Annotated in this window: 52 protein-coding genes and 1 pseudogene (1 of these 53 cut by a window edge); 33 read left to right on the top strand and 20 right to left on the bottom strand. The window is 69.1% G+C overall.

What is annotated here, in order from left to right:
- The 6 genes from CHC02_RS18540 to CHC02_RS18515 form a co-directional block, all read left to right on the top strand.
- Positions 1-203 carry the final stretch of a malate synthase G gene (locus CHC02_RS18540; protein WP_089392919.1) on the top strand. 1,975 nt of this gene lie to the left of the window's left edge, so 203 of the gene's 2,178 nt are visible here — the last part of the coding sequence; its start codon lies beyond the left edge, outside the window; the stop codon is at positions 201-203.
- A gap of 173 nt (positions 204-376) precedes the next feature.
- On the top strand, positions 377-895 hold the full coding sequence (locus CHC02_RS18535; protein WP_009615470.1) for an RNA polymerase sigma factor: 519 nt from the start codon (positions 377-379) through the stop codon (positions 893-895).
- Positions 892-1,851: a FecR family protein gene (locus CHC02_RS18530; protein WP_089392918.1), complete on the top strand. Its 960-nt coding sequence runs from the start codon at positions 892-894 to the stop codon at positions 1,849-1,851. The genes CHC02_RS18535 and CHC02_RS18530 overlap by 4 nt, the downstream gene beginning before the upstream one ends.
- Before the next feature lie 337 nt (positions 1,852-2,188).
- Entirely contained in the window at positions 2,189-4,600 is a 2,412-nt protein-coding gene (locus CHC02_RS18525; RefSeq protein WP_089392917.1) for a TonB-dependent siderophore receptor, read from the top strand.
- 108 nt (positions 4,601-4,708) lie between these two features.
- Positions 4,709-5,665 (top strand): Vgb family protein, encoded by a 957-nt coding sequence (locus tag CHC02_RS18520; RefSeq protein WP_089392916.1) that lies wholly within the window; start codon positions 4,709-4,711, stop codon positions 5,663-5,665.
- Between the two features lie 12 nt (positions 5,666-5,677).
- Positions 5,678-6,301 carry a glutathione S-transferase family protein gene (locus tag CHC02_RS18515; protein ID WP_089392915.1) on the top strand — a complete coding sequence of 208 codons (624 nt, stop codon included), beginning with the start codon at positions 5,678-5,680 and terminating at the stop codon, positions 6,299-6,301.
- Positions 6,302-6,548: 247 nt separating this feature from the next.
- On the opposite strand, the gene creD is transcribed toward CHC02_RS18515, so the two are convergent.
- The 5 genes from creD to CHC02_RS18490 form a co-directional block, all read right to left on the bottom strand.
- Entirely contained in the window at positions 6,549-7,922 is a 1,374-nt protein-coding gene (creD, locus tag CHC02_RS18510; RefSeq protein ID WP_089392914.1) for a cell envelope integrity protein CreD, read from the bottom strand.
- 319 nt (positions 7,923-8,241) lie between these two features.
- The gene (creC, locus tag CHC02_RS18505; protein WP_089392913.1) at positions 8,242-9,660 is read right to left on the bottom strand and encodes a two-component system sensor histidine kinase CreC; all 1,419 of its coding nucleotides are present in this window, start codon (positions 9,658-9,660) and stop codon (positions 8,242-8,244) included.
- A complete protein-coding gene (gene creB / locus CHC02_RS18500; RefSeq protein WP_089392912.1) occupies positions 9,660-10,343 on the bottom strand; it encodes a two-component system response regulator CreB in 684 nt (227 codons plus the stop codon). Before creB ends, creC begins: the two co-directional genes overlap by 1 nt.
- A gap of 55 nt (positions 10,344-10,398) precedes the next feature.
- Complete coding sequence (gene rloA2 / locus CHC02_RS18495) at positions 10,399-10,938, bottom strand: retropepsin-like aspartic peptidase RloA2 (protein WP_089392911.1); 540 nt, start codon at positions 10,936-10,938, stop codon at positions 10,399-10,401.
- 76 nt (positions 10,939-11,014) lie between these two features.
- Positions 11,015-12,262 (bottom strand): HD-GYP domain-containing protein, encoded by a 1,248-nt coding sequence (locus tag CHC02_RS18490; RefSeq protein WP_089392910.1) that lies wholly within the window; start codon positions 12,260-12,262, stop codon positions 11,015-11,017.
- A 130-nt stretch (positions 12,263-12,392) separates the two neighbouring features.
- Between CHC02_RS18490 and CHC02_RS18485 the strand changes: the two genes are divergently transcribed.
- On the top strand, positions 12,393-13,280 hold the full coding sequence (locus CHC02_RS18485; RefSeq protein WP_089392909.1) for an acyltransferase: 888 nt from the start codon (positions 12,393-12,395) through the stop codon (positions 13,278-13,280).
- Between the two features lies 1 nt (position 13,281).
- Here the strand turns inward: CHC02_RS18485 and CHC02_RS18480 are convergent, their stop codons facing one another.
- Positions 13,282-13,824 (bottom strand): DUF2780 domain-containing protein, encoded by a 543-nt coding sequence (locus CHC02_RS18480; RefSeq protein WP_089392908.1) that lies wholly within the window; start codon positions 13,822-13,824, stop codon positions 13,282-13,284.
- Between the two features lie 383 nt (positions 13,825-14,207).
- On the bottom strand, positions 14,208-14,759 hold the full coding sequence (locus CHC02_RS18475; protein WP_167364800.1) for a DUF2780 domain-containing protein: 552 nt from the start codon (positions 14,757-14,759) through the stop codon (positions 14,208-14,210).
- 257 nt (positions 14,760-15,016) lie between these two features.
- On the opposite strand from CHC02_RS18475, the gene mdtD reads away from it, so the two are divergent.
- On the top strand, positions 15,017-16,450 hold the full coding sequence (gene mdtD / locus CHC02_RS18470; RefSeq protein ID WP_089392906.1) for a multidrug transporter subunit MdtD: 1,434 nt from the start codon (positions 15,017-15,019) through the stop codon (positions 16,448-16,450).
- Between the two features lies 1 nt (position 16,451).
- Here the strand turns inward: mdtD and rloA3 are convergent, their stop codons facing one another.
- Positions 16,452-16,946 (bottom strand): retropepsin-like aspartic peptidase RloA3, encoded by a 495-nt coding sequence (gene rloA3, locus CHC02_RS18465; RefSeq protein ID WP_089392905.1) that lies wholly within the window; start codon positions 16,944-16,946, stop codon positions 16,452-16,454.
- Between the two features lie 111 nt (positions 16,947-17,057).
- On the bottom strand, positions 17,058-17,270 hold the full coding sequence (locus CHC02_RS18460; protein ID WP_009615451.1) for a cold-shock protein: 213 nt from the start codon (positions 17,268-17,270) through the stop codon (positions 17,058-17,060).
- A 335-nt stretch (positions 17,271-17,605) separates the two neighbouring features.
- Here CHC02_RS18460 and dbpA point away from each other — a divergent pair, with 335 nt between their 5' ends.
- The gene (dbpA, locus tag CHC02_RS18455; RefSeq protein WP_089392904.1) at positions 17,606-18,982 is read left to right on the top strand and encodes an ATP-dependent RNA helicase DbpA; all 1,377 of its coding nucleotides are present in this window, start codon (positions 17,606-17,608) and stop codon (positions 18,980-18,982) included.
- A gap of 387 nt (positions 18,983-19,369) precedes the next feature.
- Complete coding sequence (gene yccS, locus CHC02_RS18450; RefSeq protein WP_089392903.1) at positions 19,370-21,565, top strand: YccS family putative transporter; 2,196 nt, start codon at positions 19,370-19,372, stop codon at positions 21,563-21,565.
- Between the two features lie 7 nt (positions 21,566-21,572).
- Here the strand turns inward: yccS and CHC02_RS18445 are convergent, their stop codons facing one another.
- The 8 genes from CHC02_RS18445 to rpmE form a co-directional block, all read right to left on the bottom strand.
- A complete protein-coding gene (locus tag CHC02_RS18445; RefSeq protein WP_089392902.1) occupies positions 21,573-22,301 on the bottom strand; it encodes a substrate-binding periplasmic protein in 729 nt (242 codons plus the stop codon).
- 47 nt (positions 22,302-22,348) lie between these two features.
- On the bottom strand, positions 22,349-23,122 hold the full coding sequence (locus tag CHC02_RS18440; RefSeq protein WP_089392901.1) for a phosphatase PAP2 family protein: 774 nt from the start codon (positions 23,120-23,122) through the stop codon (positions 22,349-22,351).
- A 94-nt stretch (positions 23,123-23,216) separates the two neighbouring features.
- Positions 23,217-23,984, bottom strand: coding sequence for a slipin family protein (locus CHC02_RS18435; protein WP_089392900.1), 768 nt, complete (start codon positions 23,982-23,984; stop codon positions 23,217-23,219).
- Positions 23,981-25,327 carry an NfeD family protein gene (locus CHC02_RS18430; protein ID WP_089392899.1) on the bottom strand — a complete coding sequence of 449 codons (1,347 nt, stop codon included), beginning with the start codon at positions 25,325-25,327 and terminating at the stop codon, positions 23,981-23,983. The genes CHC02_RS18435 and CHC02_RS18430 overlap by 4 nt, the downstream gene beginning before the upstream one ends.
- Positions 25,328-25,730: 403 nt before the next feature.
- Positions 25,731-26,999 carry a malic enzyme-like NAD(P)-binding protein gene (locus tag CHC02_RS18425; RefSeq protein ID WP_089392898.1) on the bottom strand — a complete coding sequence of 423 codons (1,269 nt, stop codon included), beginning with the start codon at positions 26,997-26,999 and terminating at the stop codon, positions 25,731-25,733.
- Positions 27,000-27,104: 105 nt separating this feature from the next.
- Positions 27,105-28,556, bottom strand: coding sequence for a M48 family metalloprotease (locus CHC02_RS18420; RefSeq protein WP_089392897.1), 1,452 nt, complete (start codon positions 28,554-28,556; stop codon positions 27,105-27,107).
- The gene (locus CHC02_RS18415; RefSeq protein ID WP_089392896.1) at positions 28,553-29,359 is read right to left on the bottom strand and encodes a thermonuclease family protein; all 807 of its coding nucleotides are present in this window, start codon (positions 29,357-29,359) and stop codon (positions 28,553-28,555) included. The genes CHC02_RS18420 and CHC02_RS18415 overlap by 4 nt, the downstream gene beginning before the upstream one ends.
- Before the next feature lie 23 nt (positions 29,360-29,382).
- Positions 29,383-29,598: a 50S ribosomal protein L31 gene (gene rpmE / locus CHC02_RS18410; protein WP_009615432.1), complete on the bottom strand. Its 216-nt coding sequence runs from the start codon at positions 29,596-29,598 to the stop codon at positions 29,383-29,385.
- Positions 29,599-29,818: 220 nt separating this feature from the next.
- Between rpmE and CHC02_RS18405 the strand changes: the two genes are divergently transcribed.
- From CHC02_RS18405 to CHC02_RS18360, 10 genes are all read left to right on the top strand, one after another.
- Positions 29,819-32,038, top strand: a complete 2,220-nt coding sequence (locus CHC02_RS18405) for a primosomal protein N' (RefSeq protein ID WP_089392895.1) — start codon at positions 29,819-29,821, stop codon at positions 32,036-32,038.
- A gap of 208 nt (positions 32,039-32,246) precedes the next feature.
- Positions 32,247-33,986 (top strand): arginine--tRNA ligase, encoded by a 1,740-nt coding sequence (argS, locus tag CHC02_RS18400; RefSeq protein ID WP_089392894.1) that lies wholly within the window; start codon positions 32,247-32,249, stop codon positions 33,984-33,986.
- 6 nt (positions 33,987-33,992) lie between these two features.
- On the top strand, positions 33,993-34,769 hold the full coding sequence (locus CHC02_RS18395; RefSeq protein ID WP_089392893.1) for an SPOR domain-containing protein: 777 nt from the start codon (positions 33,993-33,995) through the stop codon (positions 34,767-34,769).
- Positions 34,770-34,925: 156 nt separating this feature from the next.
- Positions 34,926-35,462, top strand: a complete 537-nt coding sequence (gene hslV / locus CHC02_RS18390) for an ATP-dependent protease subunit HslV (RefSeq protein WP_089392892.1) — start codon at positions 34,926-34,928, stop codon at positions 35,460-35,462.
- A gap of 29 nt (positions 35,463-35,491) precedes the next feature.
- Positions 35,492-36,832: an ATP-dependent protease ATPase subunit HslU gene (hslU, locus tag CHC02_RS18385; RefSeq protein ID WP_089392891.1), complete on the top strand. Its 1,341-nt coding sequence runs from the start codon at positions 35,492-35,494 to the stop codon at positions 36,830-36,832.
- Positions 36,833-37,105: 273 nt separating this feature from the next.
- Positions 37,106-37,477, top strand: coding sequence for a gamma-butyrobetaine hydroxylase family protein (locus CHC02_RS18380; RefSeq protein ID WP_089392890.1), 372 nt, complete (start codon positions 37,106-37,108; stop codon positions 37,475-37,477).
- 396 nt (positions 37,478-37,873) lie between these two features.
- Positions 37,874-39,553, top strand: a complete 1,680-nt coding sequence (gene phaC, locus CHC02_RS18375) for a class II poly(R)-hydroxyalkanoic acid synthase (protein WP_089392889.1) — start codon at positions 37,874-37,876, stop codon at positions 39,551-39,553.
- Positions 39,550-40,560 (top strand): poly(3-hydroxyalkanoate) depolymerase, encoded by a 1,011-nt coding sequence (gene phaZ, locus CHC02_RS18370; protein ID WP_244160930.1) that lies wholly within the window; start codon positions 39,550-39,552, stop codon positions 40,558-40,560. The genes phaC (CHC02_RS18375) and phaZ overlap by 4 nt, the downstream gene beginning before the upstream one ends.
- 178 nt (positions 40,561-40,738) lie before the next feature.
- Positions 40,739-42,421 (top strand): class II poly(R)-hydroxyalkanoic acid synthase, encoded by a 1,683-nt coding sequence (gene phaC / locus CHC02_RS18365; protein ID WP_089392888.1) that lies wholly within the window; start codon positions 40,739-40,741, stop codon positions 42,419-42,421.
- A 421-nt stretch (positions 42,422-42,842) separates the two neighbouring features.
- A complete protein-coding gene (locus CHC02_RS18360; protein ID WP_089392887.1) occupies positions 42,843-43,457 on the top strand; it encodes a TetR/AcrR family transcriptional regulator in 615 nt (204 codons plus the stop codon).
- Between the two features lie 50 nt (positions 43,458-43,507).
- On the opposite strand, the gene CHC02_RS18355 is transcribed toward CHC02_RS18360, so the two are convergent.
- The 3 genes from CHC02_RS18355 to CHC02_RS18345 all read right to left on the bottom strand — a co-directional run bounded on the left by CHC02_RS18355 (position 43,508) and on the right by CHC02_RS18345 (position 45,312).
- Positions 43,508-44,392, bottom strand: coding sequence for a phasin family protein (locus CHC02_RS18355; protein ID WP_089392886.1), 885 nt, complete (start codon positions 44,390-44,392; stop codon positions 43,508-43,510).
- Between the two features lie 10 nt (positions 44,393-44,402).
- Positions 44,403-44,825: a phasin family protein gene (locus CHC02_RS18350; protein ID WP_089392885.1), complete on the bottom strand. Its 423-nt coding sequence runs from the start codon at positions 44,823-44,825 to the stop codon at positions 44,403-44,405.
- Positions 44,826-45,036: 211 nt separating this feature from the next.
- Entirely contained in the window at positions 45,037-45,312 is a 276-nt protein-coding gene (locus CHC02_RS18345) for a polyhydroxyalkanoic acid system family protein (protein WP_089392884.1), read from the bottom strand.
- 130 nt (positions 45,313-45,442) lie between these two features.
- Here CHC02_RS18345 and ubiE point away from each other — a divergent pair, with 130 nt between their 5' ends.
- From ubiE to CHC02_RS18285, 13 genes and pseudogenes are all read left to right on the top strand, one after another.
- Positions 45,443-46,225, top strand: a complete 783-nt coding sequence (ubiE, locus tag CHC02_RS18340) for a bifunctional demethylmenaquinone methyltransferase/2-methoxy-6-polyprenyl-1,4-benzoquinol methylase UbiE (RefSeq protein WP_089392883.1) — start codon at positions 45,443-45,445, stop codon at positions 46,223-46,225.
- 1 nt (position 46,226) lies between these two features.
- A complete protein-coding gene (locus CHC02_RS18335; protein ID WP_089392882.1) occupies positions 46,227-46,850 on the top strand; it encodes a ubiquinone biosynthesis accessory factor UbiJ in 624 nt (207 codons plus the stop codon).
- Complete coding sequence (gene ubiB / locus CHC02_RS18330; RefSeq protein ID WP_089392881.1) at positions 46,847-48,454, top strand: ubiquinone biosynthesis regulatory protein kinase UbiB; 1,608 nt, start codon at positions 46,847-46,849, stop codon at positions 48,452-48,454. Before CHC02_RS18335 ends, ubiB begins: the two co-directional genes overlap by 4 nt.
- Before the next feature lie 82 nt (positions 48,455-48,536).
- Positions 48,537-48,941 (top strand): phosphoribosyl-AMP cyclohydrolase, encoded by a 405-nt coding sequence (gene hisI, locus CHC02_RS18325; protein ID WP_089392880.1) that lies wholly within the window; start codon positions 48,537-48,539, stop codon positions 48,939-48,941.
- The gene (locus CHC02_RS18320; protein ID WP_009615404.1) at positions 48,934-49,272 is read left to right on the top strand and encodes a phosphoribosyl-ATP diphosphatase; all 339 of its coding nucleotides are present in this window, start codon (positions 48,934-48,936) and stop codon (positions 49,270-49,272) included. The genes hisI and CHC02_RS18320 overlap by 8 nt, the downstream gene beginning before the upstream one ends.
- 25 nt (positions 49,273-49,297) lie before the next feature.
- Complete coding sequence (locus tag CHC02_RS18315; RefSeq protein WP_089392879.1) at positions 49,298-49,540, top strand: twin-arginine translocase TatA/TatE family subunit; 243 nt, start codon at positions 49,298-49,300, stop codon at positions 49,538-49,540.
- Between the two features lie 14 nt (positions 49,541-49,554).
- Positions 49,555-50,019: a Sec-independent protein translocase protein TatB gene (gene tatB, locus CHC02_RS18310; protein ID WP_089392878.1), complete on the top strand. Its 465-nt coding sequence runs from the start codon at positions 49,555-49,557 to the stop codon at positions 50,017-50,019.
- Positions 50,016-50,816, top strand: a complete 801-nt coding sequence (gene tatC / locus CHC02_RS18305; RefSeq protein ID WP_089392877.1) for a twin-arginine translocase subunit TatC — start codon at positions 50,016-50,018, stop codon at positions 50,814-50,816. Before tatB ends, tatC begins: the two co-directional genes overlap by 4 nt.
- Entirely contained in the window at positions 50,813-51,520 is a 708-nt protein-coding gene (locus CHC02_RS18300; RefSeq protein ID WP_089392876.1) for a 16S rRNA (uracil(1498)-N(3))-methyltransferase, read from the top strand. Before tatC ends, CHC02_RS18300 begins: the two co-directional genes overlap by 4 nt.
- A gap of 158 nt (positions 51,521-51,678) precedes the next feature.
- Positions 51,679-52,737, top strand: a pseudogene (locus tag CHC02_RS30975) (methyl-accepting chemotaxis protein); the annotation flags it as partial.
- Positions 52,720-53,592 (top strand): methyl-accepting chemotaxis protein, encoded by an 873-nt coding sequence (locus CHC02_RS30970; protein WP_371921128.1) that lies wholly within the window; start codon positions 52,720-52,722, stop codon positions 53,590-53,592. The pseudogene CHC02_RS30975 and the gene CHC02_RS30970, both read left to right, overlap by 18 nt.
- Before the next feature lie 219 nt (positions 53,593-53,811).
- Positions 53,812-55,386: a methyl-accepting chemotaxis protein gene (locus CHC02_RS18290; protein WP_089392874.1), complete on the top strand. Its 1,575-nt coding sequence runs from the start codon at positions 53,812-53,814 to the stop codon at positions 55,384-55,386.
- Positions 55,387-55,456: 70 nt separating this feature from the next.
- Positions 55,457-55,885, top strand: a complete 429-nt coding sequence (locus CHC02_RS18285; RefSeq protein WP_089392873.1) for a UPF0158 family protein — start codon at positions 55,457-55,459, stop codon at positions 55,883-55,885.
- The last annotated feature ends 456 nt before the right edge of the window (positions 55,886-56,341 follow it).

Here is a 56,341-nt window from a genome sequence, read left to right as displayed (position 1 = left end):
GCATGAAGCGCATGGCCGCGGTGGTCGACCGGCAGAACGCCAACGACCCGCTGTACCGCCCGATGGCGCCGAACTTCGACGACAACGTGGCCTTCCAGGCCGCGCTGGAACTGGTGGTCGAAGGCACCAGGCAGCCCAACGGCTACACCGAGCCGGTGCTGCACCGCCGTCGTCGCGAGTTCAAGGCGAAGAACGGTCTGTAAGGCTCACCTTGCGCTGACAGGAAAACCGCCCTTCGGGGCGGTTTTTTCGTTTCTGGCCCCCAATTTCCCCGAAAACCGACAGGCGCCGATTGCGCAGGCTGGTTGCACTTTGCGATCATTTGCGAATAGTTATCGTTTTGTCGTTCATTCCGAATCGGGGTGGGGGAGCAAAGGTGTCGGCAGTCCAGACTGGCAATGGCGAATTCGTAGGCGCGCTCTACCGCGACCATCGCGACTGGCTGCTCGCCTGGCTCAATCGCAGCGTCGGCTGTCCGCAGCGCGCCGAGGACCTCGGCCAGGACACCTTCGTGCGCATCCTCGGCCGCCGCGAGCTGCCCAGCCTGCGCGAGCCGCGGGCCTTCCTGGTGACCGTGGCCAAGGGCCTGCTGGTGGACCACTGGCGCCGCCAGGCGCTGGAACAGGCCTACCTCGACGAACTGCTGCAGCTGCCCGAGGCCGAGCAGCCCTCGGTGGAAACCCAGTTCCTCATCCTCGCCGACCTGCGCGAGATCGACCGCCTGCTGGGCAAGCTGTCCAGCCGCGCGCGCAGCGCCTTCCTGCTCAACCGCCTGGACGGCCTGGGCCACGCCGAGATCGCCGAGCGCCTGGGCGTGTCGGTCCCCAGGGTGCGCCAGTACATCGCCCAGGGCCTGCGCCAGTGCTACATCGCCCTGTACGGCGAGCCGACATGAAGGGCCCGGTCTCCGTCCGCATCCTCGACGAGGCCATCGCCTGGCAACTGCGCCTGGGCTCCGGCGAGGCCCGCGCCGAGGACGAAGCCGCCTTCGCCCACTGGCACGCCGCCCACAGCGAACACGCCCGCGCCTGGCACCAACTGGGCATGCTCGACCACAACCTGGGCGCGGCCGCCGCCCCCGCGGCGCGCAGCGCCCTGCTGCGCGCGCCGGGCGAGTCGCGGCGCAAGCTGCGGCGGCTGGCCGGCACCGGCCTGTCGCTGCTGCTGGCCGGGGTGCTGGCCCTGGGCGTGGGCAACCGCTACCTGCCGCTGCGCTACGCCCTGGCCGACGTGGTCACCGGCACCGGCGAGCTGCGCGAACTGCGCCTGCCCGACGACACCCTGGTGCAACTGGACAGCCGCACCGCCCTGGACATCCGCTTCGACGCCAGCGAACGGCGCATCGTCCTGCTCGACGGCGAAATCATGGTGCAGACCGCCCACGGCGACAGCCGCCCGTTCATCGTCGAGACCCGCGACGGCCGTCTGCGCGCCCTGGGCACCCGCTTCCTGGTGGAACGCCAGGCCGGCGGCACCCTGCTCAGCGTGCTGCAGTCGGCGGTGGCGGCCAGACCCGAACGCGGCCGCGACGAAACCGTCGTCCCCCAGGGCCGCCACGTGCTGGTGCGCGCCGACGGCCTGGGGCCGCTGGAAGCCAACAGCGCCACCGCCGACGCCTGGACCCACGGCATGCTGGTGGCCGACAACCTGCGCCTGGCCGACCTGCTGGAGAAACTCGGCCAGTACCGCAGCGGCTACCTCGGCCTGGACCCGGCGCTGGCCGACATGCGCATCAGCGGCAGTTTCTCCCTGCGCGACACCGACCTGGCCCTGGATTCGCTGCCGCCGAGCCTGCCGGTGCGCATCGAGCGCCACGGCGACTGGTGGGCGAAGGTGGTGCCGCGCGGCTGAACCTGCCGGCCGCGCGAAACGCTCTTCGTAAAAACGCTCTTCGTAGGAGCGAGCTTGCTCGCGAATGGCATTTACCGGGGACAACGGTGCTTCGGATTTGCTCCGCTCCCTCTCCCCAACCCTCTCCCTGAAGGGAGAGGGGGCTGTCCGACATGAACGGGAAGTTCGGCGCAAACCTGAGACGACCTTGTCCGCGATAGCCGAACGCCCCTTGATCACGCTGTATCGGACTGGAAATAGGCCCCGCGAAATTTTTTTCGCACAGCCCTATCACTTTTCGATTCTCGACCGGCAATCAGGCGAACGAGACATATTCACACCCAGGAGTGAATCCCCGATGCCGTCCCCCACCATGGCCTTCCGTCCGCACCTGCTGGCCGCCGCCATCCTCCTCGCCAGCCCGCTGGCTTCCGTCGCCGCCGACGCCGTACGCGACTACCAGCTGCCCGCCGCCCCCCTGGCCAGCACCCTCAACCGCATCGCCGCGGAAGCCGGGATCAGCCTAAGCATCGACCCGGCCCTGGCCAGCGGCCGCAACGCCCATGCCGTGCAAGGCCGCTACGACGGCCTCGGCGCCCTGCGCCAGGCGCTGGAAGGCACCGGCCTGGAACTGGTGGAGAACGCCTCCGGCAGCTACAGCGTGCGCCCGCTGCCCAAGGACACCCTGGCCATGGGCGCCACCACCGTGAGCGCCGCCCAGGAAGACCCCGAAGGGCCGACCGTCGGCTACGTCGCCACTCGCACCATGACCGGCACCAAGACCGATAGCTCGATCCTCGAAACGCCCAAGTCGATCTCCGTGGCCACCCGCGAGCAGATGCAGGACCGCGCCGCGCTGAACCTCGACGACGCCGTGCGCTACATGCCCGGCACCGTGGCCGGCAGCTACGGCAGCGACACCCGCTCCGACTGGCTGCGCGTGCGCGGCTTCAAGCCCACCCAGTTCCTCGACGGCCTGCCCATGGCCACCGGCGTCTACGCCAACCCGAAACTCGACACCTGGGACCTGGAGCGCGTCGCCGTGCTGCGCGGCCCGGCCTCTTCGGTGTACGGCCAGACCCCGCCCGGCGGCCTGCTGGACATGGTCAGCCTGCGCCCGCAGGCCGAGCAGGCCAATGCCGTGCAACTGCAGGCGGGCAACTACAACCACAAGCAGATCAACTTCGACAGCACCGGCCCGCTGGATGACCAAGGCAAGCTGCTATACCGCGTCAGCGGCGTGGTGCGCGACAGCAACACCCAGGTCGACCACATCCCGGACAAGCGCTACAACATCGCCCCCAGCCTGACCTGGAACATCGACGACGACACCAGGCTGACCTTCCTCAGCCAGTTCACCCGCGACGATACCGGCATCACCACCCAGTTCCTGCCGCTCAAGGGCACCAAGTACGACGCTCCCTTCGGCGACATCTCCCACCACAAGAACCTGGGCGATCCGGACTGGGAACACTACGACCGCACCACCTACTGGCTGGGCTACAGCTTCGAGCACCGCCTGAACGACGTCTGGCAGTTCCGCCAGAACCTGCGCTACATGAAGAACGACCTGTCGTTCGACGCCATCACCCCGACCACCCTCTATGCCGGCAGCCCGCCGGTAGTGACCGACGATGGCACCATCAGCCGCATGAGTACCTCGACCGAAGAGGACGTCACCCAGTTCGTGGTGGACAACAACTTCCAGGCCGACTTCGCCACCGGCGACCTCAAGCACACCCTGCTGCTGGGCCTGGACCACAACCGCAGCAACACCAACTACCTGTCGATCTTCGGTTTCGGCGTACCGCCGAGCAACGTGATCAACCCGGTCTATGGCCAGCCGATCGTGCGCCCGCCGCGCTCCTCGGCCTTCTACGACTATGACCAGAAGACCTTCCAGACCGGCGCCTACATCCAGGACCAGATCGCCCTGGACCACTGGCGCCTGACCCTCGGCGGCCGCCAGGACTGGGTGCACACAGGCACCAAGTTCCACAACGCCGGCAACGCCACCAACTCCGAGTCGGACCAGAAGTTCAGCGGCAACGCCGCCATCAGCTACGTGTTCGACTCGGGCGTGGCGCCCTACCTGTCGTATGCGGAGTCGTTCCAGCCCTCCAGCGGCGCCGACGTCACCAGCACCTCCTCCTTCAAGCCCACCGAGGGCAAGCAGTGGGAGCTGGGCGTGAAGTACCAGCCCCCCGGCAGCGACACCCTGCTGACCGCCGCCGTGTACGACCTGCGGCAGAAGAACGTGACCGTCTCCGACAACGTCGGCGGCGTCTCGGTGACCAGCCAGACCGGCGAGGTCAAGGTCACCGGCCTGGAGCTGGAAGCCAACTCCAACCTCACCGAGAACCTCAAGCTGATCGGCAGCTACAGCTACACCGACACCGAGGTGCGCAAGGGCCAGTACGACGGCAACCACCTGCAGCTGATCCCGCGCAACCAGGCCTCGCTGTGGGCCGACTACACCTGGCACGCCGGTGTGCTGGACGGCTTCGGCGTCGGCTACGGGATTCGCTACGTGGGCGATACCTACGGTGACCAGGCCAATACCTTCGACGGCTACGCAGGTTCCTACACCCTGTCCGATGCCGCCGTGCACTACGACCTGGGCAAGCTGGACAACTCGCTCAAGGGCGCCTCGGTCGCGGTCAACGCCAGCAACCTGTTCAACAAGGACTACATCTCCACCTGCGATGGCTACTACTGCTACTACGGCGACCAGCGCAAAGTGGTGGCGAGCCTGACCTACAAGTGGTGACAACCCACTGAAGCCCCTCCCCACGGCGCGTTCCCCGCGCGCCGTTCGCCTCCCGGCGCGTGGCGCGCTACAGTGCGCCTTCCAACGGCCACGCCCGGGAGCACCCCCATGCCGCAAAGCCCGCGACTCCTGCCCGCCCTGCTCGGCCTCCTGCTGAGCTGCACCGCCCACGCCGCAGACCCGCAGTACTACCCCCTGAGCAAAGGCAGCGCGCCCCAGGCCGTGGCCATGCTCGACGACGGCCGGCTGTGGTACGTCGCCGGGGGCAATGGTTCGCTGGGCCGCTTCGACCCGCAGGGCGGCCAGGACGAGCAGGTCAGCCTGGGCCAGGGCTCGCTGCCGCGCGCCGTGCTGGCCGGCCCGGATGGCGAGGCCTGGATCGCCGACAGCGGCCTCAACGCCCTGGTCCGTGTCGACCCGGACCGCCTCGGCAGCGAGGTGGTGCCGTTGCCCAAGGAGGCCGCCGACGCCGGCCTGGACAGCCTGGCCTACGATGACGACCACGACATCTGGTTCACCGGCGCGAAGGGCTTCTACGGCCGCATCGACCCCGCCACGCGCAAGCTCGAGGTCTGGGCCACGCCCGGCGGCAAGAGCGCCCAGGGCCTGGCGGTGACGCCCGACGGCCAGGTCTGGTACGCCTCCGCCGACGACGACAGCATCAACCGCATCGATCCCCTCGGCCAGGCCGTCACCCGCTTCCCGCTGCCCGAACCAGGCGGGCGACCGCAGCAACTGGGCGCCGATTCCATCGGCCGGCTGTGGGTGAGCGAAGCCGGCAGCGGCCGGCTCGGCCGCTTCGACCCCAGCGACGGCAAGTGGAAGAGCTGGCGCCTGCCCGGCGACCACCCGCAGCCCGGCGCGCTCTACGTCGATGCCATGGACCGCGTGTGGCTCAGCGACCCGGGCGGCGACGCCGTGTTGCGCTTCGACCCGCAGAGCGAGAAATTCACCGCCTACCCCAGCGACCAGGCCGAGGCCCGGGTCAGCCAGCTCAGCGGCCGTCCCGGCGAGGTCTGGGGCGCCGACGCCGGCAGCGACCGCCTGCTGGTCATCCGCGAATAACCAGGAGACGCCATGAGCCCCACCCTCACCCTGTTCCACGCCCCCGCCTCGCCCTTCGTGCGCAAGGTCATGGTGCTGCTGCACGAGACCGGCCAGCTCGACAAGGTGCGCCTGCAGGCCGCCAGCCTCAGCCCGGTGAGCCCGGACGCCGGGGTCAACGCCTGCAACCCGGCGGGCAAGATCCCCTGCCTGCGCCTGGCCGACGGCCAGGCCCTGTACGACAGCCGGGTGATAGCCGAATACCTCGACCAGCAGCACGCCGGCGAACCGCTGGTCCCCCGCGAAGGCCCGCAGCGCTGGCAGCGCCTGGCCCTCGCCGCGCTGGCCGACGCCGTCATGGACGCCGCCGTGCTGAGCCGCTACGAAACCTTCGTGCGCCCCGAGCAGAAGCGCTGGGACGACTGGCTGCAGGGCCAGCAGCAGAAGATCGAGCGCGCCCTGGAGCACTTCGAGGGCGAGGCCTTCGCGGCGCTGAACGAGCGCTTCGACATCGTCGCCATCGGCCTGGCCTGCGCCCTGGGCTACTTCGACTTCCGCCGCCCGGACTGGGCCTGGCGCGAGCGCTACCCGAAGCTGGCGGCCTGGTACGCCGAGGCCGCCAGGCGCCCCTCCCTGCAGGCCACACAGCCGGCCTGACGGATCGGCACGGCGAATAACCGTTCGCGGTTATCCGCCGCGGGCAGCAGGGCCAGGCTGGGCGCGCCCCCCGCTCTTCGTAGGAGCGAGCTTGCTCGTGAACCCTTCACCGCGCGCCCGCAACACCAGGCCGGCGATCCGCCGGGCCAGGCGCCGGCCGGCCCGGCGCTCCTCGCGCAACCCGCCCCAGGCGCTCACCGGCGCGCTCCCGGCAGTACAACAGTCAGCAGTTGCATGGCGGCCTCCTTCAGCCTTCGTGGCTCACTTCGTCCAGGGAAAACTGCGGCTCCGCGCGCCGGCCGACGCCGTACCAGTCCAGCCGGCGGGTCAGCGCCATCACCCCGGCGAGCACCGCGAACAACAGCAGCGAGCCCATCAGCAGCGCATAGTCCTCGGCCCGCAGCAGGCCGTAGAGCATGGCGTAGAGCAGCCCCAGGCCGGCGCCGAAGGCGCAGCCGCGCACCACGCTGCGCAGCACCGTGCACAGGTAGAAGCCGATCAATGCCACGCAGGCGCCGGCGGAGGCCAGGTAGGCGCGTTCGAAGCCGACATGCTCGGCCAGCGACAGCAACAGCAGGTAGAACAGCGCCAGGGCCAGGCCCACCAGGGCGTACTGCACCGGGTGCAGGGCCAGGCCCTTGAGCACCTCGAAGAGGAAGAAGCCGGCGAAGGTCAGGCCGATGAACAGCAGCGCGTACTTCAGCGCGCGGTCGGCCTTGAGGTACTGGTCGACCGGGTCCACCAGGCTGACGCCGAAACCGCGCGAGTCGAAGGTGTCGCAGCCCTTGCCGGCGAAGCAGTTCTGCAGCGCCTCCTCCATGCTGCTGGCGAAGAAGCTGGTGCGCCAGCGTGCGCTGAAGCCATCGGCGCCGATGCTGCGCTCCACCGGCAGGAACTCGCCGCCGAAGCTGGGGTGCGGCCAGTCGGCCTTGAGGCTGACCTGGCTGTCGCGGCCCACCGGGGTGATGTCCAGCCGCGAGCTGCCCAGCAGGGCCAGTTCGAAGGCGTAGTCGAAGCGCTGCTCGGCGGCGCTGGCGTCCAGCGGCAGGGGCGCGTGCACGCCCTCGCCCAGGCGCTGCGAGCGGCTGCCGGGGGCGAAGTCCAGGGTGCGGCCGTCGAGGCTCAGCTTGAGCGCGTTCTGGATGCCGCGCACGTCGCTGATGCCCACCGCCAGGAACGGCTGCTCGAAGCGGTAGCTGCCCAGGTCGTCGCGCACGCCGTAGTGCGCCGGCACCACGAAACTACCGCTGACGCGGCTTTCCAGGTGGTACAGGCGCGCCTCGTAGATGCCGCGGTGGCGCAGTTCGGTGCTCATCTGGCCGTCGACCAGGAAGGTCTCCGGCAGGAAGTACAGGCGCCCGCGCTTCTCCCGCTGCACCTGCACGCGGGTGCCGCTGCGCTCGTCGCGCTCCCACTCCAGCACCTGGCGCACGTAGGGCACCACCAGCAGCGGCCCGCGCAGGCGCTGGGCGTAGGCGGAACTGCGGGCGATGTCCTGCAGCACGCCGTCGCGGTAGGCCTGCCGCTCCACGACCAGGCCATCGATCATCAGCAGGGGGACCAGCAGCAGGAGCATGAGCACGGCGATGGCGCCGAGCTTGAAAAGCAGGGGGCGGTTCATGGGGGCTCTCCGGGGGGTGGGGTGGTGGAGAGTCTGGATCGGTACTGTGGGGGCTTTGTGGTGGTGGGATGGGGAGATTGTGGGGATTGTGTGGGGGCTGGCTTTGGTGTGGTGGGTAGGCGCCTTTCCCTCTCCCTAACCCTCGGCTGCGCGCCCCGCCCTGAAGGGAGAGGGGACCGTTCGGCGTGGTTGGGTATTTTGGAGTTAGCCGGCAACACCGAAGGTTTCCGGCTGAAACCATTCCTCCTCTCGGCACGGACAAGCCCCCTCTCCCTTCAGGGAGAGGGCTGGGGAGAGGGGCTCTCAGGCTCTTCTCCTGTCAGCCCCCCGGCACCTCCAGCCAAGCTTCCACCCCACCTTCAACATTCCCCACACCCAGCCTCCCGCCATGCAACCCAGCCACCTCGGCAACGAAGTTCAGCCCAAGCCCGGTGCTCTTACGCCCCGTCCCCGGCCGCGGCAGGGAATAGAACCGCTCAGTCAGCCGCTCCAGCGCGTAGTCCGGAATCGCCGGCCCCTCGTTGAGCAGCGCCAGGCGCCAGCTTTCCCCCTCGCGCAGGGCGCTGAAACGGATCGCCCCGCCAGCCGGGGTGAAGTCCAGGGCATTGTCCAGCAGGTTGCCCAGCGCCTGGCGCAGCAGGAAGCGCTCCCCCACCACCAGCGCTTCCTCCGGCACCGCGTTCTCCACCCGCAAGCCTTCCAGGCGTGCCAGGTTGGCCTGCAGCAGTTCCGCCACCAGTTCGTGCAGCTTTACCGGCTCGCTTTCCTCCAGGCCCTGGCGCTGTTCCACCTGGGCCAGGCTCAGCAGGCGCTCCACCAGTTGCTGCAGGCGCTGGCTCTCGCCGGCGATGTTGCCGACGAAGCGCTCGCGCTGCGCCGCCGGCATCTCGCCTTCGAGCAGTTCGGCGGCGCCGCGGATGGCCGCCAGCGGGCTCTTCAGCTCGTGGGTCAGGGTATGCACGTAGCGCTCGACGTAGGCCTTGCCCTCCAGTTGCACGCGCATGCGCTCCACCGCCTCGGCCAGTTGCGCCATCTCGCCGCCGCGGTAGCGCGGCAGTTCGGCGCGGCGGCCCTCGCTGACAGCCTGGGCGTAGCGGGTGAGCTTGCGCAGGGCGCCGCTCAGCCACCAGGAAAGCAGCCCGCCAACCAGCAGGCCGAGCACCACCAACCCGCCGCCGAGCCAGGCCAGGCGCCGCTGCGAGCGTTCGATGTAGGGTTGCAGGGTGCGGTTGGGCTTGGCCACCGAGACCACGCCGATGATCTTCTCGCCGTCCTTGATCGGCGCCGCCACGTACATCACCGAGGAGCCCGGGTCGTCCGCCGACTCGCGGCTGGAGCGCGCGCCGTACTTGCCCTGCAGGGTCAGGTAGACGTCGTTCCAGCGCGAGTAGTCCTGGCCCACCGCCTCGCCGGCCGAGTCGAGCAGGACGATGCCGCGGGCGTCGGTGACGTAGATGCGGTGGTTCACCGCGTTCTTGCGCACGCCCCAGATGTCCGCCTGGGGGCTGCGCGCGCCGTAGGCCCTGAGCAGCTCGGGGAGCTGGCTGTGGACCAGGGTGCCGTGCTTCAGGTCGTCGCGCAGCACCTCGGCCAGCAGGTTGGCGGTGTCCACCAGGGTTTCCTCGGTGGACTGGCGCACCCCGGGGCGGATCTCGTCCATCACCGTGCTCAGCACGAAGTAGGCGGTCAGCCCGACGAACAGGAAGTACGCCAGGAAGATCCGCACGCCCAGCGGCATCAGGCCTTCTCCGCCGCGTAGCTGTAGCCCAGGCCGCGGTGCGTCTGGATCGGCTCGGCGTCCGCGGCCACCTGGCGCAGCTTGGCGCGCAGGCTCTTGATGTGGCTGTCGATGTTGCGCTCGTAGCCGGCCTGGGCCGCCACCCCCAGGGCCTGCAGCAGCAGCTCGCGGCTGAACACCCGGCCCGGGCGCGCCAGCAGCGCCTGGAGCAGGCGGAATTCGTGGAGGGTGAGGTTCAGCGCCTGGCCGCGGTAGTGGATCAGGAAGCGCCCCTCGTCCACCTGGAAGGGCCCGGCCGGCGCCGCCTCGGCGCTGGCGCGGGGCGGGCCGCGGCGGAGAATGGCCTTGACCCGCGCAGCCACCTCGCGCGGGCTGAAGGGCTTGACCACGTAGTCGTCGGCGCCGATCTCCAGGCCCACCACGCGGTCGATCTCGGCGTCGCGGGCGGTGAGGAAGATCACCGGCACCTCGGAGAAGCGGCGCAGCTGGCGGCAGGCCTCGAAGCCGCTGATGTCGGGCAGGCCGACGTCGAGGATGACCAGGTCGAAGGCCTCCTCGCGCAGGCGCCGCAGGGCCTCGCCGGCCAGGCTCAGCCAGGTGGCGGCGAAGCCTTCGGCCTGCAGGGCGTAGAGCAGGGTGTCGGCGATGGCGGCTTCGTCTTCGACGATGAGGATGTGCGGCATGGCTTCCGTGCCCGGGTGGCGGGGCCTTCCATCAAGCCGCAAGGCCGGCGCCCCGTCAATCGTCGGAGCGGCCGCCGGCGCAGTTGGGCTTGCCGGCGGCGAAGCGCTCGCTGGCGTCCACCGCGGCGTGGAACTTGCGCAGGCCCTTGGCGCCCATCAGGAAGGGATAGTTGAAGCGGCTGCGGTCGGTGAGGTTGACCTCGATCACCTGCTGGTCGCCGCCCAGGCACACCGGCAGCAGGATCACCGGGCGCTCGCTGAGGCCGCTGGCGCGCTCCTCCTCGTCGTCCTCGCCGGCTTCGTCGGCGCGGTTCTTGATCTTGGAGATGCGCGCCAGCTTGTGCTCGTACTGCGAGTCGCCGCCGTCCTTGGTGGCCAGGCGGAAGCGCACCCACTGCTCGCCGTCGCGCTGGAACAGCTGGATGTCCCTGGCCGACAGCGACGAGGTGTAGGCACCGGTGTCCATCTTGGCCTGCAGCGTCTGGTCCAGCTCGGGCAGGCCGACCCATTCGTAGCGCCCGTAGAGCTTGGGCTCGGCGGCGAGGGCCAGGCCGGGCAGGACGAGCAGCGAAAGCAGGGCGGGAACGGGTTTCACGGGAATCTCCAGGGCAGTTCGGGATGCATGGCGCATAGGACTACCACGCCGGCCCGGGGTTCGCCAGCGGCCGCCGTCAGGCGTCGAACAGCGAGCCGCGGCGGCGGTCCAGGCCGCTCCACAGCGTCTCCAGGTTGCGGAAGCCCCACTGCGCCGGCGACTCGCGGCCGACGATGCGCTCGCGGCCCTTGAGCTTCGCCAGGTCGAGCACTTCCTGGGGAATCGCCGCGCGCGTGCGGATCGAATAGAACACCTTGAGCACCGGGGTGAGCAGCGACTCGGGATGCTGCTCCAGCACCACCGCCAGGCGCTCGCTCTCCAGGCGCACCAGCGAGCCCACCGGGTAGATCCCCAGGCATCTGACGAAGGCGCGGAACACCTGTTCGTCCAGGTGCGTGCCGCACCACTGGCCCATGCGCCGGATCGACTCGGCGGGGTCCCAGCCGGCCTTGTAGGGGCGGTCGGAGGTGATGGCGTCGTAGATGTCGCAGACCGCGCCCATGCGCGCGAACAGGCTGATCTGCTCGCCGGCCAGGTGGTGCGGGTAGCCGCTGCCGTCGAGCTTCTCGTGGTGGTGCAGGCACACGTCCAGCACCAGGGCGCCGACCTGGCGGCCCTGGATGAGGATGTCCAGGCCGCGCCGCGGGTGCTCGCGGACCCGGGCGAACTCCTGCTCGTCCAGGCGCCCCGGCTTGTTCAGCAGCTCCATGGGCACGTGCATCTTGCCGATGTCGTGCAGCAGCCCGGCCACGCCCGCCTCGCGCACCAGCGCCTCGTCCAGGCCGAGCTGGCGCGCCAGGGCGATCATCAGCGCGCACACCGCCACCGAGTGCAGGTAGGTGTATTCGTCGGCGTTCTTCAGCCGCGCCAGGCTGATCAGCGCATTGGGGTGGCGCTGCACCGAGGCGGCGATCTGCTCCACCAGCTCCTGGGCGTGGCCGGCGTTCACCGCCTTGCCCATGCGCGCGTCCTGGAACATCGCCATGACCGCGCGCTTGGACTGCACGCACAGCCGGTGCGCCGCGCGCAACTCGTCCTCCATGGCACGCCAGGGCTTCTCCGGCAGCGCTGCGGGCGAAGCGGGAGGCTTCGCCGCGGCAGGCTCCGCGGGGGCCAGCGCGGAACGGGGCGAAAGGCCCTTGCCCGGGTCGATCAGCACCTCCAGCACGCCGCTCTCGCGCAGGCGCCGGAGGTCCTCGGGGTCTTCCAGCAGGAAGCGCCGGCGCCAGAACGGGTGGTCCATCCATGAGCCGCACAGTTCGTGGACGTACATGCCGAGGGTCACGTCCTTGACCGGCAGGCGCACATAGAAGGAGTCGGGCATGGCAGGCAGTCGTCGGGGCAGTTCCCCTGAGCATAGTGCGCCGGCGCACGTCGCGGGAGGGGGTGGCTTGGGCTGGCCGCGCCGCCTGCGTATCATGGCCGCGCCAACCGGAACAAGGAATCGCACCGCCATGTGGGCCACGCTGACCGGCATAGTCACCACCCTCCTGCTGCTGCTCAACACCCTGATCCTGATCGGCCCGATGCTGCTGATCGCCCTGCTCAAGCTGGTGCTGCCGGGCAAGGCGCTCAAGGACGCCTGCTCCAACGGCGTGATGTGGATCGCCGAGACCTGGGCGGAGATCGACAAGGCCATCTTCGCCCTGATGACGCCCACCGCCTGGGACATCCGCGGCGGCGACCAGCTGCGCCGCGACACCTCCTACCTGGTGGTGAGCAACCACCAGTCCTGGGTCGACATCCCCGCCCTGGTCCAGGCCTTCAACCGCAAGACGCCCTACTTCAAGTTCTTCCTGAAGAAGGAACTGATCTGGGTGCCCTTCCTCGGCCTGGCCTTCTGGGCCCTGGACTACCCCTTCATGAAGCGCTACTCCAAGGCCTTCCTGGAGAAGAACCCGCACCTGAAGGGCAAGGACTTGGAGATCACCCGCGCCGCCTGCGAGAAGTTCAAGGGCATGCCGGTGACCGTGGTGAACTACCTGGAAGGCACCCGCTTCACCCCGGCCAAGCAGGCCCGGCAGCAGTCGCCGTACCAGAACCTGCTCAAGCCCAAGGCCGGCGGCGTGGCCTTCGTACTGGCCGCCCTGGGCGAGCAGCTGGACGCCATGCTCGACGTCACCGTGGTCTACCCCAAGGGCCCCAAGCCGGGCTTCTGGGACCTGCTCAGCGGCAAGGTGCCGCGGGTGATCGTCGACATCCGCACCCGCGGGATCGACCCCGCGCTGTGGCAGGGCGACTACGAGAACGACGCGGAATTCCGCCAGTACGTGCAGGCCTGGGTGTCGCGCCTGTGGGAAGAGAAGGACGCGCGCATCGACGCGCTGCGCGCCGAGTTCTGAGCTAGATCGCTTTGCCGGCCACGCTGGTGGCCGGGGTGGCAGGCAGCGGGGCGCCTTCCCAGAGCTTGCCGAGGGTGCCCAGCAACTGGCTGTTCAGCCCCTGCTTGACCAGGTAGTCGAGCATCACCGTAGCGAACTGATCGACCATGCCCTCGCTCATGCCCAGCACGTTGAACACCTGGTCGACGTCCTGCAGGTTCTGGATGCCGCCGAGCAACTGCCCGGCGCCGCCCAGCAGGGCGCCGATGCCGCCGCCAAGGGTGCCCGAGGACAGCTGGTCCAGGCCCGGCAGGCTCTTCTGCAGTTGCGAGCCCTGGCTGTCGTCGAGGCGGTTCATGGCCAGGCCGATCAGCGCGCCGGCGCCACCGATGGCCTGCTCGTCGCTGATGTTCAGCCGCTGGCCGAGGGTTTCCACCAGGCCGTTGGCGGCCGTTGCCGCGGCGCCGGACTCGGCGCCGGGGATTTCCTCGAAGGTCTCGGCGGCGGCCGGGAAGGCCACCAGCCAGGCGCAGGCGGCGAGGATGGGAAGGGCTCGGGCGATCATCGGGGGCTCCGCGGCAGACAGGTCCCGCCTCGGCATGGGCGGTCAGCGGATTTGACTGGCAGCCGTGCCCTTCGTTCCGGACACTCCGTCAGGTTGAACCGTAGGATGGCGTTGAGCGAAGCGATGCCCATCGCCATGACCGCATGGGTTTCGCAAGCTCAACCCACCCTACGAGAAGCCCTCTCCCCCTGTAGGAGCAACTGTCTTGTGGCCCGCGCCGAGATGCTCTTTGTAGGAGCGAGCTTGCTCGCGAACCGCATGGCACCGTGTTTGTTCGCGAGCAAGCTCGCTCCTACGAGAAGCAGTGCCCGCCGGCAGGGTAGGAGCGGGCCCTGCCCGCGATTCGCGCGCAGGGCGCGCTCCTACAGTAAACGTCGCGGCGCTCAGCCGCCCACGCCCCACAGGCTACCCAGGCTGCCCAGCAGGTCGCTGCTCACGCCCTGCTTGCCGAAGTAGTCCAGCAGCACGCCGGCGAACTTGCCGGTCATGCCCTGGTCCATGCCCAGGGTGCTGAAGGCGCTGTTCACGTCGCCCATGCTGTTGACGTTGCCCAGCAGGCCCTTGGCGCCGGTGCCGCCGAGGTTGCCCAGGGTCCCGCCGAGGCCGCCCAGGGCATTGGCGCCGCTGAGCTTGTCCAGCCCCGGCACGCTCTGGACCAGCTGCGAATAGTCGCCGCCGCTGAGCTTGTTCTTGGCCAGGCCGAGCAGCGCGCCGGTGCCGCCGATGGCCTGTTCGTCGCTGACGCCCAGCTGCCCGGTGAGGGCGCCGAGCAGGCCGCTGGTCTGCGGGGTGGAAGCCACCTGGCCCGGGTTGCCGCCCTCGGCCACGCCGGACACCGCCTTGGCGGCGTCGCCAAGGTTGAAGGCGAAGGCGGAACTGGCGGCGAGCAGCGCCGCGGCGGCGCAGGTGACACGGAATCTGACGGTCATCGACATCTCCTGATGCAGTGGCGTGCGGTGCCGAAGGTGCGCCGCACGCTGGTTGGACTGGCGCCGGGTGCCATTGTTCCGCCACCGCGGCGCAATCTTGCGCCCCTTCCGGCATGCCCGCGGGGCGCCGCGAAAGCCCCCTCAGGTCTAGCACAGGGCCACCGCCGCGCCAGCGAGGCCGAACAGCGCAAAGGCTCTGGCGCGCCCCTCGCGCAGCACGGTCCTCCCCGCCTATGCTTGCGGGAGCCGAACAAGGACCCATCATGAGCGAGCCCTTCATCCTCACCCCGCGCATCGCCCGCATCCTCCCCTGGCTGGTGGCCGTCGCCTTCTTCATGCAGGCGCTGGACGGCACCATCCTCAACACCGCGCTGCCGAGCATGGCCCGCTCGCTGGACGAGGACCCGCTGCGCATGCAGGGGGTGGTCATCGCCTACCTGCTCACCGTGGCCCTGCTGATCCCCGCCTCCGGCTGGATCGCCGACCGCTTCGGCACGCGCCGGGTGTTCATCTTCGCCATCTTCCTGTTCAGCTTGGGCTCGCTGTTCTGCGCGCTCTCGCCAAGCCTCGGGGTGCTGGTCATCGCCCGCGTGGTGCAGGGCCTGGGCGGCGCGCTGATGATGCCGGTGGGGCGCCTGGTGATCCTGCGCGTGTACCCGCGCAGCGACCTGGTGCGGGTGCTCAGCTTCGTCACCATCCCCGGCCTGCTCGGCCCGCTGACCGGCCCGACCCTGGGCGGCTGGCTGGTGGAGTACGCCAGCTGGCACTGGATCTTCCTCATCAACATCCCGGTCGGGCTGCTGGGCATCGTCTTCGCCATCCGCCTCATGCCCGACCTGCGCGGCGCCGCGCTCAGCCGCTTCGACGGCCCCGGCTTCCTGCTCTTCGGCGGCGCCATGGTGCTGATCACCATCGCCCTGGAAGGCCTGGGCGAACTGCACATGCCCCACGTGCGGGTGGTGATGCTGCTGATCGGCGGCCTGGTGCTGCTCGCCGCCTACTGGCTGCGCGCCCTGAACGTCGAGGCGCCGCTGTTCCCGCCCAGCCTGTTCAAGACGCGCACCTTCGCCGTGGGCGTGCTGGGCAACCTGTTCGCCCGCCTGGGCAGCGGCTCGCTGCCGTTTCTCACGCCGCTGCTGCTACAGGTCGGCCTGGGCTTCGCGCCGGCCAAGGCGGGCATGACCATGATCCCGCTGGCCGCCATGGCCATGGTCGTCAAGCCGCTGGCCAAGGGCATCCTCGACCTGTTCGGCTACCGCCGCCTGCTGGTCGGCAACACCCTGCTGCTGGGCGCACTGATCGCAGGCCTGGGGCTGATCGACCAGGACACCCCGTACCCCTGGCTGCTGATCCACCTGGGGCTGCTCGGCGGGGTCAACTCGCTGCAGTTCACGGCGATGAACACCCTGACGCTGATCGACCTGCGCGACGACAACGCCAGCGCCGGCAACAGCCTGCTGTCGGTGGTGATGCAACTGTCCATCGGCCTCGGCGTGGCCTGCGCGGCCGCGCTGCTGGGCGGCTTCAAGAGCGATGTCGAGATCAACGCCGGCGACGTGCTCGGCGCCTTCCACGCGACCTACCTGAGCGTGGGGCTGATGTCGATGGCGGCGGCGGCGATCTTCTTCCAGCTGGCCCGCGACGACGGCCGCTCGGCCCAGGCGCCGCGGCGCCTGGAGCCCGACGACGGGCATTGAATCAGGGCTTGCAGGTGGGCGGCGTGGTCAGCGTCTTCGACACGTCCACCGCGCCCAGGTGCTCCAGGCTGCGCCGGCCCAGCAGCACCGGGTAGTCGCTGCCCTCGCGGTCGGTGAGGGCGAACTGCTCGCGGTAGACCTTGTCGCCCAGGCACAGGTCCATGCTCACCACCGGGCGATGCTCGATGCCGTTGGCGCCGCGGACCTTGAGGGTGCGCTCGATGGGTCGCTCGAAGGGCAGGCGCTGCACCTGGCCGCTCGCCACGTCCTTGACCAGGATGTCGTACTGCACCCAGCGCTGCTCGTTCTTCCTGATCCGCACCAGGTTGCGCGCGTCCATCACCGAGGTCTGCACGCCGGTGTCCAGGCGCACCTTGAGCAGCACGTTCTCCGGCATCAGCCTGGCCTGCTCGACCCAGCCCCAGGTGGCCGGCTGCGCGGCGAGCAGCGAGGGGCAGGAGAAGGCCAGCAACAGGCCGGCGAGGCGCAGCTTCATGGATCGGGCTCCGGAATCGTGGGGCAATGGCAGTACAGATCGGTTATGCCAATCAGGCAACAAAAAACCCCGGATGTTTCCATCCGGGGTTTTCGGCGACGCCAGGGAATCTTAGTTGATTACCTGAACGCGCTCGGCCTGCATGCCTTTCTGGCCTTGCACGACTTCGAAGCTGACCTTCTGGCCTTCGGCCAGGGTCTTGAAGCCGTGGCCTTCGATGGCGCGGAAGTGAACGAAGACGTCCGGGCCGCTCTCAGGGGTGATGAAGCCGTAGCCTTTGGTCTCGTTGAACCATTTGACGGTGCCGTTCTGACGATTCGACATGGTGTTCTCCTTGGAACGTAGATGTAGAAATAGCCACAAAAGAGTGGCAGGAACTGAGTTGCAAGGAGTTACAAGGAGTCGAGCAGGACGGGGTGGAATAACCGACCGCATCAGGTCACGATCGACGGCGACCCATGCAAACACAGTGGAGGCACTCTACGACAAAAATCTGCGGAAAGCGAATCTGTATAAAAATCCACTATCCAACCGCCCGTCCGTTTCAGGCGAGTGGTGACCCAAGCCAGTGATTTCGCGGGTTCTGGCAGTTTCTACAGGGCCCCGCGGCGCCTCGCCTGCTACACTGCGCGCCCACACGCCTGTCGGGTTTTTCCTTCGTGACCTCCACCGCCTTCTCCAGCCTGCCCCTCTCCGCCGACCTGCTCGCCAACCTCGAGGCCCTCGGCTACGCCGAGATGACGCCGATCCAGGCCGCCAGCCTGCCGGTCATCCTCAAGGGCCGCGACCTGATCGCCCAGGCCAAGACCGGCAGCGGCAAGACCGCGGCCTTCGGCATCGGCCTGCTCAGCCCGCTGAACCCGCGCTACTTCGGCTGCCAGGCGCTGGTGCTGTGCCCGACCCGCGAGCTGGCCGACCAGGTGGCCAAGGAAATCCGCCGCCTGGCCCGCGCCGCCGACAACGTCAAGGTGCTCACCCTCTGCGGCGGCGTGCCCTTCGGCCCGCAGATCGGCTCCCTGGAGCACGGCGCCCACGTGGTGGTCGGCACCCCGGGGCGGGTGCAGGAGCACCTGCGCCGCGGCACCCTGGTGCTCGACGGGCTGAACACCCTGGTGCTGGACGAGGCCGACCGCATGCTCGACATGGGCTTCTACGACAGCATCGCCGACATCATCGGCCAGCTCCCGGCGCGCCGGCAGAGCCTGCTGTTCTCGGCCACCTACCCGGCCGGCATCGAGCAGCTGGCGGCGAAGTTCCTGCGCCAGCCCGAGCGCGTGGAAGTGGAGGCGCTGCACGACGACAGCCAGATCGAACAGCACTTCTACGAAATCGACCCACGCCAGCGCATGGACGCCGTGGTGCGCCTGCTGCAGCACTTCCGTCCGCAATCCGCCGTGGCCTTCTGCCACACCCGCCAGCAGTGCGTGGAGCTGGCGCAGGCGCTGGATGCGCAGAAGATTTCTGCCCTGGCCCTGCACGGCGACCTGGAACAGCGCGAGCGCGACCAGGTGCTGGCAATGTTCGCCAACCGCAGCTGCAGCGTGCTGGTGGCCACCGACGTGGCCGCCCGCGGCCTGGACATCGAGGGCCTGGAGGCGGTGATCAACGTCGAGCTGAGCCGTGACGCCCAGGTCCACGTGCACCGCATCGGCCGCAGCGGCCGCGCCGGCGAGAAGGGCCTGGCGCTGTCCCTGGTGGCCCCGGCCGAGGCCTCCCGCGCCCAGGCCATCGAAGACCTGCAGGGCGCCCCGCTGAACTGGGAGCGCATCGACTTCCTGCGCGCCAACCCCGCGCCCCTGCTGCCGCCGATGACCACCCTGAACATCGCCGGCGGACGCAAGGACAAGCTGCGCCCCGGCGACATCCTCGGCGCCCTCACCGGCGAGGCCGGCCTGCCCGGCAGCGCGGTGGGCAAGATCGCCATCTTCGACTTCCAGGCCTACGTGGCGGTGCAGCGCGACCAGGCCAAGGCGGCGCTCAAGCGCCTGCAGGAAGGCAGGATCAAGGGCCGCGCGTTCAAGGTGCGGATTCTCTGAGCCGAGGGGCTCTTCGGAGGAGCGAGCTTGCTCGCGAATGGAGCTTCCCGGTCACAACGGTGCATAACGGATATCCTGCAGTCAGCCGGTAACGACGTATTCCTTGTAGGAGCGGGCCCTGCCCGCGAATCGCGCGCAGGGCCCGCTCCTACAGAGGTGGGGCGGAATCCGCGCCTGCACGTTCGAAGACACGCAGGAACGTAGGGCGCATAACGCCTCCGGCGTTATCCGCCGAAACCAGGGCCGCCCCCCTGGCCCTGGCGCGTGACCTGGTCACCTTTGCGGCGGATAACCGCGAACGGTTACCCGCCCTGTGCCCGACCGATAGCCGCGCGCCAGGCGATCCGCTAGTCTCAGCGCAGAGACACTCGGAAGTCCCCGACGCGCATGCTTTCCTCCCCGTTGTTCGAGTCCCTGCGGCGCCTGTGGGCGCTGGACAAGTTCGCCTACAGCCTGCGGGTGACCATCGCCCTGGCCGGCGCCATGGCCGCCTGCCTGCTGCTGGGCCGCACCGAGCTGGTGATCCCGCTGTTCCTGGGCATCATAGCCAGCGCCCTGGCCGAGACCGACGACCACTGGCTGGGCCGCCTGCAGGCGCTACTGGTGACCCTGGTGTGCTTCCTCATCGCCGCGCTGGCGGTGGAGCTGCTGTTCCCCTACCCCTGGCTGTTCGTCGCCGGCCTGGCCCTGTCGGCCTTCGGCATGACGCTGCTGGGCGCGCTGGGCGAGCGCTATGCGGCCATCGCCTCGGCCACGCTGATCCTGTCCATCTACACCATGATCGGCGTCGACCAGCGCGGCGGCGCCCCCGGCGACCTGTGGCAGGAGCCGCTGCTGCTGGTGGCCGGCGCGGCCTGGTACGGCGCGCTCTCGGTGCTGTGGAACGCGCTCTTCGCCAACCAGCCGGTGCAGCAGGTGCTGGCCCGTGCCTACTTCGAGCTGGGCGAGTACCTGAAGATCAAGTCGACGCTGTTCGAGCCGCTGCGCCAGCTCGACGTCGAGGGCCGGCGCCTGGCCCTGGCGCGGCAGAACGGCCGCCTGGTGGTGACCCTCAACCAGGCCAAGGAGACCATCCTCAGCCGCCTCAGCCACGGCCGCCCGGGGCCCAAGCTGAGCCGCTACCTGAAGCTCTACTTCATCGCCCAGGACGTCCACGAGCGCGCCAGCTCCTCGCACTACCCCTACAACCGCCTGGCCGAGGCCTTCTTCCACAGCGACGTGCTGTTCCGCTGCCAGCGCCTGCTCAACCAGCAGGGCAAGGCCTGCCAGGCGCTGTCGCGGGCCATTCGCCTGCGCCAGCGCTTCGACTACGACGACAGCGAGCAGGCCCTGGCCGACCTGCAGGCCTCGCTGGAATACCTGCGCCAGCAGGGCAACCCGGCCTGGCGCTCGCTGCTGCGCTCGCTCGGCGCCCTGGCCGCCAACCTCGCCAGCCTGGACCAGAAGCTCAGCGGCGCGAGCAACCCCGACGCCCTCGCCGAGGAACAGGACAGCGCCCTGCTGGACCGCTCGCCGCGCTCGCTGCGCGACGCCTTCGAACGCATCCGCCAGCAGCTCACGCCCACCTCGCTGCTGTTCCGCCACGCCCTGCGCCTGGGCCTGACGCTGACCGCCGGCTATGGGGTGCTGCACCTGATCCACCCGACCCAGGGCTACTGGATCCTGCTGACCACGGTGTTCGTCTGCCAGCCCAACTACGGCGCCACGCGCATCCGCCTGGTGCAGCGGATCCTCGGCACCCTGGTCGGCCTGGTGGCCGGCTGGGCGCTGATCGACCTGTTCCCCAGCCCGCTGGTGCAGTCGCTGCTGGCGGTGGTCGCCGGGGTGGCCTTCTTCGCCACCCGCAGCACCCGCTACACCCTGGCCACCGCGGCCATCACCCTGCTGGTGCTGCTGTGCTTCAACCAGGTGGGCAACGGCTACGGGCTGATCCTGCCGCGCCTGTTCGACACCCTGCTGGGGGCCTTCATCGCCGGCCTGGCGGTGTTCCTCATCCTCCCCGACTGGCAGGGCCGGCGCCTGCACAGCCTGGTCGGCGGCACCCTGGCCTGCAACGCCCGCTACCTGCGCGAGGTCATGCAGCAGTACGCCAGCGGCAAGCGCGACGACCTGGCCTACCGCACCGCCCGGCGCAACGCCCACAACGCCGACGCCACCCTCTCCACCACGCTGTCGAACATGCTTCTGGAGCCGGGCCACTTCCGCAAGGACGCCGAGCTGGGCTTCCGCTTCCTGGTGCTCTCGCACACCCTGCTCAGCTACCTCTCGGCCCTGGGCGCGCACCGCGACCGCCTGCCGGAGTCGCCGGCCAACGCGCTGATCGACGAGGCGGCCGCGCAGCTCACCGCCAGCCTCGACGACATCGCCGCCAGCCTCGCCCAGCGCCGCCCGGTGGCCATCCACAGCGACGCCGAGGAAGACCTGGCCAAGCGCCTGGAACAGGTGCCCGAAGAGCTGGAGGACCCACAGCGCCTGGTGCAGACCCAGCTGGCGCTGATCTGCCGCGAGCTGGCGCCGCTGCGCAGCCTGGCCGCGCACCTGCTGAAGAAGGAAATCGGCGCCGAGCAGGAAGCGGCCGCCTGAGCCCGGCTCAGGGCCCGCGCAGGCTCATGAAGGCATCGTAGCTGCCGTCCTCGCGCATCAGCCGCAGTTCGCGATTGAAGTCCTCGACTATCTGCGCATGGCGCGGGTTGGCGCGGCTGACCAGGACGTGCAGCGGGTTCTCCGCCAGCGGCTGGGGCAGGAACTCCAGCTTGTCGCGCTCGGCCCTGAGGTCGTGCTCGAGGATGTAGCGGGCGGTCCACTCGTCCTCCAGGGTCAGCTCGACGCGCCCGGCCACCACCATCATCGCGGCGTTGGGGAAGGACAGCACCGGCACCTTGTGCAGCCGGCGGTCCTCGTTGAACTCGGGGGTGTAGCTGTAGCCGCGGACCACGGCGATGCGGAAGGGATAGAGGTCGGCCAGGCGGTCGAAGACGATGGGCGAGCCCTTGCGCTTGAGAAAACGCAGGCGGTTCACCAGGTAGGGCTCGGAATACTGCCCGATGGCTTCGCGCTCGGCGCTGTACCAGGCGTCCACCAGCACGTCGTACTCGCCGTTGCGCACCCCGTGCAGGGCGCGCGGCCAGGGCACCTCGGCGTAGTGGATGGCGTAGCCGGCGCGGGTCAGCGCGGTGCTGACGAAATGCACCGCCAGGCCGCGGCCGGGCATCTGCGCGTCGGCGTAGGGCGGCCAGCGGTCGGCGACCAGGTTCAGCGGCTCCTCGGCCTGGGCGCAGAGCGGCAGGAGCAGGGCGATCAGCAGGGCACGCAGCAGCATGGCTCTCCTTGCGAGGCCCGCGCCCCGCTGCTGGCGAGCGGGCGGACTCAGAACAGCATAGCCGCGCGCAGGCTCATTCCCCCACCCGCTTCAGGCAGGACACCGAAGGAATAGGCACTACCTGGCGACCCCTCAAGGAACAGATTGTAGGTGAAGTTGGCCGCGAGATTGCCCACCGCCATGCCCACCAAAGTATCGGTCGGGTAGTGCTTGGAGCCTTCCACCCGGGCCAGGGCGGTCAGCCCGTCCACCGTGTAGAGCCCGGCCTTGGCGGTGAAGCGCAGGGTCGGGTCCATGTCGATGTAGTCCAGGTTGCGCCGGGTGAAGCTGTTGTGCACGGCGGTCACGGCCGTGTGCTTGGAGGGGAAGGAGTCGTCGGGGATGCCGTCGGGGCGGTCGCGCCCGGACACCTCCTTCCACTCCTCCACCAGGCCGGTCACGGCGTAGCGGTCGGTGGCCAGCAGCGCCAGGTTGCGCCCGCGCCAGCTCCACTTCTCCTCCCCCTCGCTGCCCCTGGGCGCGGCCACCAGGCCGGTGACCACGCTCAGCGCGGTGCTGGCGTTGAGCATGTGGTCGGCGGCGGAGTTGGCGTCACCGCCGAACAGCCATTCGTGGTTGGCCGCGGACTTCTGCCACTTGTGGTCCCAGTTGCCGGCGGCGATTACCGCGGCGCCGGCCACCGGCGCCCAGGTGCCGGGGTCGAGCACGGCGCGCTGGGCGGAGTCGCCGACGCGCGACCAGCTCATCTGGGGAGCGCCGGCGCAACCGGCGACGAGGGCGGATGACAGCAGGGTCAGGGCCGCGAGGGTAGGGTAGCTCATGGTTTCCCCCCGTAACCCGTCCGTAAGGGGACGGTAACGAATTTTCAGAAAACCTAGAGGGTAGACGCCTCAGCCCTATCCGACATGCCTTCAGTCAATTCTTAGTCTGTCCGTTTGTTTCGAGCAGCCCCTTGAGCAGGTCGATGGGCATCGGGAAGACGATGGTGGAGTTCTTGTCGCCGGCGATGCTGCCCAGCGTCTGCATGTAGCGCAGCTGCATGGCGCCGGGCTGGCGGGCCAGCATCTCGGCAGCCTGCATCAGCTTCTCCGAGGCCTGCAGCTCGCCCTCGGCGTGGATCACCTTGGCCCGCCGCTCGCGCTCGGCCTCGGCCTGGCGGGCGATGGCGCGAACCATGGACTCGTTGAGGTCGACGTGCTTGATCTCGACGTTGGCCACCTTGATGCCCCAGGCATCGGTCTGCGCATCCAGCACCTTCTGGATGTCGACGTTCAGGCGCTCGCGCTCGGCCAGCATCTCGTCCAGCTCGTGCTTGCCGAGCACCGCGCGCAGCGTGGTCTGGGCCAGCTGGCTGGTGGCGGCGAGGAAGTTCTCCACCTGGATGATGGCCTTCTGCGGGTCGAGCACGCGGAAGTACACCACCGCGTTGACCTTCACCGAGACGTTGTCGCGGGAGATCACGTCCTGCGGCGGCACGTCGAGCACCACGGTGCGCAGGTCGACGCGGACCATCTGCTGCACCACCGGGATCACCAGCACCAGGCCGGGGCCCTTGACCTTCCAGAAGCGGCCGAGCTGGAACACCACCCCGCGCTCGTATTCGCGCAGGATGCGCAGGGCGCTGGCCACCAGCATCAGCAGCAGGACCAGTGTCACCAGCAGTCCGAAGGGAATACCCATCAGTCACCTCCCGATTCGTCGTCGGCCGCCACCTCCAGGCGCAGGCCGTCGCGCGCCAGCACCTTCACCCGCTGGCCGGCGCGCAGGGTCCGGGCGCAGCGGACCTGCCACTGTTCGCCCTGCAGTTGTACCCAGCCGGCGTGGGCATCCTCGTCGGCCACCGCATCCACGGTCGCCAGGCTGCCCACCAGGCCCGCCGCGCCGCTCACCACCTGGCGCCGCCGGCTCTTCAGCGCCACGCCCAGCACCCCGGCGATGAACAGCGCGCTCACCGTGGCCACGCCGAGGATCAGCCCCAGGGGAATGCCGAAGCCCGGCGCCTCGGTGTCCAGCAGGATCAGCCCGCCGATCACGAACGCGGCGATGCCGCCGATGCCCAGGCTGCCATAGCTGGGTACGAAGGCCTCGGCGGCCATGAAGGCCAGGCCGAGGACGATCAGCGCCACCCCCGCGTAGTTCACCGGCAGCAGTTGCATGGCATAGAGCCCGAGCAACAGGCAGATGCCGCCGAGCACGCCGGGCAGCGCAAGGCCCGGGTTGGCGAATTCGAAGATCAGCCCGTACACGCCGATCATCAGCAACAGCAGCGCCACGCTGGGGTCGGTGATCACCGCCAGCAGGCGGGTGCGCCAGTCGGCCTGGTGTTCGACCCAGGCGAGGCCGGCGCTGTGGAGGGTCACCGCCTGCCCCGCCACCTGCACCTTGCGCCCGTCGATGGCGCGCAGCAACTGGTCGAGGTCGCCGGCCTGGAGCTCGACCACCTTCTGCTTCACAGCTTCCTCGGCGGACAGGCTGACCGCCTCGCGCACCGCGCGCTCGGCCCATTCGGCGTTGCGCCCGCGCAACTGCGCCAGGCCGCGGATGTAGGCCGCCGCATCGTTGACCTGCTTGCGCTTGAGGGTGTCTTCCTCGCTGACGGCTGGCTTGCCGTCCTTGCCCTGGGGCTTTTCCGGGGCGCCGGGCGCGCCGATCTGCACCGGGGTGGCGGCGCCCAGGTTGGTGCCCGGGGCCATGGCAGCCAGGTGGCAGGCGTAGAGGATGTAGGTGCCGGCGCTGGCCGCCCGCGCGCCGCCGGGGGCGACGTAGCCGACCACGGGAATGGGGCTGGTGAGGATCGCCTTGACGATGTCGCGCATGGCGCTATCCAGCCCGCCGGGGGTGTCCAGCCGCAGCACCACCAGCGGCGCCCCCTCGTCCGCGGCACGCTGCAGGCCGCGCACCAGGTAGTCGGAAGTCGCCGGGCCGATGGCCCCGTCCACCGTCAGCACCACCGCCGGCGGGGCCGCCAGCGCCCCGGCCGCAAACAGCAGCAGGCAGAAAGCGCAGCGGCGAATCAGCGTGGACATGGCACGCCTCCCCGGCCAGGGCCGAAGCGGCGCCGCGGCGAATGAAGTGACGGCGCCTTCCTACAGCATAGTCCCCTGGCCCGCGGTGCCCGTGGCAGGCTGTTGCAGGGTGTTTTGCTGGAGAACTCCTAGCCGGCTTCTCGTAGGAGCGAGCTTGCTCGCGAAGGGGCCCCCCGGTGATTCCGCTGCCTTGGCTTGGCTCCGCTCCCTCTCCCTAACCCTCTCCCTTCAGGGAGAGGGTTAGGGAGAGGGAGCGGAGGTCAGCCCGACTACATGGCTGCCGGCCTGCACCCTTCGCGAGCAAGCTCGCACCTACAAGAGCCCAGAAACGAAAACGCCGTTTCCCCCTCACGGAAGAAACGGCGCTTTTGCCTTCGGCCTCAGGCCGAAGGGAGCGGCCCGGTCAGCCCTTGAACACGTCTTCCACCGACTGCAGCGGATAGTGCTTCGGGTACGGCAGGGTGGCCACGCCGCTCTCGATGGCGGCCTTGGCCACGGCATCGGAGACCACGGTGATCAGGCGCTTGTCCATGGGTTTCGGGATGATGTACTCACGGCCGAATTCCAGGGAGGACACGCCGTAGGCCTCGCACACGTCCTTGGGCACCGGCTCCTTGGCCAGGTCGCGCAGGGCCAGGGCGGCGGCGATCTTCATTTCTTCGTTGATGCGGGTGGCGCGCACATCCAGGGCACCGCGGAAGATGAAGGGGAAGCCCAGCACGTTGTTCACCTGGTTCGGGTAGTCCGAACGGCCGGTGGCCATGATCACGTCGTTGCGGGTTGCGTGGGCCAGCTCCGGCTTGATCTCCGGGTCCGGGTTGGAGCAGGCGAAGACGATCGGGTTCGGCGCCATGCGCTTGAGGCCTTCGGCGCTCAGCAGGTTGGCGCCGGACAGGCCGACGAACACGTCGGCGCCGTCGAGGGCGTCGTCCAGGGTGCGCTTGTCGGTCTCGGTGGCGAACACCGCCTTGTACTGGTTCAGGTCGCTGCGGCCGGCGTGGATCACGCCCTGGCGGTCGATCATGTAGATGTTCTCGACCTTGGCGCCCATGCTCACCAGCAGCTTCATGCAGGAGATGGCGGCGGCGCCGGCGCCCAGGCAGACGATCTTCGCGCTTTCCAGGTTCTTGCCGGCGATTTCCAGGGCGTTGAGCATGCCGGCGGCGGTGACGATGGCGGTGCCGTGCTGGTCATCGTGGAACACCGGGATGTCGCACTGCTCGATCAGCGCGCGCTCGATCTCGAAGCACTCCGGCGCCTTGATGTCTTCCAGGTTGATGCCGCCGAAGGTGATGGAGATGCGCTTGACGGTGTCGATGAAGGCCTGCGGACTCTCGGCGTCGACCTCGATGTCGAACACGTCGATGCCGGCGAAGCGCTTGAACAGCACGCCCTTGCCTTCCATGACCGGCTTGGAGGCCAGCGGGCCGAGGTTGCCCAGGCCGAGGATGGCGGTGCCGTCGGAGATCACCGCGACCAGGTTGCCCTTGCCGGTGTACCTGTAGGCCAGTTCGGCGTCACGGGCGATCTCGCGGACCGGCTCGGCCACGCCCGGGCTGTAGGCCAGCGACAGGTCGCGGGCGGTGACGGTCGGCTTGGTCAGCTCGACGCTGAGTTTCCCAGGGCGGGGTTGCGCGTGATATTCGAGGGCAGCGGTCTTGAGATCAGACATTTTTGGCACTTCCGCTTTATTGCTTTGTTGGACAGACGGGCGACCGAGCATACGCGGGAAGAAAGCGCCTGCCAAGATAGCTTCAGGGCTGTGGTGTCAATGCTGCTAACGCACGATTTTCAACCATTCCCCGGGTTTTGGCTGACCAGTTGGATACAAATCGTTGAGCAATCGTATACGAGAAATCGCGTCAGATTCCGGCTCGTTTCCGCCCTTTGCCAGCTGTTCCAGGCTTTGCCCGGCCTTCGCCTGGACCAGCTGCAGGCGCCGCGGCTCGGCCAGCTTCCGTTCGTCGGCGCGCAGCGGGCGGAAACTGCGGATCACCGAGAGGAACTCGGCGTCGCGGCTTTCCAGCGAGGCGCGGCCTTTGACCACACCCACGAACAGGTAGGCGCCCTGGTCCTTGTAGATCACCGCCACGCGCCGCGCGGGCGAACCGGGGATCACCGCGGTGGCGCCCTTCAGGCCGGCCTGGCTCAGTTCCTGCTCGTCGGCCAGGCGGCCGCCGGCGCCCTTGCGCAGGTAGTCCAGCGGGCTCAGCTGGCCGTCGCGCGGCACCAGCTTCATGCCGATGTAGGCCTGCTGGTCCTCGGGGTAGCCGATCAGCGCGGTGGGCTGGTTGAGCATGCCCCAGCCGGTGGGATAGCTGAGGGTGAAGCCCAGTTCGCCGTGGTAGAAGCGTTGCCCGCGGCGGATGCCGGACTCGGCGGAATCGCCGAAGGGCATGCCGTCGATGGCCTTCAGGTAGCGGTCGCGGCCGACCTCCTGCTGGCCGCCGGCCAGGGCCTGGGCCGGGCCCAGCACCTCCTGCAGGCGCCGGTCGTTGTCCGGGTGGGTGTCGAACAGGCCGTGGTAGCCCACCGGCTGCACCGCCTCGCCCCTGGCCCGGGCGACCTGGCGGGCGTAGTCCTCCTGGTTCTTCAGCACCCGCACCACCTGGATCATCGCCTTGGGGTCGTAGCCGGCACGGGCCAGGTACTTGGCGCCCAGGCCGTCGGCCTGCAGTTCCATGTCGCGGCCGTAGCCGCGCACCACGGCGGTGCCGAGGACATTGGTGAGGTCGCCGGCGGCGCTGACCCCGGTGCCGATGGCCACCGCCGCGCCGAGCACGTTCCAGGCGCTGGCCTGGCTCTGCTGGCGCACGCTGTGGCGGGCGGTGACGTGGCCGATCTCGTGGCCCAGCACCGCGGCCAGCTCGGCTTCGGAATTCAGGTAGGCCATCAGCCCGCGGTGGATGTAGATGTATCCGCCGGGCAGGGCGAAGGCGTTGATGTCGGGGCTGTCGACCACGGTGAAACGGTACTGCAGGGTGGGCCGGTCGCCGACCCGGGCGACGCGCTCGCCCACCTGCTGCACGTAGGCCTGGAGCTTCTCGTCGGCGTAGCGCGGGTACTGTCTGGCCGCCTCCTGGCTGGCCTGGCGGCCGAGGGCCAGCTCGTCCTGCTCGCTCATGGTGACGAAGTCGGTCTCGCCGGTGGCGGGGTTGACCGCGCAGCCGCCCAGCACGCCGCTCAGCGTGAACAGGCAGGTCAGCAACAGCATCCTTGTCGGGGTCATGGCAGCAGCTCCAGCATGGCCGGGTCGGTGATGGGCAGCATCCAGCGTGCCTGCCCCGGTTTTACTGCGCCCCGTGCGGCGCGGTCAATCACCCAGCCGCGCGCCTCCAGGGTGCGGCCGGGCAGCGCCTCCAGCGTGCGCTTATCGAACGCTTTCAACAGCTTAGGCTCAATCCGCAGTACCAGCGAACCGTCCATCTCCAGCCACAGCCCGCCGCGGTTGCGCTGCACCTGGGCGACGCGCCCGCGGACGATGGCGAAGCCGCTCTGCCGCAGGGCCTGGGCCTCCTGCACCGGCGGGCGCTTCCACAGCCCGCGGCCGGCCTTGCGGGCCTGGCGCTCGGCGGCCTGCTGGCAGGCGGTCAGCTCGGTGTTGGGCGCCACCGCCACCAGGTAGCCCAGGCCCTCGGCCAGCAGTTGCGCCTCTATGTTGTCGCCCTGGCGGTCGTAGAGGTGCGCCAGGGTGCGACCGTAATGGTCCTTGGCCTGGCGTCCGAGCTGCAACCCTAATTCGCCGTCGTTGGCCGCCACCAGGGCCTGCAGGCGCTGCCGCGCGGCCTTGGCGAAGGGCTCGGCGCTGCGCCCGCGGTGGGCCAGCTCCGGGGCGTTGACGCCGATCAGGCGCACGTTGCGGCCATCTGCCAGCCTCAGGGTGTCGCCATCCACCACCCGCTGCACGCGGACCATGGAGGCACTACCGGGCGCCGGGCAGGTGGCCGCCTGTGCCTGCGCGCCCAGGCAAACCGCGAGCACAAAAAAGGCGCCCCGCAGGGGCGCCTTTTTCAGCAGATCGGGAAAGGCCATCGGGGCTTTTCCGGAAATCGCTCTTACTTCTTGCCACCGAACATGGCGAAGCGCTGGTTGAAGCGATCGATACGGCCGCCGGTGTCCACGACCTTCTGCTTGCCGGTGTAGAACGGGTGGCACTCGGAGCAGACGTCCAGGTGGATGCCTTTGCACAGGGTCGAACGGGTCTTGATCACGTTGCCGCAGCTGCAGGTGGCTTCGATTTCTTCGTACGCGGGATGGATTTCCGGTTTCATGATGTCTTCCTCTGGTTGGTGTGCCGCCACCCAGTCTCTGGCAGAAGCCGAGCCACGGCCTTCGAGGACCGCGGGCGGGATCTTTTACCGGGCACCGCACGCAAATTAAGGGCGTGGATCATACCAGAGACTTTCGCCAGCGCAAGTCGGGCCGCCGACCGACCGTCGCCGCGCCCCGTGCTAAGATCGCCGCCTCACGACGCCCCGGGAAGCCCACAGCGTGCCATCACCCAGCATCCTGCGCCTCGCCCTGCCCTCGCCGCTGCGCCGCCTGTTCGACTACCTGCCGCCGCGCGGGGTGGACCCCCGGCGCCTGCAGCCCGGCGTGCGCCTGCGCGTGCCCTTCGGCCGCCGCGAGATCGTCGGCGTGCTGGTGGAACTGGCGGACACCTCGGAAGTGCCCGAGGACAAGCTGCGCCCGGCGCTGGCCGTGCTCGACCGCGAGCCGCCCATGCCGGCGCACCTGCTGGAACTGTGCCGCTGGACCGCGCAGTACTACCAGCACAGCCTGGGCGACACCCTGTCCTGGGCGCTGCCCAACCTGCTGCGCCAGGGCGAGCCGGCCGAGGCGCGGGTGCAGCGCTTCTGGCTCGCCGCCCCCGGCGCGCGCCTCGACGACCCGCGCCTGGCCCGCGCGCCACGCCAGCGCCAGGCCCTGCAGACGCTGCAGCAGCACCCCCACGGCGTGCTCCACGAACTGCTCGGCCAGCTGGACATCAACAAGGACAGCCTCGACCTGCTGGTGGAAAAGGGCCTGGCCACCCAGGAGAGCCGCCGCCACGTGCCGGCGGAGCACCACGGCGGCTGGCTGGCCCAGGCCGAGCTGCCGCTCAACGCCGAGCAGCGCGCCGCCTGCGAAGCGGTGCGCGCCGGCTTCGGCGCCTTCCACAGCTACCTGCTGGCCGGCGTCACCGGCAGTGGCAAGACCGAGGTCTACCTGCAGCTGATCCACCAGGTGCTGGAGGCCGGCAAGCAGGCCCTGGTGCTGATCCCGGAGATCAACCTGGGCCCGCAGACCCTCAGCCGCTTCGAGCGCCGCTTCAACGCGCGCATCGCCCTGCTGCACTCGGCGCTGACCGACCGCGAGCGCCTGGACGCCTGGCTGGCGGCCCGCGACGGCCAGGCGGACATCGTCATCGGTACCCGCTCGGCGCTGTTCACCCCGCTGAAGAACCCGGGGCTGATCATCATCGACGAGGAGCACGACGCCTCCTATAAACAGCAGGAAGGCCTGCGCTACCACGCCCGCGACCTGGCCCTGGTGCGCGCGCGCCTGGAGAAGGTGCCGATCCTGCTCGGCTCGGCCACGCCCTCGCTGGAAAGCCTGCACAACGCCGCCAGCGGCCGCTACGGCCTGTTGCGCCTGACGCAGCGCGCCGGCGGCGCCCAGGCGCCGAAGTTCCAGCGCCTGGACGTGAAGAGCCTGCCGCTGGACGCCGGGCTGTCGATGCCGCTGCAACGGGCCATCGGCGAGACCCTCGGCGCCGGCCAGCAGGTGCTGGTGTACCTGAACCGCCGCGGCTTCGCCCCCACCCTGCTGTGCCACGACTGCGGCTGGATCAGCCAGTGCCCGCGCTGCGACGCGCGCATGACGCTGCACCAGGGCTCCGGCGAGCTGCGCTGCCACCACTGCGACCACCGCGAGCGCCCGCCGCGCCAGTGCCCCAAGTGCAACCAGCTGGACCTGCGCCCGGTCGGCGCCGGCACCGAGCGCGCAGAGGAGCGCCTGCGCATCCTCTTCCCCGACTACCCGGTGCTGCGCATCGACCGCGACAGCACCTCGCGCAAGCACGCCATGCGCGACCTGTTCGCCACCATCAACAAGGGCGAGCCGTGCATCCTGGTGGGCACCCAGATGCTCGCCAAGGGCCACCACTTCCCGCGGGTGACCCTGGTGGCCATCCTCGACGCCGACGGCGGGCTGTTCTCCGCCGACTTCCGCGCCAGCGAGCGCATGGCCCAGCAGATCGTCCAGGTCGCCGGCCGCGCCGGGCGCGCCGAGGAGCCCGGGCGGGTGCTGATCCAGACGCACCTGGCCGACCACCCGCTGCTGGTGCAGCTCACCGAGCAGGGCTACTTCGCCTTCGCCGACCAGGCCCTCGCCGAACGCCGCGCCGCCGGCCTGCCGCCCTTCTGCCACCTGGCCCTGCTGCGCGCCGAGGCGCACAAGCCGGGCCAGGCCGAAGGCTTCCTCGAAGAGGCCTGCGCCGAGGCCGAGCGCCTGCAGGCGCAGCTGGGCAGCGAGGTCGAGCTGCTCGGCCCGGTGCCGGCGCCCATGGAACGCCGAGCCGGCCGCTTCCGCGCCCAGCTGCTGCTGATGAGCAGCGCCCGCGTGCCGCTGCACCGCCTGCTGTCGTGCTGGCTGCCGATCCTCGAGACCATGCCCGGCGGGCGCCAGGTGCGCTGGTCGCTGGACGTCGACCCGATCGATTTATTTTAAAAGCGGCTGCAAGCTGCAAGCTGCAAGCGACAAGCTGCAAAAAGCAAAAGCAGCGACCTGCCTGGGGCAAATCAAGGTTCGCACGGGCTTTTGCTTGTAGCTTTAAGCTTGCAGCTTGCCGCTGCGCCCCCCGGGCGCCGATAATGCGCGGTTCTGAGCCAGATATGCGGTCGCCGCCCCGAGTTGCGCGCGAGCACGGAGAAAAGCCATGAAAGACACCATCCGCCAGCTGATCCAGCACGCCCTCGCCAGCCTCGTCGAGGACGGTACCCTGCCGGCCGGGCTGACCCCGGACATCCAGGTCGAGACCACCAAGGACCGCAGCCACGGCGACTACGCCAGCAACATCGCCATGATGCTGGCCAAGCCCGCCGGCATGAAGCCGCGCGACCTGGCCGCCAAGCTGGTCGCCGCGCTGCCGGCCAACCCGCAGGTGGCCAGGGTGGACATCGCCGGCCCCGGCTTCCTCAACTTCTTCCAGGACCAGGCCTGGCTGGCCGCCAGCCTCGACGCCGCCCTGCGCGACGACCACCTGGGCGTGCGCAAGGCCGGCCCGGCGCAGCGCGTGGCCGTCGACCTGTCCTCGCCGAACCTGGCCAAGGAGATGCACGTCGGCCACCTGCGCTCGACCATCATCGGCGACGCCGTGGCCCGCGTGCTGGAGTTCCTCGGCGACACCGTGATCCGCCAGAACCACGTGGGCGACTGGGGCACCCAGTTCGGCATGCTGCTGGCCTACCTGGAAGAGCAGCCGGTGGACGCCCAGGCCGAGCTGCATGACCTGGAAGTCTTCTACCGCGCCGCCAAGAAGCGCTTCGACGAGTCCGCCGAGTTCGCCGACCGCGCCCGCGAGCTGGTGGTCAGGCTGCAGGCCGGCGACGCCGAGTGCCTGCGCCTGTGGACGCGCTTCAACGAAATCTCCCTGTCACACTGCCAGAAGGTCTACGACCAGCTCGGCGTGAAGCTGACCATGGCCGACGTCAAGGGCGAGAGCGCCTACAACGACGACCTCGCCAACGTGGTCGACGCGCTCAAGGCCAAGGGCCTGCTGACCGAGGACGACGGCGCCCTGTGCGTGTTCCTCGACGAGTTCAGGAACGCCGAGGGCAACCCGCTGCCGGTGATCGTGCAGAAGGCCGGCGGCGGCTACCTGTACGCCACCACCGACCTGGCCGCCATGCGCTACCGCCACAAGGTGCTGCACTGCGACCGCGTGCTCTACTTCGTCGACCAGCGCCAGGCCCTGCACTTCCAGCAGGTGTTCGAGGTGGCCCGCCGCGCCGCCTTCGTCCCGGCCAGCATGGACCTGGAGCACATGGGCTTCGGCACCATGAACGGCGCCGACGGCAAGCCCTTCAAGACCCGCGACGGCGGCACCGTGAAGCTGATCGACCTGCTCGACGAGGCCGAGCAGCGCGCCTACGCCCTGGTCAAGGCCAAGAACCCCGAGCTGGGCGACGACGAGCTGCGCCACATCGCCCATGCCGTGGGCATCGGCGCGGTGAAGTACGCCGACCTGTCGAAGCACCGCACCAGCGACTACAGCTTCAACTTCGAGCAGATGCTCAGCTTCGAGGGCAACACCGCGCCCTACCTGCTCTACGCCTACACCCGCGTGGCCAGCATCTTCCGCAAGCTGGGCAAGGGCTTCGACGAAGTCGGCGGCCAGATCGTCCTGGAAGCCCCGCAGGAACAGGCCCTGGCCGCGCAGTTGGCGCAGTTCGGCGACCTGCTCAACAATGTGGCGCTCAAGGGCGTGCCGCACATCCTCTGCGCCTACCTGTACGAACTGGCCGGGCTGTTCTCCAGCTTCTACGAGCACTGCCCGATCCTCGCCGCACAGACCCCGGAGCAGCAGGAAAGCCGCCTGAAACTGGCCGCACTGACGGGCCGCACCCTCAAGCAGGGCCTGGAGTTGCTGGGCCTGGAAACCCTGGAACGCATGTAACCCTCCATGGCGAAGAAGAAACCCGCTCCCAAGCGCGGCGCCAGCCGCTACCAGGCCCCGGCCAAGAAGACCTCGGTCCCCGGCTGGGTCTGGCTGGTCGCAGGCCTGGCCATCGGCGGCTTCATCATGTTCCTGATGAAGCTGGAACCGGGCCGCAACGAAGTCCGCCGGGAAAAACCCGAGCAGCAGAAGCCGGGCATCGCCCAGGGCGCCAAGCCGGCCACCCCGGCGCAACAGCCCTCGGCGGTGGCGGTGAAGCCCAAGTACGACTTCTACACCCTGCTGCCGGGCTCGGAAGTGGTGGTGCCGCCGGAGGCCGTGCCGGAGAAGCCGCAGACGCCGACGGTGGTCAGCACCCCGGAGGAAGCGGCGAAGATCGACGCCGCCCGCGCCCAGGCCGCGCTCAACGGCCAGGTCCCGCCGCCGCCCGCGGTGGTCAAGCCGGCCACGCCGCCGGCGCAGCCGCCCGCCACCCAGGCCAAGGCCACACCCCCGGCGACGGCCCCGGCGAGCAAGCCGATCGCCCCGCCGGCGGTGGCCGCCACCCAGTTCTTCCTGCAGGCCGGCTCGTTCCGCAAGCAGGCCGACGCCGACCGCGTGCGCGCCCAGGTGATCCTCCTCGGCCAGAGCGCGCGGGTGGAATCCGGTGCGGTGCGCGACGAGACCTGGTACCGGGTGATGGTCGGCCCCTACAGCGACCGCGCCCAGGTCTCGGCGGCGCAGAAGCAGCTGTCGGCCAACGGTTTCAGCAACCTGCTGTTACAGCAGCGCCAGACCCGCTGAAGCCCCGCGCGGGCCCGCCTCCCGGCAGGTTCGCGCGGCACTCGCCGGGCAGAGCCGGAAAGGTACGTCCGTCACCCCGCCTTGAAGGCCGCGTCCTTCATCCCCATATGACTCCGCATTCGGGCACCAATGCCCCGCTGTGTGGAGAACTCCCCCTTGACCACTATCGTTTCTGTCCGCCGCAACGGCAAAGTCGTCATGGGCGGCGACGGCCAGGTTTCCCTTGGCAACACCGTCATGAAAGGCAACGCGAAGAAGGTCCGCCGCCTCTACCACGGCCAGGTGCTGGCCGGTTTCGCCGGCGCCACCGCCGACGCCTTCACCCTCTTCGAGCGCTTCGAGCAGCAGCTTGAAAAACACCAGGGCCACCTGGTCCGCGCCGCCGTCGAGCTGGCCAAGGACTGGCGCACCGACCGCTCCCTGAGCCGCCTGGAGGCCATGCTGGCGGTGGCCAACAAGGACGCCTCGCTGATCATCACCGGCAACGGCGACGTGGTCGAACCCGAGCACGGGCTGATCGCCATGGGCTCCGGCGGCGGCTTCGCCCAGGCCGCGGCCATGGCCCTGCTGCAGAAGACCGACGAGAGCATGGGCGCCCGCGAGATCGCCGAGACCGCGCTGAACATCGCCGGCTCCATCTGCGTGTTCACCAACCAGAACCTCACCATCGAGGAGCTCGACAGCGCCGTCTGAGGCCCTGTCGCTCCGGAGTAGCCGAACAAATGTCCATGACTCCCCGCGAGATCGTCCACGAACTCAACCGCCACATCATCGGCCAGGACGACGCCAAGCGCGCCGTGGCCATCGCCCTGCGCAACCGCTGGCGGCGCATGCAGCTGCCGGCCGAGCTGCGCGCCGAGGTGACGCCGAAGAACATCCTGATGATCGGCCCCACCGGCGTCGGCAAGACCGAGATCGCCCGGCGCCTGGCCAAGCTGGCCAACGCCCCCTTCATCAAGGTGGAAGCGACCAAGTTCACCGAGGTGGGCTACGTCGGCCGCGACGTCGAGTCGATCATCCGCGACCTGGCCGATGCCGCGATCAAGATGCTCCGCGAGCAGGAAGTGCAGAAGGTCAAGTACCGCGCCGAGGACGCCGCCGAGGAACGCATCCTCGACGCCCTGCTGCCGCCGGCGCGCACCGCGGGCTTCGGCGACGAGCCGGCGCGCGAGGACTCCAACACCCGCCAGCTGTTCCGCAAGCGCCTGCGCGAGGGCCAGCTGGACGACAAGGAAATCGACATCGAGGTAGCCGACGTCCCGGCCGGCGTGGAGATCATGGCGCCGCCCGGCATGGAGGAGATGACCAACCAGTTGCAGAACCTGTTCTCCAACATGGGCAAGGGCAAGCGCAAGACGCGCAAGCTGAAGGTCGCCGAGGCCATGAAGCTGATCCGCGACGAGGAAGCCCAGCGCCTGGTCAACGAGGAAGACCTCAAGGCCCGCGCCCTGGAGGCGGTGGAGCAGAACGGCATCGTCTTCATCGACGAGATCGACAAGATCGCCAAGCGCGGCAACGTCGGCGGCGCCGACGTTTCCCGCGAGGGCGTGCAGCGCGACCTGCTGCCGCTGATCGAGGGCTGCACCGTCAACACCAAGCTGGGCATGGTCAAGACCGACCACATCCTGTTCATCGCCTCGGGCGCCTTCCACCTGTCCAAGCCCAGCGACCTGGTGCCGGAGCTGCAGGGCCGCCTGCCGATCCGCGTCGAGCTCAAGGCCCTGACCCCGGACGACTTCAAGCGCATCCTGCGCGAGCCGCACGCCTCGCTCACCGAGCAGTACACCGCGCTGCTGAAAACCGAGGGCCTGGACATCGCCTTCGCCGACGACGGCATCCAGCGCCTGGCGGAAATCGCCTGGCAGGTCAACGAGAAGACCGAGAACATCGGCGCCCGCCGCCTGCACACCCTGCTGGAACGCCTGCTGGAGGAAGTCTCCTTCGACGCGGCCGACCTGGCCAGCGAGCACAGCGACAAGCCGATCGTGATCGACGCCGCCTACGTCAACGGCCACCTGGGCGAACTGGCGCAGGACGAGGACCTGTCGCGGTATATTCTCTAAGAGCGGCGGCAAGCTGCAGGCTACAAGCTGCAAGCAAGAGCGACGAGCCGGTGGCCTCACCGTCGCTGCTGGCAATAGCGACGGGCTGATCCCCCTGTAGGAGCGAGCTTGCTCGCGAACCAGACCTGGCACCGTGCCAACCCGGTTCGCGAGCAAGCTCGCTCCTACGAAGAGCCTCGCCACGCTCTTAGCCTGTAGCCTGTAGCCTGTAGCCTGTAGCCTGTAGCCTGTAGCCTGTAGCCTGTAGCCTGTAGCCTGTAGCCGGAGTTTCCCATGCACATCCCCACCGCCATCCAGCTGCACAAGGCCTCGCGCACGCTCACCCTGAAATACGGCGAGCAGTCCTATGACCTCTCCGCCGAATTCCTGCGCGTGCACTCGCCCTCGGCCGAGGTGCAGGGCCACGGCAACCCGATCCTCCAGGTCGGCAAGCTGAACGTCGCCCTGGTCGGCCTGGAGCCGGCCGGGCAGTATGCGCTCAAGCTGACCTTCGACGACGGCCACGACAGCGGCCTGTACAGCTGGGACTACCTCTACCAGCTGTGCACCCGCAAGGACCAGCTGTGGGCCGAGTACCTCGCCGAGCTGGCCGCCGCCGGCAAGTCCCGCGACCCCGACGAGTCGGTGGTCAAGCTGATGCTCTGAACCCACCTTTGCGCCGGTTTACCGGCCGCCGCCGCGCCAGCATCCTCCTGCCCCCGATCAGGGCACGTCATTTGCAACATTCGCCCTGCACACTGGAAACCGCGTGTTTCCTGTGTCCGGGCTGCGGACGAGCGAGCGCTCTAGGGCGCGTTTTCTAATCTTTCGCGACATACTCCGGCGCAGGGAACCACGCTGCACCAGCTTGCGCGGCGGGGGAATCTCGGGTAACCAAGTCAGTGCAACGCCGTTGCAGACGCGGGCCCAGGACCCCAGCGATGCCGCCAAGTGTTGACATGCGTGGAGCCCGCTCCACGTTCCGCTAACCCGAGCAGTACTTGGCCCGTCACCTAGGTGCAGCCCCGCCAGTATTCGTCTCAGGACAATGGAGCGTCGCCGATGACCGAAAAGAAGAACAACGATCTGTCCCAGCAAGCCGCGGAAAACACCCTGAACCTCAACCCGGTGATAGGCATTCGCGGCAAGGATTTGTTGTCCACTGCCCGCATGGTGCTGCTGCAGGCCCTCAGGCAGCCCTTCCACAGCGTCAAGCACGTCGGCCATTTCGGCCTGGAGCTGAAGAATGTCCTGCTCGGTACCTCGGACCTGCGCCCGGCCGACGACGACCGCCGCTTCAACGACCCAGCCTGGAGCCAGAACCCGCTGTACCGCCGCTACCTGCAGACCTACCTGGCCTGGCGCAAGGAGCTGCACCAGTGGATCGGCAACAGCGACCTGTCGCCCCAGGACATCAACCGCGGCCAGTTCGTCATCAACCTCATGACCGAAGCCATGGCGCCGACCAACACCCTGAGCAACCCGGCCGCGGTCAAGCGCTTCTTCGAGACCGGCGGCAAGAGCCTGCTCGACGGCCTCAGCCACCTGGCCAAGGACCTGGTGAACAACGGCGGCATGCCCAGCCAGGTCAACATGGACGCCTTCGAGGTCGGCAAGAACCTGGCCACCACCGAAGGCGCGGTGGTGTTCCGCAACGACGTGCTGGAGCTGATCCAGTACCGCCCGATCACCGAGAGCGTGCACGAGCGCCCGCTGCTGGTGGTGCCGCCGCAGATCAACAAGTTCTACGTCTTCGACCTGTCGCCGGAGAAGAGCCTGGCGCGCTTCTGCCTGCGCAACCAGGTGCAGACCTTCATCGTCAGCTGGCGCAACCCCACCAAGGCCCAGCGCGAATGGGGCCTGACCACCTACATCGAGGCGCTCAAGGAAGCCATCGACGTGGTCCTGGCCATCACCGGCAGCAAGGACCTGAACATGCTCGGCGCCTGCTCCGGCGGCATCACCACCGTCACCCTGCTCGGCCACTACGCGGCCCTGGGCGAGGAGAAGGTGCACGCCTTCACCCAGATGGTCAGCGTGCTCGACTTCGAGCTGGACACCACCGTCGCCCTGTTCGCCGACGAGAAGACCCTCGAGGCCGCCAAGCGCCGCTCCTACCAGTCCGGCGTGCTGGAAGGCAAGGACATGGCCAAGGTGTTCGCCTGGATGCGCCCCAACGACCTGATCTGGAACTACTGGGTCAACAACTACCTGCTGGGCAACGAGCCGCCGGCCTTCGACATCCTGTTCTGGAACAACGACACCACGCGCCTGCCGGCCGCGCTGCACGGCGAACTGGTGGAGATGTTCAAGACCAACCCGCTGGCCCGCCCCGGCGCGCTGGAGGTGGGCGGCACGCCCATCGACCTCAAGCAGGTCACCTGCGACTTCTACTGCCTGGCCGGGCTCAACGACCACATCACCCCCTGGGAAGCCTGCTACCGCTCGGCGCGCCTGCTCGGCGGCAAGTGCGAGTTCATCCTCTCCAACAGCGGGCACATCCAGAGCATCCTCAACCCGCCGGGCAACCCCAAGGCACGCTTCATGACCGGCCCGGACCTCTCCGTCGATCCCAAGACCTGGCAGGAGAACTCCAGCAAGCACGCCGACTCCTGGTGGCTGCACTGGCAACAGTGGCTGGCCGAGCGCGCGGGCAAGCTGAAAAAGGCGCCGACCGCCCTGGGCAACAAGGCCCACCCGGCTGGCGAAGCATCCCCCGGCACCTACGTACACGAACGATGAAGACAGAAAACCTACCCGAAGCCACGCCGGAACGGCAGGTGCCAGCGCAACCCGAGCCGGCGCCGCCGGCCACGCGCCCGCGCAAGGCACGCGCCGCAGCCCCGGAAGCCGAAGCGCAGCAGCCGGCCGAGGCCCGCGCGCGCGTGCTCGCGCCGCAGCCCTTCGTGTTCCGCACCATCGACCTGGACGGGCAGACCATCCGCACCGCCGTGCGGCCGGGCAAGGGGCACATGACGCCGCTGCTGATCTTCAACGGCATCGGCGCCAACCTGGAGCTGGTGTTCCCCTTCGTCGCCGCGCTGGACCCGGACCTGGAGGTGATCGCCTTCGACGTGCCCGGTGTCGGCGGCTCGTCCACGCCGAGCACGCCCTACCGCTTCCCCGGCCTGGCCAAGCTGGCGGCGCGCATGCTCGACTACCTGGACTACGGCCAGGTCACCGCCATCGGCGTGTCCTGGGGCGGCGCCCTGGCCCAGCAGTTCGCCCACGACTACCCCGAGCGCTGCAAGAAGCTGATCCTGGCGGCCACCGCCGCCGGGGCGGTGATGGTCCCGGGCAAGCCCAAGGTGCTCTGGCGCATGGCCAGCCCGCGGCGCTACATCCAGCCGTCCTACGGTGCGCACATCGCCCCGGACATCTACGGCGGCGCCTTCCGCCGCGACCCGAAGCTGGCCATGGCCTTCGCCGCCAAGGTGCGTTCCTCGGGCAAGCTGGGCTACTACTGGCAGCTGTTCGCCGGCCTGGGCTGGACCAGCATCCACTGGCTGCACCACATCCGCCAGCCGACCCTGGTGCTGGCCGGCGACGACGACCCGATCATCCCGCTGGTGAACATGCGCCTGCTGGCCTGGCGCATTCCCAACGCGGAGCTGCACGTGATCGACGACGGCCACCTGTTCCTGGTGACCCGCGCCGAGACGGTGGCGCCGATCATCATGAAGTTCCTCGCCGAGGAACGGCAGCGCGCGGTCATGCACCCGCGGCCGTTCGCCCCCAAGGCCGGCTGACCCCCGGCCTGGATCATCGCCTCGTAACAGTGCACGTTCATCGTCGATGGCCGGCAGGCGCGCCGATTCGTGCCTATGCTTCAGCTCCTGCGCGCGTCAGGAACGCGCCTGCGCCGATTCTGGTACGGGCCTTGCTGCGCCCGACTCACGACGGTTCTTTTCCCAGGGAGCGCTGCACATGCGAGAGAACTCCAGCACCGGCAGGCTGCCGGCCCCCGCCGACTTCATGAACGCCCAGAGCGCCATGGTCGGCCTGCGCGGCAAGGACATGCTGTCCACCCTGCGCCAACTGGCCTTCCAGGGCGTGCGCCGGCCGCTGCACAGCGCCCGCCACCTGGCGGCCTTCGGCAAGCAGATGGGCCACGTGCTGCTGGGCGACTCGCCGCTGCAGCCCAACCCCCAGGACGCCCGCTTCCAGGACCCGTCCTGGCGCCTCAACCCCTTCTACCGGCGCACCCTGCAGGCCTACCTGGCCTGGCAGCAGCAGTTGCTGGCGTGGATCGACGAAAGCGACCTGGACGGCGACGACCGCGCCCGCGCGCGCTTCCTGCTGTCGCTGTTCGCCGACGCCATGGCGCCGACCAACAGCCTGATCAACCCGCAGGCGGTCAAGGAGCTGTTCAACACCGGCGGGCAGAGCCTGCTCAAGGGCGGCCGCCACCTGCTCGACGACCTGCTGCACAACGGCGGCATGCCCAGCCAGGTCAACAAGCACGCCTTCGAGGTCGGCCGCAACCTGGCCACCACGCCGGGCGCCGTGGTGTTCCGCAGCGAGGTGCTCGAACTCATCCAGTACAAGCCCCTGGGCGAGCACCTGCACGCCAAGCCGCTGCTGATCGTCCCGCCGCAGATCAACAAGTACTACATCTTCGACCTGAGCCCGGAGAAGAGCTTCGTCCAGTACGCCCTGAAGAACAACCTGCAGCTGTTCATGGTCAGCTGGCGCAACCCCGACGCGCGCCATCGCGAATGGGGCCTGTCGACCTACGTGAAGGCCCTCGACGAAGCCATCGAGGTGGCCCGCTCGATCAGCGGCAGCCGCAGCGTCAACCTGATGGGCGCCTGCTCCGGCGGCCTGACCATCGCCGCGCTGCAGGGCCACCTGCAGGCCCGCCGGCAGCTGCGCAAGATCGCCAGCGCCACCTACCTGGTGAGCCTGCTGGACAGCCAGGTGGAAACCCCGGCGGCGCTGTTCGCCGACGAGCAGACGCTGGAAAGCACCAAGCGCCGCTCCTACCAGCACGGCGTGCTGGAGGGCAAGGACATGGCCAAGGTGTTCGCCTGGATGCGCCCCAACGACCTGGTGTGGAACTACTGGGTCAACAACTACCTGCTGGGCAAGCTGCCGCCGGCCTTCGACATCCTCTACTGGAACAACGACAACACCCGCCTGCCGGCCGCCCTGCACGGCGACTTCCTCGACTTCTTCAAGCACAACCCGCTGGCCCGCCCGGGCGCCATGGAGGTGTGCGGCACCTCCATCGACCTGAAGAAGGTGGCGGTGGACAACTTCCACGTCGCCGGCATCACCGACCACATCACCCCCTGGGACGCGGTCTACCGCTCGGCCCTGCTGCTGGGCGGCGACAGCCGCTTCGTGCTGTCCAACAGCGGGCACATCCAGAGCATCCTCAACCCGCCGGGCAACCCCAAGGCCTGCTACTTCGAGAACGGCAAGCTCAGCTCCGACCCGCGCGCCTGGTACTACGACACCCAGCGCCAGGAAGGCAGCTGGTGGCCGCTGTGGCTGGCGTGGATCCAGGCGCGCTCGGGCGAACGCCGGCCGGTGAGCTTCGAACTGGGCAATGCCGAGCACCCGCCGATGGAAGCGGCGCCGGGGACCTACGTGCACGAGCGGTGAGCGGCGCTCGCCCTGCGCGCTCCTACAGGTGGGACAGCGGTGGCGTGGCAGGAGCAACTGTCTTGCGCCCCACGCCGATATGCTCTTCGTAGGATGGGTTGAGCCTTGGCGAAACCCATGCGGCCATGGCGATGGGTACCGCTTCGCTCAACCCCTCCTACGCCGCCCCCTTGCAACCCGTAGGGCGCATAACGCCTACGGCGTTATCCGCCGCCGCCGTCGGGCACCGGCGTTCCGGCCGGCGGCGGATAACCGCGAACGGTTATTCGCCCTACGGTCGAGCATGGTCGTAGAAGGACTTTGTCCGCGATTCCCCGATGAACCCCTGCCAGGAACGCGCGCCCTCACGCTTTCGAGGGACTGGCCGGCGGCTCCCGCCACGGTTATCGTCGAACCTCCCGAAGCCGGAAGCAGCACACGGATGAAAACCCGCGACCGCATCCTCGAATGCGCCCTGCTGTTGTTCAACGAACAGGGCGAACCCAACGTCTCCACCCTGGAGATCGCCACCGAGCTGGGCATCAGCCCCGGCAACCTGTACTACCACTTCCACGGCAAGGAGCCGCTGGTGCTGGCCCTGTTCGCCCGCTTCGAGGAGGAACTGCAGCCGCTGCTCGACCCACCCGCCGACGCGCGCCTGGGGGCCGAGGACTACTGGCTGTTCCTGCACCTGATCGTCGAGCGGCTGGCGCACTACCGCTTCCTCTTCCAGGACCTGTCCAACCTGGCCGGGCGCCTGCCCAAGCTGGCCCGCGGCATGCGCGGCTGGCTCAACGCGCTCAAGCGCACCCTGGCCGCCCTGCTCGCCCGGCTCAAGGCCGACGGCGAGCTGACCAGCGACACCGACGCCCTCGGCCAACTGGTGGAGCAGATCACCCTGACCCTGCTGTTCTCCCTGGACTACCAGCGCATCCTCGGCCGCGAAGGCGAGATACGCCTGGTGGTCTACCAGGTGATGATGCTGGTGGCGCCGCACCTGCGCGGCGATTCGCGGCTCGCCGCCGAGCGCCTGGCGCAGCGCTACCTGAACGCCTGAAACGAAGACGCCCGGCACGAGGCCGGGCGTCGGGTACCACGGGTAACGCGTCAGGCCTGGGTCGGCGGCGTGGCCGGAGCCGCTACCGGAGCAGCCGGAGCTGCCGCAGCCGGCGCCGGAGTGGCCGCCGGGGCCGGAGCCGCGGCCGGCGTGGCCGGTGCTGCCGGCTTGGCCACCTTCGGCGCGGCGGGCTTCTTCGCCGCCGGCTTCTTCACCGCGGCAGGCTTGGTAGCGGGTTTCGCTGCTGCCGGTTTCGCCGCAGGCTTGGCCGCAGCCGGTTTGGCGGCCGGCTTCGCAGCCGGTTTCGCCGCGGCCTTCGCAGCAGCAGGCTTGGCGGCAGGCTTCGCCGCTGCCTTGGCCGCAGCCGGTTTGGCCGCCGGCTTCGCAGCCGGTTTCGCAGCAGCCTTGGCAGCAGGCTTGGCCGCCGCGGTCTTGGCGGCCGGCTTGGCTGCGGGCTTCGCTGCAGCCTTGGCCGCAGGTTTCGCAGCGGCCTTGGCGGCGGGCTTGGCCACCGACTTGACGCTGACGCCGGTGAGTTTCTCGATCTGCCTGGTCAGGGTCTCGACCTTCGCATGCAGGTCCTTCACCTCGTTGCGGCTCGGCACGCCCAGGCGCGAGATGGCGCTGTTCAGGCGCTTGTCGAACGCCTCTTCCAGCTCACCCCACTTGCCCAGGGCGCGGTCCTTCACTTCGTCGACCTTGGAACGCGCCGAACGGGCGGTGGACTTCACCGCGCCGACGGATTTATCGACTTCGGTCCGGGCCTGCTTCTCGGCCTTTTCGCCATCCTTGACCAGTGTCTCGAACAGCTTGCTGCCGTCCTTGCTGACCTTCGAGTAGGCCCCCAGACCAGCCAACCAGATTTGCCGCGAGTATTTCTCGATCTCGCCGACCCAACTGGACTCTTTTTTATCGGTAGTTTTCTTGCCAGCCATCCCGCTCTCCTCAATGAGTTTTCGCGACACGCTCGAGCACCGCGCTCAGCTCGTCAAGCTTAGCAGAGAGCGCCTCGACATCCTGCCGCGACGGAATGCCCATGCGGTTCAGCGCGGAAGCCACGCGGCTGTCGAAAGCCTTCTCGACCTTGTCCAGCTGCACCTCGAACTTGTCCTTCACCAGCGACACGCTGCTCTTGACGCTGTCGTTGGCCGACTCGACCTGCTCGGTCACCAACTGGCGGCCCTTGGTTTCCAGGCCTTCGCCTTCCTTCACCAGCGACTTGAAGTACCCGGTGCCTTCGGCGCCGACGCGCGCATAGGCGCCCAGGCCGGCCAGCCAGATCTGGCGGGCGTAGTGCTTGACGTCGGTGATCAGGGACGACTCGCTGACGGCTTTCTCGACTTTCTTCTTGCTGGCGACCTTGGCCATGATGGTTTCCTCACACTGTTCTCGGGGGTCCGTAGAGGCCCGCAGCGTTGCGAGCTTGAGTGCAAGGTATCGGGGAAAATTAGAAAACACATACCAGCCGGCGCGGAGCGCCGGGAGCTGCAAGCCTCAAGCGATAAGCCGCAAGCGAAAAACCGGCTTGCAGCTTGAAGCTTGTGGCTTGCCACCCGCGCGCTGGACAAGGCGCTCGGCCTCAGGCCAGCGCCTTGTCCAGCGCGCGTTCGATCTCGCCCTTGAGCATCCCGCCCATGGCCGACAGCAGCAGGCCCAGCTTGACCTCCACCGCCACGCGGTCGTCGCCCACCTCGATGCGTCCGTCCACGCCGCTGCGCCTGAAGGTCAGCGTGTCGCCCTGCCACTCGTAGCTGACGCCGTGCTCGCGGGCCAGCTTCTCGGCCAGCTTCTGGGCTTTCTCGCGGGCGGCTTCGCGGCCGAGGGAATGGGGGCGTTCGACGTGGATGCGGGACATGGGCGACTCCGGTATGACAGACCGGAGGATGATACGCCGCACGACGTTTCGCCGCACCCCGCGCCACGGGGCGGCGTTTTCCCCACATCCTGTTAGAATGGCCGCCACTGACTTCCAGGGTAGAAACGCCATGAGCGAGCCGCGCAAACCCGCCGGGGACCAGGGCCCCGCCGACCCCACCACGCACTTCGGCTACAAGACCGTGCGCGAGAGCGAGAAGGCCGAGAAGGTCGCCGAGGTGTTCCACTCGGTCGCCGCCAAGTACGACCTGATGAACGACCTGATGTCCGGCGGCATCCACCGGCTGTGGAAACGCTTCACCATCGAGCTGTCCGGCGTGCGCAGCGGCAACCGCGTGCTCGACATCGCCGGCGGCACGGGCGACCTGACCCGCCAGTTCTCGCGCCTGGTCGGCCCCACCGGCGAGGTGGTGCTGGCGGACATCAACGCCTCCATGCTCAAGGTCGGCCGCGACAAGCTGCTGGACAGCGGCGTGGCCGGCAACGTCAGGTTCGTCCAGGCCGACGCCGAGAAGCTGCCCTTCCCGGACAACCACTTCGACTGCGTGAGCATCGCCTTCGGCCTGCGCAACGTCACCCACAAGGACGCCGCCATCCGCTCCATGCTGCGGGTGCTCAAGCCGGGCGGGCGCCTGCTGGTGCTGGAGTTCTCCAAGCCCACCAGCAGCCTGCTGTCCAAGGCCTACGACGCCTACTCCTTCACCCTGCTGCCGCTGATGGGCAAGCTGGTCACCAACGACGCCGACAGCTACCGCTACCTGGCCGAGTCGATCCGCATGCACCCGGACCAGGAAACCCTGAAGTCGATGATGGTCGAGGCCGGCTTCGACCGCGTCACCTACCACAACATGACCGGCGGCGTGGTCGCCCTGCACCGCGGCATCAAGCCCTGAGATGGCGCTCCTGACCCAGGCGCTGCTGGCCAGCGCCGAAGCCGGCGTGAACCGCGTGCTGCGCCTGGACGGCGTGGCCCTGCAGCGCCTCGCCCGGCTGGCCGGGCGGGTCCTGGAAGTGGACTGCCAGGCCCCCGTGCTGCGCCTGTTCATCCTGCCCGACGCCGACGGCCTGCACCTGGCCGCGCACCACGAGGCCGCGGTGGACTGCACCCTGCGCGCCCCGGCCGGGCGCCTGCTGCAACTGGCCCTGGCCGCCGACAAGACCAGCGTGCTGCACAGCCCGGAAGTGGAGATGGGCGGCGACAGCGCCCTGCTGCTGGAGCTGGCCGACATCCTGCAAAGCCTGGAGCTGGACTGGGAATACGAAGTGCAGCGCTGGCTCGGCCCGCTGCCCGCGCAACTGCTCGGCAGCCGCCTGCGCGGCGGCGCGCGCTGGGCCGGCGACAGCCTGGAAAGCCTGCGCCTGAGCCTGGCCGACTACCTCGCCGAGGAAAGCCGCACCCTGGTCGGGCGCAACGAGGCCGAAGCCCGCTCCGCCGAACTCGACCAGCTGAAGATCGCCCTCGACCGCCTCGACGCGCGCCTGGCGCGCCTGTCCAAGAAGCCGAAACCCGACGCATGAAGCTGCTCGCCTTCCGCCGCCTGCTGCGCATCCAGAGCGTGGTGATCCGCTACCGCCTCGACGACCTCATCCTCGAACTGCCGATGCTGCCCTGGTACCTGCGCCTGCTCGGCGGCCTGCTGCCCTGGCGCTGGCTGCCGCGGCGCAAGCTGGAGCTGTCCCGCGGCGAGCGCATCCGCCTGGCCCTGGAGGGCCTGGGGCCGATCTTCATCAAGTTCGGGCAGATCCTTTCCACCCGCCGCGACCTGCTGCCCGACGACATCGCCAACGAGCTGGCGCGCCTGCAGGACAAGGTCCCGCCGTTCCCGCCGGAAGCCTCGGTGGCGCTGATCGAGGAACAGCTGGGGGCCAGGGTCGAGCAGGTCTTCGCCCGCTTCGAGCGCGAGCCGCTGGCCTCGGCCTCGGTGGCCCAGGTGCACGCCGCGCAGCTCAAGAGCGGCGAGGAAGTGGTGGTCAAGGTGATCCGCCCGGGCCTCAAGCCGGTGATCCGCGCCGACATCGCCTGGCTGTTCATCCTCGCCCGCCTGGCCGAGCGCATGTCCAGCGACGCCCGCCGCCTGCACCCGGTGGAGGTGGTCAGCGACTACGAGAAGACCATCTACGACGAACTCGACCTGCTGCGCGAGGCCTCCAACTCCAGCCAGCTGCGGCGCAACTTCGACGGCTCGCCGCTGCTCTACGTGCCCCAGGTGTACTGGGACTGGTGCCGGCCCAAGGTGCTGGTGATGGAGCGCATCTACGGCATCCCGGTCACCGACCTGGACACCCTGCGCGACCAGCGCACCGACTTCAAGGCCCTGGCCGAGCGCGGCGTGGAAATCTTCTTCACCCAGGTCTTCCGCGACAGCTTCTTCCACGCCGACATGCACCCGGGCAACATCTTCGTCAGCACCCGCACGCCCTGGAGCCCGCAGTACATCGCGGTGGACTGCGGCATCGTCGGCAGCCTCACCGACGAGGACCAGGACTACCTGGCGCGCAACCTGATCGCCTTCTTCAAGCGCGACTACCGCAAGGTCGCCCAGCTGCACATCGACTCCGGCTGGGTGCCGGCGGAAACCCGCGTCAACGACTTCGAGGCGGCCATCCGCACGGTGTGCGAACCGATCTTCGAGAAGCCGCTCAAGGACATCTCCTTCGGCCAGGTGCTGCTGCGCCTGTTCCAGACCGCGCGGCGCTTCAACATGGAAGTGCAGCCGCAGCTGGTGCTGCTGCAGAAGACCCTGCTGAACATCGAGGGCCTGGGCCGCCAGCTCTACCCCGAGCTGGACCTGTGGAGCACCGCCCAGCCCTACCTGGAGCGCTGGATGCGCGAGCGCATGAGCCCCGCCCAGCTGCTGCGCAACGCCCAGCAGCACGTCGAGCAGCTGCCGCACCTGGCGCAGATGACCCGCGAGGCGCTCGAACAGCTGTCGCAGAATCAACAGCGCCAGGAGCCGACGGCGAACCGCGAACAGCCCCTGGCCGGCGCCTGGGTGCCGCGGCTTATCGGCGCAGTGCTGGTGGCCGGCGCCACCCAGATGGGCCTGGCCACCCACAGTATCGAGGCCTGGCCGGCCTGGGCCATGCTGGCCGGTGGTCTGTATCTGATCCTGCGCCGATAGCCAGTCGTCGCCACTGCTGGCACACTTGGGAATCACCGAAACTGCCGCGGGGCGCGAGAACGCCCGCTGTACGGAAGCGAAGATGAAAGACTGGCTGGACGAAATTCACTGGAACGCCGACGGCCTGGTGCCGGCGATCGCCCAGGACCACGAGACGGGCCGCGTGCTGATGATGGCCTGGATGAACCGCGAATCCCTGGCCCTGACCGCCGCCGAGGGCCGCGCCATCTACTGGTCGCGCTCGCGCGGCAAGCTCTGGCGCAAGGGCGAGGAATCCGGCCACGTGCAGAAGCTGCACGAGCTGCGCCTGGACTGCGACGCCGACGTCGTCATCCTGATGGTCGAGCAGGTCGGCGGCATCGCCTGCCACACCGGCCGCGAAAGCTGCTTCTACCGGGTCTACCAGGACGGCGGCTGGAAGGTCGTCGACGCGGTGCTCAAGGACCCGCACGCCATCTACGACAAGCCGGGGCACAGCCATGAGTGACAACACCCTCGCGCGCCTGGCCGAGGTGCTGGAGGGGCGCAAGAATGCAGCCCCCGAAAGCTCCTACGTGGCCAGCCTGTACCACAAGGGACTGAACAAGATCCTGGAAAAGGTCGGCGAGGAATCGGTGGAAACCATCCTCGCCGCCAAGGACGCCGCGCAGAGCGGCGACTGCACGGACCTGATCTACGAAACCGCCGACCTCTGGTTCCATTCCCTGGTCATGCTCGCCGCCCTCGGCCAGCATCCCCAGGCGGTGCTGGACGAGCTGGAGCGCCGTTTCGGCCTCTCCGGCCACGACGAGAAAGCTGCGCGCCAGCCGTCGGCCTGAACCTGATTACTTCGAGGAGAACAAGATGGGCATCTTTGACTGGAAACACTGGGTCGTCATCCTGATCGTGGTGGTGCTGGTATTCGGCACCAAGCGCCTGAAGACCCTGGGCTCGGACGTCGGCGAGGCGGTCAAGGGCTTCCGCAAGGCGATGAACACCGAAGAGGAAGACAAGCCCCAGCAGCCGCCGGCCAACCCGCCGCTGAACCAGCCGCACACCATCGACGCCCAGGCGCAGAAGGTCGAAGAGCCGCAGCGCAAGGACTGATGGGATAGAACGCCATGTTCGGAATCAGCTTCAGCGAACTGCTGCTGGTGGGCCTGGTCGCCCTGCTGGTGCTCGGCCCCGAGCGCCTGCCCGGCGCCGCGCGCACCGCGGGCCTGTGGATAGGCCGGCTGAAACGCAGCTTCAACGCGATCAAGCAGGAAGTGGAGCGTGAACTGGGCGCCGACGAGATCCGCCGGCAGCTGCACAACGAGCACATCCTGCAGATGGAGCGTGAAGCGCAGAAGCTGATGGCGCCGCTCACCGGCCAGCCGCCGCCGGCCGAAACCGCTGCGCAGGCCGAGCCGCCGGCGCCGCCGACCATCGCGCCGAACAGCCGCCTGGCCAACATGCCCGGCGTCGGCATCCCGGCCGCGCCCGAGGCGCCCGCCGCCGGTGCCGCGCCAGCCGCTCCCGAGGCCCCGGCCGCGCCTGCCGCCGCCCAGACGCCTCCTCCGTCCGAGACGCCGCGTACCCCATGAGCGACGAAAAACCCGAACAGCCCGAAAACGACCAGGAAATGCCTCTGGTCTCGCACCTGACCGAGCTGCGCACGCGCCTGCTGCGCTGCGTGGTGGCGATCTTCGTGATCTTCATCGGCCTGCTGTACTTCTCGCAGAAGATCTACGCCCTGGCCTCCGCGCCGCTGCGCCGCTTCCTCCCGGAAGGCGCGACCATGATCGCCATCGACCCGGCCTCGGCGTTCCTCGCGCCGCTGAAGCTGACCATGATCGTCGCCGTGCTGCTGGCCATGCCGGTGATCCTGGCGCAGATCTGGGGCTTCATCGCCCCCGGCCTGTACAAGCACGAGAAGCGCGTGGCCCTGCCGCTGCTGGCCTCCAGCGTGGTGCTGTTCTACACCGGCATGGCCTTCGCCTACTTCCTGGTGTTCCCGTTGATGTTCCACTTCTTCCTCGGCCAGGCCCCGGAAGGGGTGACGCCGATGACCGACATCAACAGCTACCTGGACTTCCTCACCCTGCTGTTCGCCTTCGGCGTGGCCTTCGAGATCCCCGTGGCCACGGTGCTGCTGGTGTGGATAGGGGTGGTCGACGTGGCCTACCTGAAGAAGATCCGCCCCTACGTCATCATCGGCTGCTTCGTGGTCGGCATGATCCTCACCCCGCCGGACCCGATGTCGCAGACCCTGCTCGCCGTGCCCATGTGGATGCTGTTCGAGGCCGGGGTGCTGTTCAGCCGGCTGATCCGCAAGCGCAACCGCGACGAGGATGCGCAGCCCGAAGAGAAAGGCGACCAGCCGCCGGCAACGCGCCCGTGAACCTGCTGCTGCTGGACGACGCCGACTTCGTCGCGGCGGACCGCGTGTTGCTGCGCGACCGCCGCCTCACCCACCTGCATGAAGTGCACCGCGCCGAGAGCGGCGACAGCCTGCGCGTCGGCCGCCTGGGCGGGCTGATGGGCGAAGGGCGCCTGCTGAACCTTTCGCGCGACGAGGCCGAGCTGCAGGTGAGCTTCACCCAGGCGCCGCCGGCCAAGCTGCCGCTGACCCTGCTGCTGGCCCTGCCGCGGCCGAAGATGCTCCGCCGCGTGCTGCAGACCGTGGCCGCCATGGGCGTGCCGCGCCTGGTGCTGCTGAACAGCTACCGGGTGGAGAAGAGCTTCTGGCAGACGCCCTTCCTGGAGCCGGCGGCCATCCGCGAACAGCTCGTCCTCGGCCTGGAGCAGGCCCGCGACACCGTGCTGCCCGAGGTGATCATCGAGAAGCGCTTCAAACCCTTCGTCGAGGACCGCCTGCCGGCCCTGGCCGCCGGCAGCCTGGGCCTGGTCGGCCACCCCGGGCCCTGGCCGGCCTGCCCGCGGGCGGTCGAGCAGGCCGTGACCCTGGCCATCGGCCCCGAGGGCGGCTGGATTCCCTACGAGGTCGAGAAACTGCGCGAAGCCGGCCTGGCCCCGGTGCAACTCGGCGAGCGCATCCTGCGCGTGGAAACCGCGGTCACCGCCCTGCTGGCCCGGCTGTTCTGACCTGAGGGCCCGCGACAGCCCCCAACGGGGATCGTCGGCCAGAAATTTACTAAAGAAATTTCAGATTCGTGTCGCCTCGCCGATATGACAGGCATTGGTCAATCGGCGGCCGCCCCCGCGGCAGCCGCAGCCCCATCGTCCCCTGGAGCGCCGCGTTCATGTCCCGCTGGTTCAGCAATCTCACGGTCAACTGGAAACTCGCCATCGGCTTCGGCCTGGTGCTGCTGCTCACCCTGCTCATCGCGCTGGCCGGGGCGCTCAACCTGAACAGCCTGATATCCCGGGGCGACAAGATCGGCGAGATCTCCAAGCTGCTCGCCATGACCAAGGACCTGCGCACCACCCGCCTGAAATACCAGTCCAGCCGCACCGCGGAAGACGCCAAGCTGGTGGAACAGAGCATCAACGAGCTGGACCAGCAGCAACAGCGCGTCGGCCAGTTGCTCACCGTGCCCGCCGACCTGGAGAAGGTCGAACGGCAACGCCAGCTCACCAGCCAGTACCGCACCCTGTTCAAGGGCCTGCAGAAGTCCTTCGACAGCCGCGACAGCGCGCGCAAGACGCTGATCCGCAAGGCCTCGGTGGTCACCCAGGGGCTGGAGCTGGTGGAGCAGCACCTGGTGGAGACCGGCAGCGTCGAGTCCCTCAAGGCTCTCGCCGACGTCTCCGAGCTGGGCCGCCAGCTGATGGACGCCCGCTTCCAGGTGCTCAGCTACACCGCCAACGAGGACCCCAGCCTCGAACAGGGCGCGATCAGCGCCCTGGAGCAGGTCACCGCCACCGTGGAACAGCGCGCCCAGGCCGCAGTGCCGGAGCAGCAGGCCAACTACCAGGCCGTGGCGAACGCCCTGCGCGACTACCGCAAGGCGCTGGACCGCTACCGCAACGAAGTCAACAACAGCCAGCAGGCGCGCAACCAGATGCGCGACGGCGGCCTGCTGATCGAGAAACTCAGCGTCGAGCTGAGCGACGGCCAGACCGCCAAGCGCAACGAGGACGCCGGCCACGCCAAGCAGCTGCTGGCCCTGGCCTCGCTGCTGGTCCTGGTGCTGGGCGTGCTGGCGGCCTGGCTGATCACCCGGCAGATCGTCCTGCCGCTGCGCCAGGCGCTGGCCGCCGCCGCGCGCATCGCCGACGGCGACCTCAGCCAGGAACTGCGCGTCGAACGCCGCGACGAGCTGGGCCAGCTGCAGGCCAGCATGCAGCGCATGAGCCAGTCGCTGCGCGAGCTGATCGGCCGCATCCACGACGGCGTCACCCAGATCGCCAGCGCCGCCGAACAGCTCTCGGCGGTCACCGAGCAGACCAGCGCCGGGGTGAACAACCAGAAGAGCGAAACCGACCAGGTGGCCACGGCGATGACCGAGATGGCCACCACCGTGCTGGAAGTGGCGCGCAACGCCGAGGAAGCCTCGGAAGCCGCCAGCGCCGCGGACCGCGAGGCCGGCGCCGGCGCCCAGGCGGTCAGCGAGGCGGTCGGGCAGATGGACCGCCTGGCCGGCGAGGTCGGCCGTTCCAACGAGGCGGTGCAGCAGCTCAAGCGCGAGAGCGAGAAGATCGGCAGCGTGCTCGACGTGATCAAGGCGGTGGCCGAACAGACCAACCTGCTGGCGCTCAACGCCGCCATCGAGGCGGCCCGCGCCGGCGATGCCGGCCGCGGCTTCGCCGTGGTGGCCGACGAGGTGCGCGCCCTGGCCCGGCGCACCCAGCAGTCCACCGAGGAGATCGAGGAACTGATCGCCGGCCTGCACAGCGGCACCCAGCAGGCCGTGCAGCGCATGGAAAGCAGCCGCGCGCTCACCGACAACACCCTGGACCTGGCGCGCCGCGCCGGCGAGCGGCTGGAGGCGATCACCCGCACCGTCTCCGGCATCCAGTCGATGAACCAGCAGATCGCCGCCGCCGCCGAGCAACAGAGCGCGGTGGCCGAGGAGATCAACCGCAGCGTGCTCAGCGTGCGCGACATCTCCGAGCAGACCGCCGCCGCCAGCGAGGAAACCGCCGCCTCCAGCGTCGAGCTGGCGCGCCTGGGCAACGAACTGCAGGGCCTGGTCGGACGCTTCCGCCTCTGAGTCCTCCCCCTCCGGCCCGCCTTCCTGGCGGGCCCTTGCCGATATACGAAAAATTACACATCCGGCGCTGAAGTTTCAGGCAACGTCGCCGATAAGCTCTGACGCACACAGATGCGTCCCGAAAAAGTCCCTCGCCTGCACCACAAGAAGAACAGCGAAACAGCCTGCATTTCCGGCTTCGGGCCCGTCCCGCGGCCCTGTCTGCCTGGAGTATTCGACATGTACGATTGGCTGGTCCTTCAGCTCGGCCGCATGAACGTCAGCCTCAAGCTCACCGTGGGCTTCGGCATCTGCCTGCTGCTGACCCTGCTGGTGCTGCTCGGTGGCATCGAGGGCCTGAACGAACAGGGCGCCCACAGCGAACGCCTGACCCACATCGGCCAGCTCGACGGTGGCGCCCGCCAGGCGGAACTGGCGCGACTGCGCTACCAGCTGGACGGCAGCGCGGAACAGGCCCAGCGCCTGCGCACGGTGCTGGGCGAGCTGCAGGCCGGCAGCGAGCGCCTGGCCCGCGACGGCTTCGCCGGGCCCCGCCTCGACGACCTGCGCCAGGCCCTCGCCGCCTATGCCCAGGCCGCTGACGACCTGCTGCGCGCCGACCCGCAGCAGCGCGGGCAGGCCAACCCCGGCCTCGACAGCCGTGCCGAAGCCCTGTTCCGCGCCAGCGGCGCCCTGTTCGAGGAAGGCCTGCAGCAGCGCGACGCCGCGGCCAGCCAGGCGCAATGGCGCCAGGCGCTGACCGCCCTGTTCGCGCTGTTCTTCGGCGCCCTCTCGGTGTGGGCGATCAACCGCCAGATCGTCCGCCCGCTGCACGAATCCCTCGAACTGGCCGAGCACATCGCCCAGGGCGACCTGTCCCGCGACCTGGTCGGCGACCTGCACCTGCAGCGCCGCGACGAGCTGGGCCAGCTGCAGCGCACCATGCTGCGCATGCGCGACAGCCTGGGCGAGCTGATCGGCCACATCGGCGGCAGCGTCGGCCAGTTGGCCACTGCTGCCGACCAGTTGTCGGCGGTCACCGAGCAGACCCGCGCCGGCGTCGACAGCCAGCGCCTGGAAACCGAGCAGGTGGCCAGCGCCATCGAGGAAATGGCCGCCACCGTGCAGGAGGTCGCGCGCAACGCCGAGCAGGCCTCCGGCGCCGCCCGCCAGGCCGATGCCCAGGCCCGCGACGGCGAGCAGGTGGTCGGCCAGGCCATCGCCCGCATCGACCAGCTGGCCGCCGAGGTGGAGCGTTCCACCCAGGCCATGGCGCGCCTGCGCGGCGACAGCGGGAAGATCGGCAGCGTGCTCGACGTGATCAAGTCGGTGGCCGAGCAGACCAACCTGCTGGCCCTCAACGCCGCCATCGAGGCGGCCCGCGCCGGCGAGGCCGGGCGTGGCTTCGCCGTGGTCGCCGACGAGGTGCGCGCCCTGGCCCAGCGCACCCAGCAGTCCACCGCCGAGATCGAGGCGCTGATCGCCGCCCTGCAGCGCGGCGCCGAGGACGCCGCGCAGTGCATGGACGACAGCCGCCAGCTCACCGGCGACTCCGTCGAGCTGACGCGCCGCGCCGGCGACGCGCTGTCGGCCATCGCCCGCAGCGTGGCGCAGATCCAGGACATGAACCTGCAGATCGCCTCCGCCGCCGAACAGCAGAGCAGCGTCGCCGCCGAGATCAGCCGCAGCGTCGGCCAGGTCCGCGACATCGCCGAGCAGTCGGCCGCCGCCAGCCAGCAGACCGCCACCTCCAGCAACGAGCTGGCGCGCCTGGGCGGCGACCTGCAGGGCCAGGTCGGGCGCTTCCGCCTGTAACAGGATTGCAGCGGACAAGCAGGCGGCGCATGGGATAGGCTGGGGGCTCTCGCCCAACCGGAGAGTGACCATGCGCCCGCTGACCATCGACCTCGACGAACTCGCCGTCGCCCTCGACACCAGCGACATCGAGCACTACCTGGACCTGGGCAGCGGCCAGGTGGTGCCGCTGCTGACCGACTCTCCCGATCCGGATCTGCTGCTCCTGCTGGAGCAGGACCCGGAGCGCCTGCTGCCGATCGAGCCGCTGAGCAGCCGCGAATCCCTGGAACTGATGCGCGACTTCCTCCGCGAGGTCGGCGAACCCCACGCCTACGCCGCCATGGCCTCGGCCCTGGAAGGGCGCAAGCCGTTCAAGGCCTTCCGCCACGTGCTCATGGGCTACCCGGACCTGCTCCAGGCCTGGTACGACTACCAGGCCGAGCGCCTGCGCGAATGCGCCCTGGACTGGCTCGCCGACCACGACATCCGCCCGGCGGGCCAAGGCGCCGCGTTGTAGGGCGCATAACGCCTACGGCGCTATCCGCCGTCTGGCCGCGATCCCCGGCGGCTCCGGGGTTGACCTTGGCATTGGCTGTGGCGCCGGTGTATCGGCGGATAACCGCGAACGGTTATTCGCCCTACGTCGCGGATGGGTCCGGCGTAGGGCGCATAACGCCTACGGCGTTATCCGCCGTCCGGCCGTGATCCCCGGCGGCTCCGGCGTTGACCTTGGCATAGGCTGTGGCCCCGGTGTATCGGCGGATAACCGCGAACGGTTATTCGCCCTATGTCGCGGATGGGTCCGGCGTAGGGCGCATAACGCCTACGGCGTTATCCGCCGTCTGGCCGTGATCCCCGGCGGCTCCGGGGTTGACCTGGGCATTGGCTGTGGCGCCGGTGTATCGGCGGATAACCGCGAACGGTTATTCGCCCTACGTCGCGGATGGGTCCGGCGTAGGGCGCATAACGCCTA

This window comes from Pseudomonas delhiensis (assembly GCF_900187975.1).
GTDB lineage: Bacteria > Pseudomonadota > Gammaproteobacteria > Pseudomonadales > Pseudomonadaceae > Pseudomonas > Pseudomonas delhiensis.
Note: the sequence above shows the minus strand (reverse complement) of the source record. Positions and strands in the feature narration are given on the sequence as shown.

Excerpts from the sequence above, each read along its gene's own strand:
- CHC02_RS18515 (WP_089392915.1), top strand. The coding sequence starts at position 5,678 with ATGAGCCCCACCCTCACCCTGTTCCACGCCCCCGCCTCGCCCTTCGTG.
- phaZ (WP_244160930.1), top strand. The coding sequence starts at position 39,550 with ATGAAGACAGAAAACCTACCCGAAGCCACGCCGGAACGGCAGGTGCCA.
- CHC02_RS18355 (WP_089392886.1), bottom strand. The coding sequence starts at position 44,392 with ATGGCTGGCAAGAAAACTACCGATAAAAAAGAGTCCAGTTGGGTCGGC.
- tatC (WP_089392877.1), top strand. The coding sequence starts at position 50,016 with ATGAGCGACGAAAAACCCGAACAGCCCGAAAACGACCAGGAAATGCCT.
- CHC02_RS18460 (WP_009615451.1), bottom strand. The coding sequence starts at position 17,270 with ATGTCGAATCGTCAGAACGGCACCGTCAAATGGTTCAACGAGACCAAA.
- CHC02_RS18490 (WP_089392910.1), bottom strand. The coding sequence starts at position 12,262 with ATGCCCGACTCCTTCTATGTGCGCCTGCCGGTCAAGGACGTGACCCTC.
- hisI (WP_089392880.1), top strand. The coding sequence starts at position 48,537 with ATGAAAGACTGGCTGGACGAAATTCACTGGAACGCCGACGGCCTGGTG.
- ubiB (WP_089392881.1), top strand. The coding sequence starts at position 46,847 with ATGAAGCTGCTCGCCTTCCGCCGCCTGCTGCGCATCCAGAGCGTGGTG.
- CHC02_RS18285 (WP_089392873.1), top strand. The coding sequence starts at position 55,457 with ATGCGCCCGCTGACCATCGACCTCGACGAACTCGCCGTCGCCCTCGAC.
- CHC02_RS18290 (WP_089392874.1), top strand. The coding sequence starts at position 53,812 with ATGTACGATTGGCTGGTCCTTCAGCTCGGCCGCATGAACGTCAGCCTC.
- CHC02_RS18335 (WP_089392882.1), top strand. The coding sequence starts at position 46,227 with ATGGCGCTCCTGACCCAGGCGCTGCTGGCCAGCGCCGAAGCCGGCGTG.
- CHC02_RS18315 (WP_089392879.1), top strand. The coding sequence starts at position 49,298 with ATGGGCATCTTTGACTGGAAACACTGGGTCGTCATCCTGATCGTGGTG.
- rpmE (WP_009615432.1), bottom strand. The coding sequence starts at position 29,598 with ATGAAACCGGAAATCCATCCCGCGTACGAAGAAATCGAAGCCACCTGC.
- CHC02_RS18475 (WP_167364800.1), bottom strand. The coding sequence starts at position 14,759 with ATGTCGATGACCGTCAGATTCCGTGTCACCTGCGCCGCCGCGGCGCTG.
- CHC02_RS18420 (WP_089392897.1), bottom strand. The coding sequence starts at position 28,556 with ATGACCCCGACAAGGATGCTGTTGCTGACCTGCCTGTTCACGCTGAGC.
- creD (WP_089392914.1), bottom strand. The coding sequence starts at position 7,922 with ATGAACCGCCCCCTGCTTTTCAAGCTCGGCGCCATCGCCGTGCTCATG.
- CHC02_RS18345 (WP_089392884.1), bottom strand. The coding sequence starts at position 45,312 with ATGTCCCGCATCCACGTCGAACGCCCCCATTCCCTCGGCCGCGAAGCC.
- CHC02_RS18395 (WP_089392893.1), top strand. The coding sequence starts at position 33,993 with ATGGCGAAGAAGAAACCCGCTCCCAAGCGCGGCGCCAGCCGCTACCAG.
- tatB (WP_089392878.1), top strand. The coding sequence starts at position 49,555 with ATGTTCGGAATCAGCTTCAGCGAACTGCTGCTGGTGGGCCTGGTCGCC.
- CHC02_RS18520 (WP_089392916.1), top strand. The coding sequence starts at position 4,709 with ATGCCGCAAAGCCCGCGACTCCTGCCCGCCCTGCTCGGCCTCCTGCTG.
- CHC02_RS18430 (WP_089392899.1), bottom strand. The coding sequence starts at position 25,327 with ATGTCCACGCTGATTCGCCGCTGCGCTTTCTGCCTGCTGCTGTTTGCG.
- CHC02_RS18480 (WP_089392908.1), bottom strand. The coding sequence starts at position 13,824 with ATGATCGCCCGAGCCCTTCCCATCCTCGCCGCCTGCGCCTGGCTGGTG.
- creB (WP_089392912.1), bottom strand. The coding sequence starts at position 10,343 with ATGCCGCACATCCTCATCGTCGAAGACGAAGCCGCCATCGCCGACACC.
- CHC02_RS18525 (WP_089392917.1), top strand. The coding sequence starts at position 2,189 with ATGCCGTCCCCCACCATGGCCTTCCGTCCGCACCTGCTGGCCGCCGCC.
- creC (WP_089392913.1), bottom strand. The coding sequence starts at position 9,660 with ATGCCGCTGGGCGTGCGGATCTTCCTGGCGTACTTCCTGTTCGTCGGG.
- CHC02_RS18320 (WP_009615404.1), top strand. The coding sequence starts at position 48,934 with ATGAGTGACAACACCCTCGCGCGCCTGGCCGAGGTGCTGGAGGGGCGC.
- phaC (WP_089392888.1), top strand. The coding sequence starts at position 40,739 with ATGCGAGAGAACTCCAGCACCGGCAGGCTGCCGGCCCCCGCCGACTTC.
- CHC02_RS18530 (WP_089392918.1), top strand. The coding sequence starts at position 892 with ATGAAGGGCCCGGTCTCCGTCCGCATCCTCGACGAGGCCATCGCCTGG.
- CHC02_RS18360 (WP_089392887.1), top strand. The coding sequence starts at position 42,843 with ATGAAAACCCGCGACCGCATCCTCGAATGCGCCCTGCTGTTGTTCAAC.
- rloA3 (WP_089392905.1), bottom strand. The coding sequence starts at position 16,946 with ATGAAGCTGCGCCTCGCCGGCCTGTTGCTGGCCTTCTCCTGCCCCTCG.
- CHC02_RS18485 (WP_089392909.1), top strand. The coding sequence starts at position 12,393 with ATGTGGGCCACGCTGACCGGCATAGTCACCACCCTCCTGCTGCTGCTC.
- ubiE (WP_089392883.1), top strand. The coding sequence starts at position 45,443 with ATGAGCGAGCCGCGCAAACCCGCCGGGGACCAGGGCCCCGCCGACCCC.
- CHC02_RS18425 (WP_089392898.1), bottom strand. The coding sequence starts at position 26,999 with ATGTCTGATCTCAAGACCGCTGCCCTCGAATATCACGCGCAACCCCGC.
- CHC02_RS18440 (WP_089392901.1), bottom strand. The coding sequence starts at position 23,122 with ATGAGCTACCCTACCCTCGCGGCCCTGACCCTGCTGTCATCCGCCCTC.
- CHC02_RS18445 (WP_089392902.1), bottom strand. The coding sequence starts at position 22,301 with ATGCTGCTGCGTGCCCTGCTGATCGCCCTGCTCCTGCCGCTCTGCGCC.
- phaC (WP_089392889.1), top strand. The coding sequence starts at position 37,874 with ATGACCGAAAAGAAGAACAACGATCTGTCCCAGCAAGCCGCGGAAAAC.
- argS (WP_089392894.1), top strand. The coding sequence starts at position 32,247 with ATGAAAGACACCATCCGCCAGCTGATCCAGCACGCCCTCGCCAGCCTC.
- CHC02_RS30970 (WP_371921128.1), top strand. The coding sequence starts at position 52,720 with ATGCAGCGCATGAGCCAGTCGCTGCGCGAGCTGATCGGCCGCATCCAC.
- yccS (WP_089392903.1), top strand. The coding sequence starts at position 19,370 with ATGCTTTCCTCCCCGTTGTTCGAGTCCCTGCGGCGCCTGTGGGCGCTG.
- hslU (WP_089392891.1), top strand. The coding sequence starts at position 35,492 with ATGTCCATGACTCCCCGCGAGATCGTCCACGAACTCAACCGCCACATC.
- CHC02_RS18415 (WP_089392896.1), bottom strand. The coding sequence starts at position 29,359 with ATGGCCTTTCCCGATCTGCTGAAAAAGGCGCCCCTGCGGGGCGCCTTT.
- CHC02_RS18380 (WP_089392890.1), top strand. The coding sequence starts at position 37,106 with ATGCACATCCCCACCGCCATCCAGCTGCACAAGGCCTCGCGCACGCTC.
- CHC02_RS18350 (WP_089392885.1), bottom strand. The coding sequence starts at position 44,825 with ATGGCCAAGGTCGCCAGCAAGAAGAAAGTCGAGAAAGCCGTCAGCGAG.
- mdtD (WP_089392906.1), top strand. The coding sequence starts at position 15,017 with ATGAGCGAGCCCTTCATCCTCACCCCGCGCATCGCCCGCATCCTCCCC.